This is a genomic window from Parabacteroides sp. AF14-59 (assembly GCF_003479515.1).
Lineage (GTDB): Bacteria > Bacteroidota > Bacteroidia > Bacteroidales > Tannerellaceae > Parabacteroides > Parabacteroides faecis.
In genome coordinates, this window is the sequence record NZ_QUHH01000015.1 from 1 (window position 1) to 42,872 (window position 42,872).

Annotated in this window: 29 protein-coding genes and 4 riboswitches; of the genes, 20 read left to right on the plus strand and 9 right to left on the minus strand. The window is 45.8% G+C overall.

Annotated elements, in window-relative coordinates; genetic code table 11:
* From DWW23_RS16055 to DWW23_RS16095, 9 genes are all read left to right on the plus strand, one after another.
* On the plus strand, window positions 1–501 hold a 501-nt coding region (locus DWW23_RS16055), incomplete at its 5' end, for a CDC27 family protein (RefSeq protein WP_233564364.1).
* 85 nt (window positions 502–586) lie between these two features.
* Window positions 587–1,675: an efflux RND transporter periplasmic adaptor subunit gene (locus tag DWW23_RS16060; RefSeq protein WP_122354401.1), complete on the plus strand. Its 1,089-nt coding sequence runs from the start codon at window positions 587–589 to the stop codon at window positions 1,673–1,675.
* Between the two features lie 130 nt (window positions 1,676–1,805).
* Window positions 1,806–4,886, plus strand: coding sequence for an efflux RND transporter permease subunit (locus DWW23_RS16065; protein WP_122354295.1), 3,081 nt, complete (start codon window positions 1,806–1,808; stop codon window positions 4,884–4,886).
* A gap of 21 nt (window positions 4,887–4,907) precedes the next feature.
* Entirely contained in the window at window positions 4,908–6,386 is a 1,479-nt protein-coding gene (locus DWW23_RS16070) for a TolC family protein (protein ID WP_122354296.1), read from the plus strand.
* Window positions 6,387–6,398: 12 nt separating this feature from the next.
* Entirely contained in the window at window positions 6,399–9,632 is a 3,234-nt protein-coding gene (locus tag DWW23_RS16075) for an efflux RND transporter permease subunit (RefSeq protein WP_122354297.1), read from the plus strand.
* 223 nt (window positions 9,633–9,855) lie between these two features.
* Window positions 9,856–11,676, plus strand: coding sequence for an O-antigen ligase family protein (locus DWW23_RS16080; RefSeq protein WP_122354298.1), 1,821 nt, complete (start codon window positions 9,856–9,858; stop codon window positions 11,674–11,676).
* A gap of 295 nt (window positions 11,677–11,971) precedes the next feature.
* Entirely contained in the window at window positions 11,972–15,190 is a 3,219-nt protein-coding gene (carB, locus tag DWW23_RS16085) for a carbamoyl-phosphate synthase (glutamine-hydrolyzing) large subunit (RefSeq protein ID WP_122354299.1), read from the plus strand.
* 86 nt (window positions 15,191–15,276) lie between these two features.
* Complete coding sequence (locus DWW23_RS16090; RefSeq protein WP_122354300.1) at window positions 15,277–17,346, plus strand: transcriptional regulator; 2,070 nt, start codon at window positions 15,277–15,279, stop codon at window positions 17,344–17,346.
* Between the two features lie 203 nt (window positions 17,347–17,549).
* Window positions 17,550–18,926 (plus strand): NAD(P)/FAD-dependent oxidoreductase, encoded by a 1,377-nt coding sequence (locus tag DWW23_RS16095; RefSeq protein ID WP_122354301.1) that lies wholly within the window; start codon window positions 17,550–17,552, stop codon window positions 18,924–18,926.
* An 874-nt stretch (window positions 18,927–19,800) separates the two neighbouring features.
* Here the strand turns inward: DWW23_RS16095 and DWW23_RS16100 are convergent.
* Genes DWW23_RS16100 through DWW23_RS16110 form a run of 3 tightly spaced genes read right to left on the minus strand, consistent with a single transcriptional unit; the run spans window position 19,801 to window position 24,039 of the window.
* Complete coding sequence (locus DWW23_RS16100; protein WP_122354302.1) at window positions 19,801–20,919, minus strand: ABC transporter substrate-binding protein; 1,119 nt, start codon at window positions 20,917–20,919, stop codon at window positions 19,801–19,803.
* A 1-nt stretch (window position 20,920) separates the two neighbouring features.
* A complete protein-coding gene (locus DWW23_RS16105) occupies window positions 20,921–22,021 on the minus strand; it encodes a YncE family protein (protein WP_122354303.1) in 1,101 nt (366 codons plus the stop codon).
* A gap of 17 nt (window positions 22,022–22,038) precedes the next feature.
* Window positions 22,039–24,039, minus strand: coding sequence for a TonB-dependent siderophore receptor (locus DWW23_RS16110; RefSeq protein ID WP_122354304.1), 2,001 nt, complete (start codon window positions 24,037–24,039; stop codon window positions 22,039–22,041).
* Window positions 24,040–24,071: 32 nt separating this feature from the next.
* A riboswitch (cobalamin riboswitch) is annotated at window positions 24,072–24,268 on the minus strand.
* A 113-nt stretch (window positions 24,269–24,381) separates the two neighbouring features.
* Window positions 24,382–24,664, plus strand: a riboswitch (cobalamin riboswitch).
* A gap of 48 nt (window positions 24,665–24,712) precedes the next feature.
* Here DWW23_RS16110 and DWW23_RS16115 point away from each other — a divergent pair.
* The 10 genes from DWW23_RS16115 (at window position 24,713) to DWW23_RS16160 (ending at window position 33,550) form a co-directional block, all read left to right on the plus strand.
* Entirely contained in the window at window positions 24,713–26,047 is a 1,335-nt protein-coding gene (locus tag DWW23_RS16115; RefSeq protein WP_122354305.1) for a threonine/serine exporter ThrE family protein, read from the plus strand.
* 371 nt (window positions 26,048–26,418) lie between these two features.
* Window positions 26,419–27,936, plus strand: coding sequence for a F0F1 ATP synthase subunit beta (gene atpD, locus DWW23_RS16120; protein ID WP_122354306.1), 1,518 nt, complete (start codon window positions 26,419–26,421; stop codon window positions 27,934–27,936).
* A 6-nt stretch (window positions 27,937–27,942) separates the two neighbouring features.
* Entirely contained in the window at window positions 27,943–28,182 is a 240-nt protein-coding gene (locus DWW23_RS16125) for a F0F1 ATP synthase subunit epsilon (protein ID WP_122354307.1), read from the plus strand.
* Between the two features lie 12 nt (window positions 28,183–28,194).
* Window positions 28,195–28,626: a hypothetical protein gene (locus tag DWW23_RS16130; protein WP_122354308.1), complete on the plus strand. Its 432-nt coding sequence runs from the start codon at window positions 28,195–28,197 to the stop codon at window positions 28,624–28,626.
* Entirely contained in the window at window positions 28,604–29,662 is a 1,059-nt protein-coding gene (gene atpB, locus DWW23_RS16135) for a F0F1 ATP synthase subunit A (RefSeq protein WP_122354309.1), read from the plus strand. The genes DWW23_RS16130 and atpB overlap by 23 nt, the downstream gene beginning before the upstream one ends.
* A 52-nt stretch (window positions 29,663–29,714) precedes the next feature.
* Window positions 29,715–29,972 carry an ATP synthase F0 subunit C gene (gene atpE / locus DWW23_RS16140; RefSeq protein ID WP_122354310.1) on the plus strand — a complete coding sequence of 86 codons (258 nt, stop codon included), beginning with the start codon at window positions 29,715–29,717 and terminating at the stop codon, window positions 29,970–29,972.
* Between the two features lie 14 nt (window positions 29,973–29,986).
* Window positions 29,987–30,487, plus strand: a complete 501-nt coding sequence (gene atpF, locus DWW23_RS16145; RefSeq protein ID WP_122354311.1) for a F0F1 ATP synthase subunit B — start codon at window positions 29,987–29,989, stop codon at window positions 30,485–30,487.
* Between the two features lie 3 nt (window positions 30,488–30,490).
* Window positions 30,491–31,033: a F0F1 ATP synthase subunit delta gene (locus DWW23_RS16150; protein ID WP_122354312.1), complete on the plus strand. Its 543-nt coding sequence runs from the start codon at window positions 30,491–30,493 to the stop codon at window positions 31,031–31,033.
* A 12-nt stretch (window positions 31,034–31,045) separates the two neighbouring features.
* Entirely contained in the window at window positions 31,046–32,626 is a 1,581-nt protein-coding gene (gene atpA / locus DWW23_RS16155; RefSeq protein WP_122354313.1) for a F0F1 ATP synthase subunit alpha, read from the plus strand.
* 66 nt (window positions 32,627–32,692) lie between these two features.
* Window positions 32,693–33,550 carry a F0F1 ATP synthase subunit gamma gene (locus tag DWW23_RS16160; RefSeq protein WP_122354314.1) on the plus strand — a complete coding sequence of 286 codons (858 nt, stop codon included), beginning with the start codon at window positions 32,693–32,695 and terminating at the stop codon, window positions 33,548–33,550.
* Window positions 33,551–33,652: 102 nt separating this feature from the next.
* Here the strand turns inward: DWW23_RS16160 and DWW23_RS16165 are convergent, their stop codons facing one another.
* From DWW23_RS16165 to DWW23_RS16190, 6 genes are all read right to left on the minus strand, one after another.
* Window positions 33,653–35,329, minus strand: coding sequence for a putative transporter (locus DWW23_RS16165; RefSeq protein ID WP_122354315.1), 1,677 nt, complete (start codon window positions 35,327–35,329; stop codon window positions 33,653–33,655).
* 2 nt (window positions 35,330–35,331) lie between these two features.
* Window positions 35,332–35,544, minus strand: coding sequence for a hypothetical protein (locus DWW23_RS16170; protein WP_122354316.1), 213 nt, complete (start codon window positions 35,542–35,544; stop codon window positions 35,332–35,334).
* Window positions 35,545–35,604: 60 nt separating this feature from the next.
* A riboswitch (cobalamin riboswitch) is annotated at window positions 35,605–35,889 on the minus strand.
* 117 nt (window positions 35,890–36,006) lie between these two features.
* A complete protein-coding gene (locus DWW23_RS16175) occupies window positions 36,007–37,539 on the minus strand; it encodes an acyl-CoA carboxylase subunit beta (protein WP_122354317.1) in 1,533 nt (510 codons plus the stop codon).
* A 1-nt stretch (window position 37,540) separates the two neighbouring features.
* Window positions 37,541–38,062: a biotin/lipoyl-containing protein gene (locus DWW23_RS16180; protein ID WP_122354318.1), complete on the minus strand. Its 522-nt coding sequence runs from the start codon at window positions 38,060–38,062 to the stop codon at window positions 37,541–37,543.
* 36 nt (window positions 38,063–38,098) lie between these two features.
* Complete coding sequence (gene accC / locus DWW23_RS16185; protein WP_122354319.1) at window positions 38,099–39,613, minus strand: acetyl-CoA carboxylase biotin carboxylase subunit; 1,515 nt, start codon at window positions 39,611–39,613, stop codon at window positions 38,099–38,101.
* Between the two features lies 1 nt (window position 39,614).
* Complete coding sequence (locus DWW23_RS16190) at window positions 39,615–39,830, minus strand: cysteine-rich CWC family protein (protein ID WP_122354320.1); 216 nt, start codon at window positions 39,828–39,830, stop codon at window positions 39,615–39,617.
* A 58-nt stretch (window positions 39,831–39,888) separates the two neighbouring features.
* A riboswitch (cobalamin riboswitch) is annotated at window positions 39,889–40,171 on the minus strand.
* A gap of 287 nt (window positions 40,172–40,458) precedes the next feature.
* Between DWW23_RS16190 and DWW23_RS16195 the strand changes: the two genes are divergently transcribed.
* Window positions 40,459–42,666, plus strand: coding sequence for an anaerobic ribonucleoside triphosphate reductase (locus tag DWW23_RS16195; RefSeq protein ID WP_122354321.1), 2,208 nt, complete (start codon window positions 40,459–40,461; stop codon window positions 42,664–42,666).
* Window positions 42,667–42,872 lie beyond the last annotated feature (206 nt).

Consider the following 42,872-nt stretch of genomic DNA (forward strand, 5'->3'; position numbering starts at 1 on the left):
AAAGGCTATTACCAGGGGTATAAGAAATGGAATACATTGAAGATGTTATACAACAGCAAAGCTTATGAAGCGGCGGCGGACGGGTATGAAGAATTGGTACCGTTGATGGGACATAAGCCGGAACTACTGTTTGAAGCAGCGCAATGCTTGAGTAAGACGGAGCGGTTTGCAGAGGCGAACCGGTTGTTGGAACGGGCGATGAAACTGAGTGGTGATCCGATGATACATTATATGGCGGCAAAAAATGAACAGGACCTGGGAAATTATCAGAAAGCAGAAAATTTATTGCTACATGCAATAGAAATACTGCCGGAACGGATATACCCCTATTATCTGTTAACTAAACTATACTCAGAAACGGCTTTCTTTCAGGAAGATAAGTTTATCAAAGCGGCTGATGCCGTACTGACAAAAGAGCCGAAAGTGGAGAGCACAGCTATCCGCGAAATGAGAACGGAAGTTAAAAAGATGCTCAAAAACATACGGGAAAATCGTAATTAATTTATTTATACACGAATTACGATAACATCGTAACAATAAATTTGTATATTTGGAAATTGAAAACTGAATCATAGCTTATATGAATATGAAATACTACAATTTGCTGGCAATACTGATTCTTTCCGGAATGATAGCCTGCTCCGGTGAGAAAAAAGACAACAGCGCAGGAGAAGAAACTGTCGAAACGGTTTTACCGGACGAAACCAACGAGGTAACCGTGATGACATTAAAGGCTAGTGACTTCAACCACGAACTGATCAGTAACGGCAAATTGTCGGCACGCCGCCATGTAGACCTGCGGTTCGAATCGGCTGAACCGATTGCAGAGATCTATGTGAAGAACGGCGACCGGGTGAGTAAAGGGCAAAAGCTCGCTGAATTATCCACTTTCCGGCTGAAAAACAAAATGGCTACGGCTAAAGATGCATTGGAACGTGCCAAACTGGAACTGCAGGACGTACTGATCGGCCAGGGATACTCACTGGCAGACTCGGCAAAGGTTCCCCCTGCAACCATGCAACTTGTCCGGGTAAAGAGTGGTTACGACCAGGCACTGATTCAACATCAGCTCGCCGAATATGAAGAACGGAACGCTGTGCTGACGGCTCCTTTCGACGGCATTGTAGCCAACCTGTTTGCCAAACAATATAATACCGCTTCTACATCCGACGTATTCTGCACGATCATCGATCCGGGCAGTCTGGAGGCGGCGTTTACCGTTCTGGAAAATGAATTGCCTCTGATAAAGAACGGCGACCGGGTCGAAGTCACTCCTTTTGCCCTGAACGATACCAAAGCGGAAGGACGAATCACCGAAATAAATCCATTGGTGGATGAAAACGGTATGGTACAGGTGAAAGCTGCAGTTACGGACAAGGGTAAACTATTCGAAGGCATGAACGTACGTGTCAGTATCCACCGCTCACTGGGTAAACAACTGGTCGTTCCGAAAGAATCGGTGGTGTTGCGTTCGGGAAAACAGGTGGTGTTCGTGCTGGACAGCACAAAGACAAAAGCATACTGGACTTATGTGCATACCGGCCTGGAAAATGCAGACAGTTATACGATCGCAGACGGCTTGAAAGAGGATGATATCGTTATTACAAGCGGTAATATTAACCTGGCACATGAGGCTCCGGTAACCATCATCGAGAAGTTGACAGTTGACAAGTGACAGTTGACAGTTAGCTTAACACAATAAATAGTCCCGATGAATAAACAAATATAAAACATAGAACACAAGCGACATCCACCGGTGTCTCCACCTGTCAACTGTCACTTGTCAACTGTCAACTATAAAAGTTATGGTTAAATTCTTACTACAACGTCCTATCGCGGTACTGATGGCTTTCACGGCCTGTTTTATCGTGGGGTTGGTGACTTACTTTACCATCCCGGTATCGTTGTTGCCGGATATTGCAATACCGGAGATCACCATACAGGTATCCGGACAGAATACATCGGCCCGCGAACTGGAAAATACGGTTGTCAAACCGATCCGGCAGCAACTGATGCAGGTGTCTGCCTTACGCGATATTCACAGCGAGACACGCGACGGTGCCGGTATCATCCGACTGAGTTTCGATTTCGGGACCAATACCGATCTGGCATTCATCGAAGTGAACGAAAAGATCGATGCTGCAATGAACTATCTGCCACGTGAAGTAGAACGTCCGCGGGTGATCAAGGCAAGCGCTACCGATATTCCTGTCTTTTGCCTGAACCTGACACTGAAAACGGGTGACAGCGAAGCAGCCTTCCTCGATCTTTGCCAGTTTGCCGAAACGGTGATCAAACGACGCATCGAACAATTGCCGGAGGTGGCGATGGTGGATATTACGGGAATGCTGAAACGGCAGTTACAGATCGTACCGGATATCAAGATGCTGGAAATGGCGGGAATCACATTGAACGATCTGGAATCGGCACTCAATTCGAACAATATCGAACCGGGTAGCATGACCGTACGGGACGGGTATTATGAATACAATATCAAATTCTCTACATTACTCCGCACACCGGAAGATGTGCAGAATATCTATATCCGCAAAAACGACCGTATTTTCCAGTTGAAGGAACTGGCAAAAATAGCCGTAGTACCGGAGATGGAGACAGGCGCCTCCATTTCGAACGGGAAACGGGCGGTCACACTGGCCGTTATCAAGCAGGCGGACGAAAATATGGATAATATGAAGGAGGCATTGCAGGAAGTGACGGAATATTTCGCAACGGTTTATCCGGATATCGATTTCAGCATCAGCCGCAACCAGACCGAATTGCTGGATTATACTATTTCCAACCTGAAACAGAACCTGTCGCTCGGTTTCATTTTTATCTGTATCGTGGCGATCCTGTTCCTCGGGGACATCAAGAGCCCGGCAGTAATCGGCCTGAGTATGATAGTCAGCCTTATCATCAGCTTCCTGTTCTTTTATATGTTCAAGATGTCGCTGAACATCATCTCCCTTTCCGGATTGATCCTGGCATTGGGTATGATGATCGACAGTTCGATCATTGTGACGGAGAATATTATGCAATACAGATCGAAAGGGTACACACTGGAAGAGGCTTGTTCCAAAGGGACTTCCGAAGTAATCACGCCGATGCTGAGTTCAACCTTGACGACCATTGCCGTATTTGTTCCGTTGGTATTTATGAGCGGTATTGCCGGAGCTATTTTCTATGACCAGGCATTTGCCGTGACGGTCGGACTGATGGTTTCCTATTTTACGGGTATCATGTTGCTTCCCGTACTTTACAAATTAGTCTACAGCATTCCGGATATCAAGCACACAGGCTTTAACCTGCGGATAAACAATCTGATCAAGGAACATACGCTGGATCGTTTTTATGATGCGGGAGTCGATTTCGTATTCCGTCACAAAAAAGTGAATATCGTGTTTATCCTGGTTACACTTCCGTTATGCGTCCTATTGTTCTACGAAGTACCCAAAAGTAGAATGCCGGAGATCGACGAAAACGAACTGATCGCCCATATAGAATGGAATGAAAACATCCATATCGATGAGAACCGGGAAAGGGTGGATAAATTATTCAACCAAGTTGCAGGAGATGTGCAAGAATATACTTCATACGTCGGACAGCAACAATTCCTGCTGAACCGCGACAGGGAGTTGTCCGCATCGGAAGCCGAATTATATTTCAAGACAGAAAATACTTCAGCCATAGCTCCTTTACAGGAAAAGATCACCGAATGGCTGAACAAAAACTATCCGGAAGCGGTATTCTCTTTCTCACCTCCGATAACGGTATTCGAAAAGTTGTTTGTGACAGGTGAGGCCGATATCGTAGCCGAATTTTATGCCCGCAACAAGGCGGAGGCTCCGGAAGCTCAGTCTTTACACAAACTGGAATCGCAGATGAAAACATCCACCGGTATTGCTCCGGTCGGTGTCGCTTTCGATAACCAGTTGAATATATCCATCGACAGACAGAAGTTACTACTTTATAAAGTGGACTATAACGAGGTATACCGCTTATTGAAAACGGCTTTCAAAGAAAATGAAGTAGCAACCCTCCGCTCCTATCAGCAGTATCTTCCCATCGCTCTTGCCGGTGACGGGAAAACGGTGAACGACGTTCTACAACAAACGCTGGTACAGACGCAGGCAGACAAAAACGGAAAGACCCAATATATCCCGCTACAATCGCTGGTACGAGTGACACAAGGGGAAGACCTGAAGACGATCACCGCCGGAAAGAACGGTGAATATATCCCGTTCAGTTTCTATGATGTAAAGAAAGCGGAACCGTTGATGGAGGAAGTGAAAAAGCTGGGCGGGCAGAAATGGGAAATCGATTTCTCCGGTAGTTTCTTCTCCAATCAACAGATGTTAAGCGAATTGGTGGTGATCTTACTGATATCTATCTTGTTAATGTATTTTATCCTGGCTGCACAGTTCGAAAGTTTCCTGCAACCATTGATCGTACTTATCGAGATCCCGATCGACGTAGCAGCTTCTTTGCTGGTGCTTTGGATATGCGGACATACGATGAACCTGATGAGTGCCATCGGTATTGTGGTGACCTGCGGTATCATTATCAATGACTCCATCCTGAAACTGGATGCGATCAATGAGTTACGGAAGGAGGGCGTACCGTTGATGGAAGCGATTCATGAAGCCGGCCGTCGCCGTCTGCGTCCTATCATCATGACATCCCTGACAACCATATTCGGTATGGTGCCGTTGCTGTTTTCGTTCGATATGGGTAGCGAACTCCAAAAGCCGCTTTCCATCGCCATGATCTCAGCCATGCTGATCGGTACAGCCGTCAGTTTGTTCATCATCCCGTTGGTTTACTGGTTCATTTACCGGAAACATGATGTAAACGAAGTAGTTACTGAAAAACAAACAGAAGTTTAACGAATTCTATATAATGCCGTTATGAAGATATGTAAGCTCTTATTATTGTTTCTATTACTCACATCGGGTTACCTGTGTGCCCAGCCACTCACGTTGTCGCTCGAACGGACGATTTCGCTGGCGGCGGATAGTTCGCTGGAGGCATTCAGGACAAAGAATATGTTTTTGGCAGGTTACTGGCAGTACAGGACTTTCAAGGCAGGGAGATTGCCGAGTCTGACACTGAACCTGACACCGGCGCAGTATTACCGGGATATTACGAAACGATATAATTATGATAAAAACACAGAAGAATATCGTACGCAACAATCCTTCTACGCCAATGGGAACCTTCAGGTAAAACAGAACTTCGACCTTCTGGGTGGTACTTTTTATCTGGACTCGGAACTGGGATATATGCGAAATTTTGGTGAAAACACTTATAATCAATATACCACTGTCCCTATTCGGATTGGTTACAGCCAAAGTCTACTGGGTTACAATCCTTTCCGGTGGGAACGGAAGATCGAACCCCTCAAATACGAGAAGGCTAAAAAAGAAATGTTATACAATATCGAAAATATCAGTGAACAAGCTACCTCTTACTTTTTTGCTTTAGCTATGGCACAGGCAGAATATGATCTGGCAAAAGAGAATGTAGCTTCAACAGATACTCTATATCGGACAGGACAGGAACGGCATAAGATCGCAGCTATCAACAAAGCCGAGTTGCTGACACTGAAACTGGATGCCGTTAACGCGCGTAATACATTACAAAATGCAGATATAGCCTTGAAAAGAGCCATGTTCAGCCTGGCCTCATTCCTCAACTTCGATAAAAATACAGAAATACGGTTACGCCTTCCGGGACGTCCGAAAGACATGCAGATCTCCGTTGACGAAGCATTGACACTCGCCCGGGAGAACAACCCGAAATTTCTCGACATGAAACAGCAGATACTGGAAGCGGAGCAGCAGGTGGACAAGACAAAAAAAGAAGCTATGTTCAATGCCTCTATCAATGCCAGCATTGGTTTTAACCAGGTAGCTGATAAAATGAAAGAAGCCTATCGTAATCCATTGCAACAGGATGTTGTATCCGTATCCGTTTCCATCCCCCTCGTAGACTGGGGCGTACGGAAGGGTAAGCACAATATCGCCAAAAACAACCTGAACGTGACACAGATATCGGCTCGCCAGGAGGAACTGAGCGTGGAGGAAGACGTGATCATGACAGTCGGCGATTTCAATATCCAGCAGAATCTGATCAGTAGCGCGGAAGAGGCGCTGGACCTGGCGGTTATGGCTTATGCCGAAACCAAGCAACGGTTTATGATCGGAAAGGCAGACATCAGCAGCCTGACCTTATCATTAAACCGCCAGCAGGAGGCACAGCGTAATTACATCTCCGCTTTGCAAAATTACTGGCTAAGCTATTTCAAAATACGTAAACTGACATTACATGATTTCGAAACAGGCATATCGCTTGCCCGGGAATTCGATTTCACGCACGGACTATAAGTAACAGACTCAATGAGTGCATCTCCTAAAATATCATCCTTTACGATCATCGTCACCTTTCTTTGTGTGGCGTTGACAGGACTGGCTTTCATTCCTCTCCTACCGATCAAGTTGTCTCCCTCACGCACATTGCCCAGGCTGACTATCAGCTACAGCATGCCCGGTAACTCGGCTCGTGTGATCGAGATGGAAGTGACGTCGCGGCTGGAAGCAATGCTGGCACGTATCAAAGGGATTAAGGAGATCAACTCAACCTCCGGTAACGGTTTCGGGTATGTGACACTGGAACTGGATAAGCATACGAACATCGACGCCGCCCGCTTCGAGGCATCGACGATCGTCCGCCAGACATGGCCGAGCCTACCCGACGGATTAAGTTATCCGATACTGGAAATGAGCCGACCAGATGACAAGGAATCAGGACCTTTCATGACTTATACACTGAACGCGGCAGCCACACCTATCTTTATCCAGCGGTTCGCCGAAGATCAGATCAAGCCGCGTCTGGCCAGTATTTCCGGCATCTACCGGATCGACGTGCGGGGGGCTACGCCTATGGAATGGCGTCTGGAATACGACAGTCGGCAACTCGTTTCGCTCGGCATCACGACCACGGATATACAGACAGCCATCGGCCAGTACTATAATAAAGAGTTCCTGGGAACAGGAAATATGAATACGAATGAACAGGAGGAATGGATACGCCTTGCCTTGATACCGGATGATGTACAGAACGGTTTCGACGCTTCCCACATCACCGTGACCAGTAAAGAGGGAAAACTGATCCGCCTGGACCAACTGCTGAAAGTGACCCGGCAGGAAGAAGCCCCCCAAAGTTATTACCGTATCAACGGGCTGAACTCGATCTATCTTTCTATCCGGGCAGAAGAAACGGCTAACCAGCTGGAACTTGCCAAGCAGGTAAAAAAGGAAATGGAACATATCCGCCAGTTATTACCGCAGGGATACGAGATACATACCAGCTACGATGCGACCGAATTCATCCAGAATGAATTGAACAAGATCTACATACGTACCGGGCTTACTATCCTGATCCTGTTACTGTTCGTTCTGCTGATCACCCGGAATGTACGTTACCTGTTCCTGATCGTTGTCAGCCTGAGCGTGAATCTTTGTATTGCCGTTATTTTCTTTTATCTGGCAGGACTTGAGATGCAGCTTTACTCACTGGCCGGTGTCACGATCTCGTTAAGCCTGGTGATAGACAATACGATCGTAATGACCGACCATATACGTAACCGCCACAACCGAAAGGCTTTCCTTTCTATCCTGACGGCTACGTTGACGACTATCGGTGCACTTGTCATCATTTTCTTCCTCGATGAAAAGATACGGTTGAACCTGCAGGATTTTGCAGCCGTGGTGATCATCAACCTGGCGGTATCACTGGCTATCGCCCTGTTCTTTGTTCCTGCCCTGATCGAGAAGCTGGGATTAGGACAAAAGAAAAATGCAAAACGAAAAGCTGCTTTATCGGCTGAACCCAAAACAGTCCGTTTTGCCCGGATCAGAAAATGGGGTAACAGAGCGCTCAGACGATTCCCGGTCTATTTCAACCGGTATTACCGGGCACAGATCAGTTTCCTTTGCCGGTGGAAAAAGACGGCATGTGTTATATTGGTTCTGGCTTTCGGATTACCTGTATTTCTCCTTCCTGAGAAAATCGAGATGGACGATAAAGAAAAGACATATACGGCAACAGACTCATTACTCATAGAGAAATATAACAAAATCGTTTCCGGTGAAACTTATAAAGAGAAAGTGAAACCGGTCATCGACAAAGCGCTGGGAGGAACATTGCGTCTCTTTGTACAAAAAGTGTACGACGGCAGTTATTTTACCCGCAACGACGAAACAGTACTTTCCGTCACTGCATCAATGCCGAACGGTACCACGCTGGAACAGATGAACCAGTTGATGGGACGCATGGAAGCCTACTTGAGTACTTTCAAAGATATCCGCCAGTTCCAGACGAATATATACAGCGCGCGACAAGCCGGAATACGTATCTATTTCACCAAAGCGGCAGAACGGAGCGGCTTCCCGTATACGCTTAAAAGCAAGATCATCAGCAAGGCTTTGGAACTGGGAGGCGGTAGCTGGGGTGTATATGGCCTTCAGGATCAGGGATTCAATAATGACGTACGGGAGAGTGCCGGTTCCTTCCGTATCGAGATGTACGGATATAACTATGATGAATTGTACGAATGGGCAGAACAACTGAAAGGACAGCTTCTCACTTTCCGGCGTATTAAAGAAGTACTTATCAATTCAGAGTTTTCCTGGTGGAAAGACGATTACCAGGAGTTCTATTTCAATCTGAACAAGGCACGGATGGCACAGGAGAATATTCTGCCAATCGAACTGTTCGCCTCTATTAATCCGGTGTTCGGAAAAGATATTTACAGCGGCACGATCGTTGTCGATAATGAAACGGAGAAATTGAAACTCAGTTCACGCCAGGCCACAGACTATGACGTCTGGAGCATGCAGTATGTTCCCCAAAGCATCAAGGGTAAACCTTATAAACTGGCGGAGCTGGCTACCGTCGAAAAAGGACAGATGCCACAGAAGGTAGCCAAAGTAAACCAACAATATCGCCTGTGCCTTCAGTATGAGTACATCGGCGCTTCCAACCAGGGAAACAAAATACGGGACCGTGTATTGAAAGAGTTCAATGCTTCGCTTCCAATGGGCTATACCGCCAAAGCGGATAGTTATTATTGGAGCTGGAATACGAAAGACAATAAACAATACCTGCTGTTGTTGTTGATCATCGTTATCATATTCTTTACCACCAGTATCCTGTTCAACTCACTGAAACAGCCGTTGGCAGTTATCTTCGTAATCCCGATATCTTATATCGGCGTGTTCCTGACGTTCTACTGGTTCAAACTGAATTTCGACCAGGGAGGATTTGCCTCGTTCGTCTTGTTATGCGGTATTACGGTAAACGCCAGTATCTACATACTGAACGAATTCAACCAGTTACGCGAAGCCAAACCGAGAATGCCTCTCTGGCGATTATACCTGAAAGCATGGAATGCCAAAATAACACCGATCTTCCTTACTGTAATCTCTACTATACTGGGATTCATCCCGTTCATGCTAGGCCCGGATAAAGAAGCGTTCTGGTTCCCACTGGCCGCCGGTACGATCGGAGGACTGACCATGTCCATCCTGGGTATCTTTATATACCTGCCTATTTTCACGTTAAAGAAATGATCATCTTGTAAAGAATTAACCACTAATAACTGTTTTTCTTTCCTAATTTTGTGATAATCTTGGACGATTTGTTAATTATCCAAACCCTTCTTATGTCTTAAATGTTTTATGCAGGAGCTGATGAGTAATAAAAAAGAGGACGTCAGAGCTTGATGCATTTTAATTAACATCTTCTAAAATTTTACAGAAGTGGAGTCCGATATCACCCTAAAATAAATTAAAGATGAAAGTTTTATTTAAGTATCTACGACTATTATCCCTCTCTACGAGCGGAGCGTTACTTTTGTGCATCGTGTTTGCGGCCAATCCTGAAATCGCTGAAGGAACCATCACCGGAAAAATATTCTGGTTTCATTTCTCTATTTTATTACTAGCATTCAGTGTTTTATTTATGGAAGCCACAGTGAAAAAAAGCAACTTTACTTTTTCATTACCCGATGGGCTTTTATTACTGTTTATTGTACTTATCCTGTTCACGTATGACCGTGAACTTGACCCTCAACCCGAAAGACTCCTTTTTGCCGGTCAAATAGGCACTCTATGGTTTATGTTACGGGCCGTTCTGCAAACTCATTCCGAACTAAGGCTTTTTTTTATGTCTATACTTATATGTACAGGCATATTTGAAGCGATCTGGGGAATGGGACATTTATACGGCTCTCCTTCTACGGCTCATCCGCTTCTCAGGGCGGACGGGCTTCTTTTCAACCCGACCCCTTTCTCCGGATATCTGGCGATCATTTTACCTGTTTGCCTGAACCTGGCTCTACGATTCCGCAATTGTGACAAGATGGCCTGGTGGGAAGCAAGAACCATGGTTTTCTATCTGGCGGTCTTTGCCATAGCGATTATTATTATAGCCCTTCCGGGGGGAATGAGCCGACCGGCATGGCTGGCAGCCGGAGCTTCCTGCTGCTGGGTTTTCTTCCTTAGAAAATCGGGATGGGAATTATTGAAAAAGAGAGTGATCAGGCATAACAAGAGCGTGATCTTCAGCTGTGTCATCCTGTTTCTGATCATTTCATTACTCCCCACTCTGGGTGGGATCTTTCATCCCGACCAATCCGCCAACCGGATGCTGATGTGGAACGTAACCACTAAGGCGATCCTGAACCAACCCGTTACAGGGACTGGCATGGGAGGCTTCCCGGCATTATTTGCCCAGACACAAGCTGATTATTTTGCATCGGGAAAAGCATCGGATACAGAACTCGCAGCAGCCGGCTGTCCCAAATTCGCCTATAACGACTATCTACAGATGGGGCTTGAATTCGGAGTCGCCGGGTTGCTTCTTTTTGCCCTGTGGATAGGGTTCTGCCTTTATTACGGACTAAAGAACAAACAAGTCGGGGCTACCGGTGCGATCCTTGCTTTATCGCTCTTCTCCATGTATTCTTATCCGTTACAATTACCGTCGTTCTGGATATTACTCATTTTTTTCTCGGCGATGTGCGTCACACGACCGGAGAGCATACAAAAGTCTTCACCGAAAAACTGTCCGCATATCGGAGCATTTGCCGCATTAGTCGCCTGTATCCTGTTCTTCGGACAGCGAAGTTACTATGAGCCATACAAAGAGTGGAAAACTCTACAGACACTGGGACAAAAAGACGAACAAAAAATAGCTGCACAAGGATATGTGTGTCTCTACCCACATCTTTCGCATAAGATAGAATTCCTGCATGAAGGGGCCAGGTGTTTTCTGCAGTGCAGACAATATTCGGATGCCATCGTCTGGAGTCGCCGGGCAATCCGGTTGAGTGCCAATCCGGAATTCTATTATATCCTGGCAGAAAGCCACCAGCAACTCGGCCTGTACAAACAGGCGGAGAAGTATCTGTTGCAATGCCTGCATATCCTTCCGGAACAAATCGAGACTTATTACAGATTGACTAAGTTGTATGCAGAAACCAATTACTATCATCCGGAGAAATTACGGCTGGCGGCCCACTCCGTATTGACGAAAAAACCGGTAGTGAACAGTAAAACAACCATACAAATGAAAGAGGAAGTCTATCAACTTCTTCGGGAGCAGTCATTTTAAAGCCACGATTCCCTTCATTTTTATTGCACATTAAAATTATAACCCCTATCTTTGCCGAAATTTTGCAAGGAAGAGTTTCATGACAAATAAGGTACAAAAGTGTAATCCGATGTTTATCTCCGGTTCAACGCCGGACATTGAAGCTCATTTCTTTAATTTACGGGATTATAATTTGTTTATATAGGATGCGTTGGTTATTTTTACTAACGCATTTTTTTTGTGTCCCGAAACGGCGATTATTATAAGGTATAATATTCTATAAAATCAAATTAATAAACAAAACAACCCAATTACTATGTCGAAGATTGGAATCAAAAAGGTGATTGTTCTGGGCTCGGGTGCCCTGAAGATCGGACAGGCCGGCGAGTTTGACTACTCCGGTTCACAAGCATTAAAGGCACTGAAAGAAGAAGGTATCAGTACCGTATTGCTGAATCCGAACATTGCAACTATTCAAACATCGGAAGGGGTAGCAGACAAGGTTTATTTCCTGCCTATCACACCGTATTTTGTTGAAGAAGTGATCAAAAAAGAACAACCGGACGGAATCCTGCTGGCTTTTGGTGGCCAGACTGCCCTGAACTGCGGAACTCAGTTATACACCAGTGGCACACTTGCCAAATATGGCGTAAAGGTACTGGGTACTTCTGTTGAAGCGATCATGTACACAGAAGACCGCGACCTGTTTGTAAAGAAATTAAATGAAATCGACGTAAAAACTCCGGTAAGCCAGGCTGTGGAAACGATGGACGATGCAGTAAAAGCTGCCTACAAGATCGGTTTCCCGGTAATGATCCGTTCCGCTTATGCACTGGGCGGTATGGGTAGCGGTATCTGCAAAGACGAAGCAGAACTGCGTACTCTGGCAGAAAGCGCTTTCGCTTACTCTACACAGATCCTGGTGGAAGAATCGCTGAAAGGCTGGAAAGAAATTGAATTCGAGGTAATCCGCGATAAAAACGATCATTGCTTCACCGTTGTAAGCATGGAAAATGTAGACCCGCTGGGCGTACATACCGGTGAAAGTATCGTGGTTGCTCCTACCTGTTCATTGACAGACAAAGAACTGGACCTGCTGAAAGAATTGTCGACCAAGACAATCCGCCACCTGGGTATCGTAGGCGAATGTAACATTCAATATGCATTCAATTCTGATACTTGCGACTACCGCGTGATCGAAGTTAATGCCCGTCTGAGCCGTTCTTCCGCATTGGCATCCAAAGCAAGCGGTTATCCTCTGGCTTTTGTGGCAGCCAAACTGGCACTGGGTTACAGCCTGGATGAAATCGGCGAAATGGGAACTCCGAACTCAGCCTATAAAGCTCCGGAAGTTGACTATATGATCGTGAAGATCCCGCGTTGGGACTTGACTAAATTCGTCGGTGTAAGCCGTCTGATCGGTTCAAGCATGAAATCTGTCGGCGAGATCATGTCGATCGGTAAGAGCTTCGAAGAGATCATGCAGAAAGGTCTGCGTATGATCGGACAGGGTATGCACGGTTTCGTTGGAAACAACGACGTGGAATTCGACAACCTGGACGATGCATTGGCTAACCCGACCGACCTGCGTATCTTCGCTGTCGCAAAAGCACTGGAAGAAGGCTATACGGTAGAACGCATCCACGAACTGTCAAAGATCACTCCGTGGTTCCTCGAAAAACTGAAGAATATCGTAGACTATACGAAAGTATTATCTCAATATAACAAGATTGAAGATCTGCCCGAAGATGTTCTGAAAGAAGCAAAACGCCTGGGCTTCTCCGACTTCCAGATTGCACGTTATGTAGAAGAGCCGGAAGGCAACATGGAAAAAGAAAATATCCGTGTACGTAACCTGCGTAAGAAAATGGGTATCCTGCCGAGCGTAAAACGTATCAACACGATCGCTTCCGAACATCCGGAACTGACTAACTACCTGTATATGACATACGACGGTAGCGAACATGATATCCCTTACTACAAGAACGACAAGAGTGTGGTGATCCTGGGATCGGGTGCTTACCGCATCGGTTCTTCCGTAGAGTTCGACTGGTGTTCGGTAAATGCAGCACAGACTGCACGTAAACTGGGGTACAAGTCGATCATGATCAACTACAACCCGGAAACGGTTTCTACCGACTACGATATGTGCGACCGTCTGTACTTCGACGAACTTTCTTTCGAACGTGTACTCGATGTGATGGACCTGGAAATGCCGAAGGGTGTGATCGTATCCGTAGGTGGCCAGATCCCGAACAACCTGGCAATGAAACTGTATCGCCAGAACGTTCCGGTACTGGGTACTTCTCCGCTGTCGATCGACCGTGCTGAAAACCGCCATAAATTCTCAGCCATGCTCGATACACTGAATATCGACCAGCCGGCATGGGCAGAATTGACGAGTATGGAAGAGATCGACGGTTTCATCGAAAAGGTAGGATTCCCTATCCTGATCCGTCCTTCCTATGTGCTTTCCGGTGCTGCCATGAATGTTTGTCACAACAAAGAACAGATGATCGAATTCCTGGATCTGGCTGCAAAAGTATCCAAAGAATATCCGGTTGTCGTATCTGAGTTCCTGCAGGGAGCAAAAGAAATCGAATTCGACGCAGTAGCCATGAACGGTGAAGTGGTAGAATATGCAATCTCCGAACATATCGAGTTTGCCGGAGTTCACTCCGGTGACGCTACACTGGTATTCCCGGCTCAGAAAATTTACTTCGAAACAGCACGCCGTATCAAGAAGGTCAGCAAGATGATCGCTAAAGAGCTGAACATCAGCGGACCGTTCAATATCCAGTTCCTGGCAAAGAACAACGACGTGAAGGTCATCGAATGTAACCTGCGTGCTTCACGTAGCTTCCCGTTCGTTTCAAAAGTGCTGAAACGCAACTTCATCGAAACGGCAACACGCATCATGCTGGATGCTCCTTATACAAAACCGGATAAGAGTGCTTTCGATATCGACTGGATCGGTGTAAAAGCGTCTCAGTTCTCATTCGCCCGTCTGCACAAAGCTGACCCTGTACTGGGTGTGGATATGAGCTCTACCGGTGAAGTAGGTTGTATCGGCGACGATTTCAACGAAGCTTTGCTTTCTGCCATGATCGCTGTAGGTAATAATATTCCGAAAAAGAATGTCCTGGTTTCTTCAGGTGCAGCCAAAAGTAAAGTCGATTTGCTGGAGCCCTGCCGTTTACTGAATGACAAGGGTTATAAGATCTATGGTACAGCCGGAACCGCTAAATTCCTGAATGAAAACGGAATTGAAGCTACAGCCGTATGCTGGCCGGATGAACAGGGCGACCTGAATATCATGGATATGTTCAGCAACCATGTATTCGAACTGGTTGTCAACATCCCGAAAGATCATAGCAAACGCGAGCTGACCAACGGTTACAAGATCCGCCGTGCAGCGATCGATCATAATATCCCATTGATCACCAACGCTCGTCTGGCTAGTGCATTTATCGAAGCATTCTGCACAATGGATGTAAAAGATATCCAGATCAAAGACTGGCAGGATTACAAATAAGCAAATATTTTATTATATTTGTGGCAACAATACTGTAGAGACAGGGTTTTACCTTGTCTCTACATGTTTAATTTTAATTCGTGCCTATGTACAGACTACCGTTATTGTTCCTGACATTCATGCTGACATTCTTCGTCGCGCATGCATCGGTAGCCGTCCCTAATCTTTTCGTTAAAAACTTTACTGTAGATGATTATAAAGCCAGTTGCCAGAACTGGGGCTTATCGGTCGCGTCTGACGGCGTACTTTATGTAGCGAATAACTCTGGCTTGCTTACATTCGACGGAAACACCTGGAAACATTATAAGACACCGGACAATGCCATCATAAACGGCGTCACCTTCCTGAACGACACGATCTATACCATCAGCGAAAATTCTTTCGGAGGATGGACACGCGATCATCTGGGAGTGATGCGCTATCATAAACTGACTAAAATACCTGCCGAAGTCAAATTCAAAGAACCTCCCGCCCCTATCCCGTTCGTTCTTCCCGACGAGATACTGCATGCCCAGCCTTCCGTCTTCACGACGATCGGCGATCTGTATTTTATCGGAACGACTAATAACGGATTGTATATCACAAGCCCGGAGGGGACGATCCTGCGCCATCTGTCCACCCATGACCAATCACTGCCCGACAATATCATACGGGCTATCTGCATCCAGGATGCGGAACAGATATGGATCGCTTTCGACAACGGGATCTCGCAAATATCGTTCTCATCTCCACTGATCCAACTGGGGAAACGGAGTCAGATAGGAAAGTTAAAGAATGCGACACTGTTCAACGACACGCTGTATATACAGACCAACGTAGGATATTTCAAAAGGACACTGGAAGCCGGAGACAACTTCGAACCGGTCGATATAAAGAAAGAAACATTCCATAACCTCCCGCAAAACAGAGCTTTCGATTCGCTACAAGTCAAGAATGTATTCAATGATCCCGAATCATTGGGCGAATTTGCCCATGCGGAAGAGATCTATCCGATCGGTGATAACCTGTATTGGCTGTGCACAAAGAACGAAGCGGCTCTATTCCACAATGACGGGGGCAAAGGAACTTTAAAATGCCGCCTGTTGCTCAGCAACTATAATATGAACCTGGTCAACAGGGATCGTAAGATATACCCTTTGAACGATTCGCTTCATCTGATCTCTGCCATGCAAGGCGTCTTGCTGGTGAATATACGCGAACTGATAGAGGGCAGTCTCGGTTCTTCGACTCCTTTAAAGATATCGGAAATAAAGTATATCGATAAAAACGGTGATCATAACCTGCCTGTAAACTCCGAGAAAATCACGCTTCCACATAACTTTCAGGAGCTGACTGTGTATGTAGGCAGTACGATTTTTACCCCGAACCACCAGATCAGCTATATGATAGAAGGTGTTTCTTCCACCTGGTCACCCTGGCAAAAGGGGGGAGAGATCTCCTTCCTGCAACTTCCGGAAGGCAAATATCAGCTTAAGATACGTAAATACGTGGTAAAAGGTCCGTACCCGGAGATCGCTATTCCGATCACAGTACGTCCTCCCTGGTATAATACGATCTGGGCATGGCTGATCTACATCATTGCCACAGCCCTGATCGCTAAATATACGCTCAGTTATCACCTGAAAAACCTGCAAAGGGAAGAAAAGAGTAAGCTGGATGCCAAACGGCAGGCAGAAGAGCAGAAAATACAGGAGATGAAAAGCAAGATGCTGGAAGCCCAATTACAGAATAAGAACAATGAACTGTCTTTACAGACTTCCGCTTTGGTAAAACGAAACCAGGCTGTACAAAAGCTGTTGGATGAGCTGGAGCATCAGAAAGAGATATTGGGCGACCGTTATCCCAACAAACTTTATGCCCGAATGAAAAGCCTGATGGAAGAGTCACTGAACGATCAGGCGGACTGGGTTTTATTCGAGACACATTTCAACAGTGCACATCGTAATTTCATCGACCGCTTACGCCAGCAATATGATGATATAACGACCGGAGACCTGCGTATCTGCTGCTTGCTTCGTATGAATTTATCTACAAAAGAAATCGCATCCCTGCTAAATGTATCCGTACGTGCAATAGAATTGCGACGCTACCGGTTAAGAAAGCGTCTGTCACTGGATGGAGACACCAATCTGATAGACTTCCTTATGAATTACTAAAAATATTATTCTATATTTAGTATTTACCTAAACAACTAAATTACAGACTACTAAGAAACCTTGTAGTAGCTATGAGAAAGCGTTGATGTAGTCATTTCCCTTACTCCAAACATTTGCGCAAGTAGTGTAGTAGTACTTTTTCGCCAAAATATTTCCAAATGTATTTCCTTTGCCAGTGCATTTAAATCTTAATTTCTATAGACATGATGAAACACGATGTGGAAGAGCAGCTGGAAGAGTTGGAAAGGCACGGTATCAGTCGTCGTCATTTTCTCAAAATATTAACAGCAGCAGGCGTTATAACTGCTGCGGGTACACAACAAGTTCACGCATTCTCAAGCAATGCGAAAGGAAAAATCGTCGTTATCGGCGGAGGGGCTGCCGGAATCAGCATGGCAGCACGTTTGATGCACTGGCTGGATAATCCGGATATTACATTAATCGACCCGAGCGACCGACAGTTCTACCAACCGGGTTTCACTTTAATCGCTTCCGGAGTTTATCAACCGGACGATGTATGGAAGAAACAAGAGGATTGTATTCCCAGCGGAGTAAAATGGATCAAAGATTCTGTTGCTGCGGTCGATCCGGTGATGAACCAGGTAACAACTAAAAATAACGGAAAAGTACCATACGACTTTTTGGTATTGACCCCGGGAGTACAAACGAACTGGGAAAAAGTCGAAGGTATTACACACGATACTTTAGGAGTGGGCAACGCTCATAGTATATATGATTTCGAAGGTGCGCAAAAAACCTGGAAAGCGTTTCAGGAATTCTCCAAGACAGGCGGACGCGGTATCTATACGGATACTTACACGAAGCATAAATGCGGAGGAGCACCGAAAAAGATTTGTTTACTGACAGACGATTACAACCGCAAACGGGGTACACGGGATAACATGAAACTGGATTACTTCACGGCAGCGAAAGAGCTGTATGATATTCCTTTTTATACTCCCCGCTTACTGGAGATTTATAAGGAACGTAATATTCCCATCAATCTCAACGTGCGTGTAAAAGGTGTTGATACGTCAGCCAAACAAGTACATTTTGAAAAGGTGGAAACAGTAGGAGAAGAAAAAGTGATCACTCCTTTCATAGAAGATTACGATTTCCTGCACTTCACACCGCCTATGTCGGCTCCGGATTTTGTTCGCGAAGCCGGACTGGGATGGACAGAAGGCAAATTGGCTGCCGATGCCTGGGTGATGGTTGATAAAACGACACTGGTACACAAGACATATCCGAACATCGTTTCCTTAGGGGATGTGGCGGGTATACCGACCAGTAAGACATCTGCCGCTGTACGTAAACAAGTGCCGGTAGCTGCTAAAAACCTGATCTCGCTGATGGAAGGCAAAGAACCCGTTGAGAAATATGACGGATACGCTGCCTGCCCGATCGTTACAGACTATGGACACGTACTTTTGTGCGAGTTCAATTATGATAAAAAACCGGAGACCTCGTTCCCGTTCAGCATGCTGGACACATCAAAAGAACAATGGGCGGCCTGGTTACTGAAAGTTTACATGTTAAAACCGATGTATTTCTACGGAATGCTGAATGGTTACGCGTAACGGACCAAAAATAACAACTCCCTATAATTCAAATGCCAAACTACAGAAAATCCCCGGCTCAGTCCTTGAGGCCGGGGATTTTGTTATTTTGCTGGCAATAGATTCAATTAATTACAGAAATGTTTCATTTCTGTAGTTGACAGTTGACAAGTGACAGTTGACAGTTATTATCAAAATTGAACCTATTCAGATCGTATTAGGGGACGCAGATGACGCAGAATACACAGACGCTCGCAGACTTTTTATTTTCTTTAAAACAATATATTATCTGCGTTTATCTGCGCTCGTCTGCGCCATCTGCGTTCCTTAATACAAACTGGATATATAGCTCAAATCTTTCTAAAAGTAAGAAATTGTAATACCAACAAGGAGATAGTAGAAGCCCCTCTAGCAGCTTTTATGTATTAAGACGGGAGGAACTAAATGCTAAGATCTGAGATATTATTTCCACCTTGTACACCCTGGCAAATTACCCTGTACATCGTATAAAACCAATCTGTACACTCTATCAGGCTACCCTGTACGGGGTAGCTTTAATAGGTCGGGACTTTTGTGCTAGTATCTCCCCTATTAACAGGCAGTTGCCTACCTACTTACACATAGTTTTCCTCAATAATGCAGGTGACAGATGACAGATAAGGTTGCAGATAAAAAGAAGCATCTGCAACACTTTATTACTTGATAACATGAATATTACACCATCAAGTGACAGATGGCAGATACTTTTTTGAAAACTTTGTGTATATAACAAATAACAAACGCCATTGCAAACAAAAGAGGCATTTGCAATGGCGTTATATTCTAAGAAACAGGATATTACAAGTTATTATTGCAAATAACGAATAAATCCGAAAAACTTTTAGGAAGAATTGTGTTATTCCATCTTTCGGTAATAACGCGGCGTATAACCGGGCAATAGTTCGGGATGGAATACCCACACCAGATCTTTCAACAGATAGTCCGGATGGATAGGGAACTCCTCATAGTAAGGAACAACACCTGTATTACAGGTATAGATCCGACGATTCTTAAAGGCATCAAAGTTCTCGTAGGGAGTATACTCGGTACGCAGGTCTTTGTATGTCATATCATTTGCCTGATTATATTTGATCAGCCATATATCGGCATGGATGGCTTTATCGAGCACGGTCTCGAAAGACAGAGGTGTACTGCCTGCTCCGGGAAGATCTTTAAATATATAATCGGCACCGGCATCGGTATACAGATGGGCTATGTAGCTGTCTCCCGCCGGCATGTACCAGGAAGAGCCGAATTTCTTCTCTGAGATAACGGTCGGGCGATTAGTGACTGTCTTTGCCAGCTCCTTCAACTTCAGATAACGGTCTTCCGTTTCCCGGAAGATTGAATCGGCCATCGCTTCCTTACCGAATAGCAATCCATAGAAACGTATCCATTCAGTACGTCCTAAAGGCAACGACTCCATATAATCGGCAGCCTCAATGATAGGAATACCCAGTTTCTCGGCAGGTCCATATCCTGCATTCTGAAAAGGGGAAGCGATAATGATCTCCGCCCCTATATCGATGATCTTTTCTATATTCGGCGCTGTAGCCTCGCCCAGATCGGCTATTTTCCCGGCACGTAAACCATCCTGAATAGCAGGAGTATCCATATAACGGGGTTCACAAACACCTATTATCTTATCCACCTCATCGAGCTGATCGATAATAGCCGCATGAACGGAGGTATAAACCACGATATTCTCCACAGGTGTTCGTACAACCGTCCCTTTCGGCAAATCACCGGGCATCGACGCACCACGATCCACCAACAGATAACGTTGCAGGATACGAGTACTATCCCAAGGGTCGCGGACTTCTACCGATGTATAATCAGTGAAATGCTGTATGGCAAAACCACGGGCATAACGGATAGTATCAGAAGAAAACGACTGATCTTCAGAAGAACTTTGCTTCACACTGCAACTAAGTGTGAAGCAAAGTAAAAAGAGGGTGGATATAAAAAACTTCATCTTATTTATTACCAGCCGAAATCACTTTCATAGGATTCAGACCTGCTTCAAATTTAAACTGTAACTTACCAGCCGGGTTAAATGTGTACACATCTCCATTTGTAGCATAATCAGACTCAGTCACAAAAATATAGTTTGACGGGGTATCAGCACCTATTTTATAAGGCTTTTTAATATCCGTTCCATCCGTAATAAAATTAGTACTGATTACCTTTTCGTTTATTGCATCATAACAGAGATAAGAAATAGTCTGATTCCAGTTAGCATCATACTGTGAATAAATGATGTAAAGTTTATCGCCTACAGCTGCAAATTCCGTTGCATTCGTTTCCGTAATTGTTGTCACTTCATCTGTTTTAGAATCAATTCTCTGAAATGTATTAGGTATATCCCCGTAGTTACCCATAGAAACCAAATAAACGTCACCCTGACTATCAGCCAGCATATTCACCGGATTAGTAACAACTTCTATTTTAGTCTTTTCTTTAAACGTAAGAAGATCGACGACAGAGACTGTTTTATCATATCCTACAGATGTATTAAAATCCGCACCACCAGAGTTTGCTACATACAATTTATTATTAGCTATAGCCATCTGTTCGGGATTACGTCCTACTTTTACCTTACTTTCAATTGAGAGTGAAGTTGTATCCAAACGAGCTACATAGCCTTCATACAATGACACATACACTTTTCCATTATAACAAGTAAAGAAACGTGGCTGTAGCGGATCGCCATCGGAAACAATTTGTTTCAAAGACTTTCCCTGTAAGTCTGTCACCTCTATTGTATTAGAATTAGTGACAGCTATGTAAGCCTTTGAGCCATAAACCAGGATATCGTTGGCTGTATCTCCCAATCCGCGTCCATTGACTTTCTTAAAGATATCCGCTTCTACCTTTTTGGTCTCGAAATCATAAAATGACAACGAAGAGTTATTATTCCCTTTGTTTCCACTATTCAACACATAGACTCCATTCAAAGAAATCTGTTCCGGAAGAGATGGGATTTCCTGTTTATCATCATCATCACTACACCCAATAAAGGAGAAAGACATACAAGCACAAAGTGCAGATACATACAGTAAATTTTTCTTTTTCATCACTTATTTATTTATCATTAATAAACTATACTCACACTCAAACGCCAGGAACGACCCGGCATCGGATAGTATTGAATAATATCATATGTTTTGTCACCCAGGTTAATCACTTCTCCCTGCAAACGCAACTTACATTTTTTTACCACAAACTCACGGTTAAGAGATATTCCCTGTTCTACATATCCGGCAATAAGGTTGCTTTCTATGTTTTGAGGCAAAGCATATCTGTCACCCGCCGCAGTCAAGCTATAAGAGACGTTGACCCACGGATTCTCCAAGGTCAACGATGCATTTCCCGAATGTTTCGGAGTATATGGTATCTGATCCTTGTAATTTTTTGCATCAGGATCAGTTATATCGATTGCTTTCTGAAAACTATATGTGGCAGAGAGGAGTAAGGTCATCTTTGCCGGCAGAGAGGTTTCAGATGAGAAATTCACATCCAAACCTTTGATATCGACTTCTCCCATATTCATCATCTTCCATATATACATCGTCGGAATAGCAACAATCTTGTCCTTCACCTTATTATAATAACCATCGGCCGAAAGACTCAGATAACGAAAGAGATTCCCTGCTTCTCCGCTCCAGGTCAGCCCCAGATTATATTGTGTAGCCTTTTCCGGCTGCAGGTTCGTATTTCCCATACGGAGATAATATAGATCAGTGAAAGTCGGGACACGGAAAATATCTTTGTAAGAGGCACGTACACGAAAGGCATTATCGGGAAAAGGCCTCAACGATACGCTAACCGCAGGAGACAAACGTTTACGGTCGGCCGGTTTATCGCCAGCCTTTACTTTGTCGGTCATATAAGTACCCAGTAAGCTGGCTGTTGCTGTAAACATCGAGTTCTTATATTGGGCGGATAACACTGACAGTGAAGTCAAACGCTTGGGTTGCGGTGCATTCATAAAGTTATTATCCAGCATATTATGGGCTAAATCAGTCGTAAGAGAAGTCGAGAAGTTCTTCCAGGGTGAATAAAGTACGCCTACCGAACCGTAATACTCTTCCTGGGTATTCAAATCTTCTTGCTTACCTCCTGAGTATTTATTACTTACATCACGGTACTTGCTGAAAGAATAATTATACTTGGCATGTGCCTGCAAAGATAAATTGTCCGTTAGTTTGTTGGAATACTGCAACTGGGTAAAGAAATTATTGTTCCACAAGCGTTCCCGGTTACTGTTGCTATACAATATCACCGAACCGGGGAGTCCGCGTTCTGAATCGTAATAATAGACTTTACCGGTCAATGTTCCGGCCTTACCCAGGTCTCCATACAGATTTCCTTCCAGACGAAGTGCCTGGATATCGCTGTTCTTCCTTTTTTCTTCGGTTACAACATTTCCGTTTACCAAAGTAAAAGGGTATTCCCCTTTTGCACTTAGCCAGTCGGCATGCAAAGAAGCGGAAAAGCGGTTACTTATCTTCTGTTCATAACGAACCATCGGGTTGAACAAACCAAAAGAACCTCCTTTCACTTTCGCCTGAAGATTCATCGGTTTTCCATCAAATACAGGTCTACGTGTCTTCACACTCAACGCCCCTGCCGACGCATACATCCGTGCTGTCTGGAAAATATCATCTGATTGCCCGATCGAAAGTGAAACCATCTCCACATTGTCCAGTGAGAAGCGGCTGATATCCACCTGTCCGCTCTGGGCATCCGTGATCGTTACTCCATCGTAGCTGACAGCCGTATGTTGTGCCCCAAGGCTACGCACGGAAACCGTCTTCAATCCCCCTATCCCACCGTAATCCTTCACTGTTGCACCGGAGAAACGTTTCACTGCTTCCGAAAGATCCTGTATTCCCAGGCGTTCAATTCCGGAACGGTCCATTATTTGCAGAGGAGTTGCTTCACGGGTTGTGGAAGGACGTGCCTTTTCCACCACCTCAACACCGGAAAGCTGGTGATAAGCTGTCGTATCAATTGTTTGTGCGTACATAGTAGGTACGCACAAAAATATGCCTGGCAGGCATACAATCATTTTAACATATAATATTCGCATATATCCAGGTCTATCAACACCTATACCCGAGGTATCGCATATAAAATAATGGCAGGTTTTCTGACTTGTTCTCCCATGACCGGCCGCCTTCCCAGGAATCATAAATTCCCAGTGGCAACAAGATTGCCGGGGTTACAGAACTTACAGCTACGGGTACAGTTCCGGACTTGCACCGGATTCCCTTTTACTAACGGATAGCGAAAACTAAACCGTTACACCATAATCCGATGGCAAAAGTACGAAATATATCGGTAATCTCAACTACCAGACCGGTCACTTTCAAATATTACGAATCTGAATACACAAATAAAAGGGAACAGATGAATGTAATGAAAAAATCAGTACCTTTGCGCCCGAATTGGTTTCGTAGCTCCCGTTCGGGAATACGGATTAAAAGGGAACCGGGTGTAAATCCCGGACAGTCCCGCTGCTGTGAAGCTCCGTTAACAGCCTAATACTACTTTTGCCACTGACGATTCAGTTGACAGTGGAAAGTTGACAAATGACAGTTTTTCTGTCCGTATTTTATCTGTCAACTGTTATCTGTCAACTGTCAACTATTCCGTCGGGAAGGCTTTTAGGATAGGAGTCAGTCAGAAGACCTGCCGTTCGTTGAGACTCATATCCTCGTGGGTTAGGATAAGGATGTAACATTTTAGAATTAAACAAAAAGATGACAGACAAGGAAGTATTGTTATTACGACGTAAACTGGACCTTTTGCTGCGTACAGGCAAATTATTGATGGAAAGTGCTGCCGATACCAACCGTATTGAACGGAACATGAAACGAGTAGCAGCTTTTATGGGTATTCCGGAAGAGAAATTACACATCGATATCCGGTGGACGATGATCATGGTCAATGTAAGTGATGAAAGAAATTCGTTTTCCAAATTCCAGAAATGTGAGAAACATGGTATCAACATGACCGCGATCTCGCAGATCAGCGATCTTTCATGGTGTGCTATCGAAGAGGACTATTCATTGGACAAATATGAAGAGGAATTGGAAAAGATAGCCAAAAAGCCCCGGAATTATACACCTTATATCGTAGCTATCGGTGCAGGATTCGCCTGTGGCGGTTTCTGTAAATTGTTCGGTTCCGACTGGATCGCCTTTCTGTTTGCTTCCATTTGTGCATTCATTGGTTTCAGGATACGTGCCCGATGCATAGAAGCCGGATTAAATGTATATATGAGTATAGCACTCGCCGCTTTTGCCGCGACCTGCACTGCGTATCTTTCTTCCTTCTCGGGATTGTCCGAGACGCCTTATCATCCGCTACTCGCCTGTGCCCTGTTCATTGTACCGGGAGTACCTTTGATCAACTTCGTAGACGATATGCTCGATAACCATCTGCTCGTCGGGATGACACGTGCCGCCAACACGGCTATGATGGTAGTTGCGATGACGTTCGGTATTGCATTCGCATTGCGCATACTTGTCATGAACGACGTTGCGATCGACCATAAGTTCAGTGAGTTAAGTATGGTTCCGCATGATCCGTATTATGTGTATGCGATCGCTGCAGCTATCGCCGCTATCGGATTCTCTATGATCTTCAATATTCAGCGCCGTCTGTTATGGGTTGTTGCCGTTGGAGGTATCATTGCCGTATGTACCCGCAACTTTGTAAACTTCGAACTGGGTTACGGTCCTGTGATCGGTTCGTTTATGGGTAGTTTCGTTGTCAGCGTGCTCGCAGTGAAAGCAGTCCACTGGTTTCATGTGCCTAATCACGTATTAACGATCCCGTCTGTTATTCCCATGATCCCGGGCGTCCTGATGTACCGCTCTTTATTAGCATTTATCAATCTGCATGGAGTGATCGGTGAGGTAACGAACGCCTTCTTCAACGGTATCAATTCCGCCCTTATCATTCTCTGTATATCGTTAGGTGTTGCTGTTCCTAATATCTTTGCCCGTCAATATATAGCCAAGGACCGGCAGCGACATCTACAAGAAGAATTGGAGAAACGCCGGCAACGTGGAAAATTCCTTGAATGGTAAAAATTTATTATTCCTAATATAAAAAATAAGAGGCTACCCCATACAATTTTGAGGTAGCCTCTTACATATATTAATATAGAAACGATTATAATAAACTGTTTTTTTAACAAAGGGAAACACTACAACGATTTCTCCTTCACTTTGCATTCAGCCCTAAAATAACCCATTATTGACAAATAGGAAGGGCCTTTACCACTCCGAATTGTTCCATATTTCAAAATGGTTGGTTCATTTCAAAACACAACACAAATTAGTTTAAAGTTTAACTAAGTGCAAAAAAGCCAAAAAAGTAATATCTTCGGGTTTCCGGCGGGTTGTTTTCGTAATATTGCAGCGTTGAAAAATAATTAGACGAGGAGAAAAAGAATTGTATGGGAGAAACAAAAGGTTATGTTTCGCAGGTTATCGGTCCGGTAGTGGATATTCACTTCGATAATGAAAAAGAAGAGAAAATCGTGTTACCACGCATCCACGATGCAATGGAGATAACCCGCCCCAATGGAAAAGTGCTGATTGTTGAAGTACAGCAGCATATTGGGGAAAACACAGTCCGTACAGTGGCTATGGACACGACGGACGGACTGCAGCGAGGAATGAAAGCCGTATCATGCGGTTCGCCCATTACCATGCCTGTTGGTGACCAGGTAAAAGGGCGTTTGATGAATGTGACCGGTGATTCGATCGACGGGATGGAAGAACTGGATCGTAAAGGAGCTCTTCCCATCCATCGTGAACCACCGAAGTTTGAGGATTTAACAACCAGTAAGGACGTCCTTTACACAGGTATTAAAGTGATCGATCTGCTGGAACCTTATTCCAAGGGTGGTAAAATCGGACTTTTCGGTGGTGCCGGCGTAGGTAAGACAGTTCTTATCATGGAACTGATCAATAACATTGCCAAGAAAAACAACGGATTCTCCGTTTTCGCCGGTGTAGGTGAACGTACCCGTGAAGGTAACGACCTGCTGCGCGAGATGATCCAGTCGAACGTGATCCGTTATGGCAAGGAATTTAAAGAAAGTATGGAAGCCGGTCATTGGGACCTGTCGAAGATAGACCATGAAGAACTGGCGAAATCGCAGGCTACCCTGGTATTCGGGCAGATGAACGAACCCCCGGGAGCACGTTCTTCGGTGGCCCTATCCGGTTTAACAATAGCCGAATCGTTCCGCGACCTGGCTCCGGAGGGCGAGACACGCGATATCCTGTTCTTTATCGATAATATCTTCCGTTTCACGCAAGCCGGTTCGGAAGTATCCGCCCTGTTGGGACGTATGCCGTCTGCCGTAGGTTATCAACCGACCCTGGCAACAGAAATGGGGGCTATGCAGGAACGCATCACTTCGACAAAGAAAGGTTCTATCACATCCGTACAGGCTGTGTATGTGCCCGCCGACGACTTGACAGACCCGGCTCCGGCAACCACCTTTACACACCTGGATGCAACCACCGTGTTGAGCCGTAAGATCACGGAGCTCGGTATCTACCCGGCTGTCGACCCGTTGGAATCGACTTCCCGTATCCTCGACCCGCTGGTTGTCGGCAAGGAACATTACGAAACAGCCCAGCGTGTAAAACAGATCCTCCAGCGTAACAAGGAATTGCAGGACATCATCTCAATCCTGGGTATGGAGGAACTTTCGGACGAGGACCGCCAGACGGTTAATCGCGCCCGCCGCGTACAACGCTTCCTGTCGCAGCCTTTCGCCGTGGCAGAACAGTTCACCGGCGTACCGGGTGTAATGGTCTCTATCGAAGATACGATCCGCGGATTCAATATGATCATGGACGGAGAGACAGACGATATCCCTGAACAGGCCTTCCTGAATGTAGGAACGATTGAAGATGTGATTGAAAAAGGAAAGAAACTGGCAGAACAAGCAAATTAATAAAGCATGGAACTGGAAATCATATCCCCCGACGGCATTTTATTCAAAGGAGAAACGAATTATGTATCCTTTCCGGGTACGGCAGGCTCGTTCGATGTGCTGCCTCATCACGCTCCGATGATAGCTGCCCTCGAAGCAGGGGCAATCCGGTACCAGGCAAATGGGAAAGAAGAACAACAGGAAATAAATATACAGAGCGGATTCGTCGAGATAAAAGACGATATCCTGTCCGTATGCATCGAATAAAAAAATACGATCATGAGCGGTAGATTAAGAATGAAGCTAATGGGCTTGACTACCTTTATTAATGTAGTTATCGGCGTCTCTTTGGGGGGGCTGTTATACACCATCTGGCCTTCGCACTATTATGAGTGGTATCCGTCAATACCGGTATTCTATTGGTTAAGCAGTATGTTGATGATCTTTTTTCTGGATCATGTAAAACGGAAACACGGAGATGTCACGGTGGTTACTTATATGGTAGTCCGGCTATGCAAGTTCACGCTCGCTTTGGTTTTCCTCTGGTTATATGCCAGATTGGTCGGACAAAACCTGAAAGCCTTTGGCTTTACGATGATGTTGTTCTATTTCATTTATCTTGTGCTGGAAACATATACATTGTATCTGTTTGAGAAAAAGAGAATGAAAAGTGAAAAGAAAGAAAAAGATGAGCAGAATAAAAAACAATAACCTGTTATGGTTTACCTTCTTGTTACTGGCGTGGATCAGCTTTCCGGCAAGTGCTGCCGCAGAAAGCAAACCGGGTGAGGTGGATGTGCAGGATATCGTTTTTTCTCACATCAAGGACGCTTATACCTGGCATATCACGGAATGGAACGGAAAGGAAATATCCATACCCCTTCCCATCCTGCTGAAAAGTGAAGAGCGCGGATGGGACCTGTTCCTCTCCTCGCATCTGCATCATGGAAATTTGCATCACAACTACTATATTGCAGAAGAAGGCGATCATGCGGGGAAGGTAGTGGAGAAAAACAGCAAAGGAGAAGAAGTCAAACCGCTGGACCTATCGCTGACCAAAAATGTCTGCGGCCTGTTGCTCAGTTGCGGGATACTGCTTTTCATCGTCCTTAGGACAGCCCGATGGTATAAGAAGCATCCGAATGAAGCTCCGGGCGGATTTACGGGATTGATGGAGATGGCGGTCATGTTCATCCACGAAGGAGTGGTGAAGGAAGGGATCGGAAAGGAATACAAACCTTTCTCCTCATACCTGCTGACGGTGTTCTTCTTTATCCTGATCAATAACCTGATCGGTATCATTCCGGTATTCCCCGGAGGTGCCAACATCACAGGTAATATTACGATCACCGCCGTACTGGCAGTTTGTACCTTCCTGGCAGTAAACTTGTTTGCTACCAAGGCGTACTGGAAAGAGATATTCTGGCCGAATGCCCCTATCTTCCTGAAACTGCCTTTGCCGATCATGCCCTTCGTGGAATTTTTCGGCGTATTCACAAAGCCGTTTGCCCTGATGATCCGTCTGTTTGCCAATATCATGGCAGGGCATACGATCATTCTGGCACTGACTTGCCTGATATTTATCACCGCCTCGATGGGGACAGCTATCAACGGCACGATGACAGTCGTTTCCGTATTGTTCACCGTGTTCATGAACTGCCTCGAACTGTTGGTGGCATGCTTGCAAGCCTATATATTCACCTTACTGTCCGCCAACTATATCGGACTGGCCAAGGTACGGGAATAAACAAACATATTATTAAAAACAAGGTTACTAATTCATTTAAAAGATTGAAACTATGTTATCAGCAATTTTATTACAAGCAGCAACAGCCGGTATGGGCATCGCAAAACTTGGAGCAACCGTAGGTGCAGGATTAGCCGCTATCGGCGCAGGTATCGGTATCGGACTGATTGGAAAAGGAGCAGTTGAAGGAATCAGCCGTCAGCCGTCGGCAGCCGGTGATATCCGTACATCCATGCTTATCATGGGTGCGTTGGTGGAAGGTGTCGCCCTGTTTGCGATCGTAGTATGTTTCTTAGGATTGTTCCAATAAAATAAAAGCGAACTATGTCATTGCTCACACCAGACGCAGGGCTTTTATTCTGGATGATCCTTTCTTTCGGAATCGTCTTTGTCATTCTTTCCAAGTATGGCTTTCCGGTCATTATCAAGGCCGTGGAACAACGGAAAGAATACATCGATCGTTCCCTTGAATCGGCTCGTCAGGCAAACGAACAGCTTGCCGGCATCCAGGCCGAAGGAGAAAAGATTCTTGCCCAGGCAAGAGAGCAGCAGAATACGATTCTGAAAGAAGCCCTGGTCGAAAAAGAACAGATTATCAGCGAAGCCCGGCAAAAGGCTTCGGCTGAAGCGCATATGCAACTGGAAGAGGCTACCCGGCGCATCCGGGAGGAAAAAGACAAAGCGATCCGCGAAGTCCGCACCGAGATAGCCGACCTGTCCGTTGCCATTGCAGAGAAAGTAATGAAAGAGGAGATCAGCCGCACGGATGAACAGGAAAAGATCATCAACGGGCTGCTCGACAATGTTTCGTTTAGTAAATCATAATATATGGATGTAGGTACAATCTCTTCCCGGTACGTCAAAGCACTCTTTTCACTGGCAAAAGACAAGCAACAGGAAACCCGGGTATATGATGATATGAAGATGCTGGCCGTCAGTTTCGAGCAGGAGCCGGGACTGAAAGCCGTACTGGATAACCCGATCTTTCCGGAAGAGGAAAAAGTGAAGTTGCTCAAAACGGCGGCCGGACTGGAAGTCTGCGAGCTGTTTATCCGCTTTATCCGCCTGGTACTTCAGCGCAAAAGAGAGAGCTTGCTACCGCTTATGGCATACATTTATATCCATATGTACCGGAAGGATAAAAAGATTACCCGGGTATTGTTCAAAACTCCCGTTCCGGTAGACGAAGCTACGCAGGAACATTTGAAGGAACGGCTGAAAAAGGAAACCGGCAATACCATCGAGTTCATGGGAGTGACGAGGCCGGAACTGATCGGAGGTTTCGTGCTACGTATCGGTAACTACCGGATAGATGCCAGCTATGCCCGGCAACTCCGGGAGATCAGGAATCAGCTAATCGAAAAAAATTAAAAAGTAAAACGTATGACAGACCAGATAAAAGTAAGTGAAGTTTCCGCCATATTACGCCAGCAGCTGGAAGGTATTCAAACCAGTATCCATCTGGAGGAGGTAGGTACCGTACTCCAAGTGAGCGACGGTGTGGCGCGTATCTACGGACTGGATAATGCCGAGGCCAACGAATTGCTACAGTTCGACAACGGTATGGAGGCTATCGTCATGAACCTGGAAGAAGACAATGTGGGTGCCGTACTGCTCGGACCGACCGACCAGGTGAAAGAAGGCGATACCGTAAAACGTACACGCCGTATCGCATCCATCAACGTAAACGAGAATATGATCGGACGTGTAATCGACCCGCTGGGAAACCCGATTGACGGGAAAGGGGAGATTACCGGTAAAAAATACCAGATGCCTCTGGAACGGAAAGCACCGGGCGTGATTTTCCGCCAGCCGGTAAACGAACCGTTGCAGACCGGAATCAAGGCTGTCGATGCCATGATCCCTATCGGACGCGGACAACGTGAGTTGATCATCGGCGACCGCCAGACGGGAAAGACGTCTATCGCCATCGACGCGATCATCAACCAGCGCAGTAATTACGAAGCCGGGAAACCCGTTTATTGTATATACGTTGCAATCGGGCAGAAAGGTTCGACCGTGGCTTCCCTGGTCAATACATTACAGGAAAAAGGGGCGATGGACTACACAATCGTAGTCAGCGCCACGGCTTCCGACCCGGCTGCCATGCAGTACTTCGCTCCTTTCGCCGGAGCGGCTATCGGTGAGTTCTTCCGCGACAGCGGACGCCATGCACTGGTCGTTTACGATGACTTGTCCAAACAGGCAGTAGCTTACCGTGAAGTATCTCTGATTCTTCGCCGTCCTTCCGGACGTGAAGCCTATCCGGGTGATATTTTCTATCTGCACTCCCGTTTGCTGGAACGTGCAGCCAAGATCATCAACCAGCAGGAAGTGGCAAGCGAAATGAATGACCTGCCGGAAAGCATGAAAGACCTTGTAAAAGGTGGCGGCTCCCTGACTGCCCTGCCGATCATCGAGACACAGGCCGGCGACGTTTCCGCCTATATCCCGACGAACGTGATCTCTATCACCGACGGACAGATATTCCTCGAAACAGACCTGTTCAACCAGGGTAACCGCCCGGCTATCAATGTGGGTATTTCCGTTTCCCGTGTAGGTGGTAACGCCCAGTTGAAAGCGATGAAGAAGGTGGCCGGTACACTGAAAATCGACCAGGCACAGTTCCGCGAACTGGAATCGTTCACTAAATTCGGCGGCGAAATGGATGCGGTTACGGCCTTCACGATCGATAAAGGACAAAAGAATACACAACTGTTGATACAGCCCCAATACAACCCGATGCCCGTGGAACAGCAAATTGCAATCCTGTACTGCGGTACACAAGGCTTGTTGAAGGAAGTTCCGTTGAATAAAGTACACGAATTTGAGAAGGCATTCCTTCAGACGTTGATCACCAATCATCAGAAGGATGTACTGGATGTACTGAAATCCGGCGTGATAAACGATGAAGTCCGTAATATCCTGGAAGAAACGGCAAAACAGTTGACAAGTGACAATTGACAGTTAATTGTCAACTATCAACCACCAACTGTCAACTGTCAACTATCAACTGTCAACTCAAAAACTATGTCATCACTGAAAGAAATAAAAGTTCGCCTTGCGTCGATCCGGAATACGCAGAAGATCACTTCAGCCATGAAGATGGTGTCTTCTGCCAAGCTGCATCATACGCAAACGATTATCGAACATTTGCTGGTATACGAGAACAAGCTGAGCGCCATATTGAGCGGGACCTTGTCTGCCGAGAATGATTTGAATTCACCTTATACAGCAGTGCGTAAGGTGAAACAAGTCGCTATTGTCGCTTTTTCATCCAATACCGGATTATGCGGTGTTTTCAATGCCAATGTTTGGAAAGAGCTGACTGCCCGCCTCCACCAATATGAGGCGGACAGTATCGCCGTACACATTTATCCGGTCGGAAAGAAAATAGCGGACGAGTTGCATAAAGCAGGTTACCAGACAGACGACAGCTTCCTGACAATCGGTGATAAACCGGTTTACGAAGATGCGGCACGGCTGGCTACAGCATTGATGGACTTATATACTACCGGGCAGGCAGACCGGGTAGAACTGCTTTATCATCATTTCAAGAATATGGCAGAGCAGGTGCTGACTGAAAAAACGTTCCTGCCGGTCACCTTACCGGAGACAGACCCGGCAAAGGAATCGCTGAATTATATCCTGGAACCGTCGGCAGAGCAACTACTGGCTTTGCTATTGCCCAAAGTTCTCCACTTGCATATCTACACGACTTTGCTCGACACCGTCACGGCTGAACATGCCGCCCGCATGCTCGCCATGCAGACGGCCAACGACAATGCCAACGACCTGATCCAGGAACTGACATTGCAATACAATAAAACCCGCCAGCAGGCAATCACAAACGAATTGCTGGATATTATGGGCGGGAGTGGTCAATAATCTTCTACTTATAATGATTGAAGCCCCGGCGAATCACTTCGGCGGGGCTTCCGGCTTTAAAATTATTATTGAACAATTTTCTAACAACCAAATCTATTAAATTTAGCAGAAGAATAATATCATTAATTGGGCAGTCAGTACGCGCAGGAACATGGTCAACGGATAAACCGTCGCATATCCGACTGCTGGAGCGTCGTTGCCTGCCGTTGCATTCGCATAAGCCAACGCAGGAGGGTCGGTCGTACTACCGGCCAGCAATCCCATCAGCGTAAAATAATTCAGTTTGAAGAAATACCTGCCGGCAAAACCGATGATCAGCAACGGTAACATCGTTATAATAAAACCGTAACCGATCCAGGCAACTCCCCCTTTATTGACAATCGTATCCACGAATCCGTCTCCGGCACTCAATCCGACACAAGCAAGGAACATGGTTATACCGATCTCCCTCAGCATCAGGTTGGCACTCTGGGTCGTATAAGTAACCAACTTGTAACGATATCCGAAGCGGCTCAATAGAATAGAAACCACCAGCGGACCACCCGCCAGACCTAGTTTGATCGGTTGCGGGATTCCCGGGACAGTGAATGGGATACTACCCAGAATAATACCCAAAGCGATACCGATAAAAATAGGGATCAGGTTAGGTTCATTCAAACGCTTCATCGAATTACCCAATATCGTACTCACCTTATCGACAGCCAGTTCACTACCGACCACCGTTACGCGGTCGCCCACCTGCAATTGCAGTCCCTGAGTAGCCACCAGTTCGACTCCGGCACGGTTTACACGCGTCACATTGATACCGTGCAAACGCCGTAACTGCAAATCACCCAGACGGGAACCAGTCAGTTCCGGTTTGGTAACCAGAATACGACGGCTCACAAAAGCACTTTCAGCAGGGATCCACTGTTTACGGTCCATTTCTATTTCGGGACCGACAAAAGTTTTTATAGTCTCTGCGTCATGCTCTGTTGTGATCACAAATATCTTATCATCCTCATCCAGAATCGTATTGCCGGTCACGATCTCGACTTTATTGCTCTTCTTCCGCCAGATACGGGATATCACATATTGCCGGTGTTCGAGAAAAGCGCCGAGTTCCATCACCTTCCGTCCGAAAAGTGCGGGATTCTTCACGACAAGCGATATGGGAGTCGCTTCACTGTTATGCACATCGTTCTCCGCTTCCAGTTGTTCTGTCTCTTTCTCAAAACTGATATGAAAAATGTAGCGGACAAACAACATGGAAAGGATAATACCGACAACCCCCAGCGGATAAGCAACAGCATATCCCAGCGCGATCGTTTCATTCGATGTACCCGTCATATCGGTAAAAGCCTGTTGGGCCGCACCCAAACCGGGTGTATTTGTTACCGCTCCCGACAAAATACCGACCATTGTCGGCATGGGAATATCCGTTATGAAATGAATGACCAACGCCGTTACAACGCCGAGGAAAACAATTCCGCAAGCCAACCCGTTCAATGTCATTCCCCCCTTTTTGAACGAAGAGAAAAAACCGGGACCGACCTGCATACCGACAGAATAAACGAACAGGATCAACCCGAACTCCTTGAAGAAATGGATCACGGCTGGATTAATGGTAAAACCGAAATGTCCCAGTAAGATACCGACAAACAACACCAGGGTTATACCCAATGAGATACCGAATACCTTGATCTTGCCTAACTGGATTCCCACAGCGATCACCAGCGATAACAAAAGAATAGAATGCCCTATTCCCTCTCCCCACAGCAGTTCACTTATCCACTCCATAATTATTTATTTTTCAGATATGCAGATGAAATATCAAAAGCATAAAAATTATCCTTTACATGCTGAACACATGAAGGGCACAGGCAATCCTTATAATAGACCCTGATAAAAACCTGCTGGCATTGATCCAGATCGGTAAATACATGCTGATCCTCCGGCGAAAAGCCGTCACAACCTGATAACTTCGCGCCGCAACGCGCACAAAGCTTCTCCATAAATGTTACCTCCTTAAACGATAAATATTCTTTTCGAACTACTTTTCTAACCCACGAGAAAAACAGCCTTTAATGAACGGCAGGTCTTCTGACTGACTCCCATCCTGAAGCCTTCCCGACGCAATAGTTGACAGTTGACAGATAACAGTTGACAGATAAAATACTGACAGAAAAACTGTCAACTGTCAACTCTCCACTGTCAACTGAATCGTCAGTGGCATTAGTTGTTTTCAGAATGTTGAACGGAGCTTCACAGCAGCGGGACTGTCCGGGATTTACACCCGATTCCCTTTTAATCCACATCATCCGACCAGACGATACGGAACCAATTCGACGGCAAAACTACAAAATAAAAAGATATAACAACTATTTAATCATAAGTTTTTTACAATAAAAAATCCCTGCCAGCCTCACGGTCGACAGGGATTGCCATTCATAAATTCTAACAACAAAATCAAATCGTTATAATGGCATATTGCCATGTTTCTTCGGCGGATTGCTCTGGCTCTTGTTCTTTGCCATCTCCAGCGCCTGTATCAGTTTGAAGCGAGTCTGCCTCGGCATGATAATCTCATCGATAAATCCTTGTTCGGCTGCCCGGTAAGGATTGGAGAATTGCTCGGTATACTCTTTCATTGCCTGTTCTTTTTCTTCGCCGGTTGCTTTCCGGTACAGGATATTCACAGCACCTTCAGCTCCCATCACGGCGATTTCAGCCATCGGATAGGCCAGGTTTATATCGGCTCCGGTCGGTTTGCTCGACATCACGATATAAGCACCGCCATAGGCTTTCCGGGTGATCAGCGTGATCTTGGGAACGGTCGCTTCCGCATAAGCATACACGATCTTGGCGCCGTGGCGGATAATACCGTCATGTTCCTGCTGGCAACCGGGCAAAAATCCCGGAACATCTTCAAATGTGATCAACGGGATGTTGAAGCAATCGCAGAAGCGGATAAAGCGTGCCGCCTTATCGGAAGCATCGATATCCAACACGCCTGCCAGAAATGCCGGTTGATTGGCAACGATACCTACCGAACGTCCGCCCAAACGGGCGAAACCGACTACGATATTCTTTGCAAAATGAGGCATTACCTCGAAGAAATAATGATTATCGACAACAGGTTCTATGATATCTTTGATATCGTAAGGCACATTCGGATCATCCGGGATCACCTGTTGCAAAGCTTCATCTTCACGCCGGACATCGTCGGAACAGGAAACGACCGGTGCATCCTCCATATTATTTGAAGGAAGGAAACTCAGCAATTCACGAATACTCATCAATGTTTCCTCTTCCGTATCGCACATAAAATGGGTGACACCGCTCTTACTGCTATGCGTATAGGCACCTCCCAGTTCTTCCTTCCCCACTTCCTCATGAGTGACCGCCTTGACTACATCCGGTCCGGTAATGAACATGTGGCTTTTATCCTTTACCATAAAGATAAAATCGGTCAATGCCGGAGAATAACAGGCCCCACCGGCACAAGGTCCCAGAATAGCCGAGATCTGAGGAACGACACCCGAGGCCATCGTATTCTGATAAAAAATAGAAGCATATCCGGCCAGGCTGTTCACACCTTCCTGGATACGGGCTCCTCCCGAATCGTTCAGGGCAATGACCGGTGAACCGCTTTTCAGTGCCAGTTGCTGAACTTTCACTATCTTGGCGGCATTCGTCGCGCTCAACGTACCTCCGTAGGCTGTAAAGTCGTAGGCATAGACAAAGACTTGCCGTCCGTCTACTTTACCGTAGCCGGATACGATCCCGTCGCCGGGGATTTTATTCTTATCCATGCCGAAATTCGTACAGCGGTGAACCACAAATTTATCCAATTCGTTGAACGTCCCTTTATCCAGCAACATATCGATCCGTTCGCGGGCTGTCATCCGGCCGGATTCATGCTGCTTTTCGATACGGGTAATACCACCTCCCTGCGAAGCTGTCTTATCCAGTTCTTCAAAGGTCTTATACAACTGTTCCTTTCCCATTTTATTCTTCTTTATCTGTTATTACGTCCAGCGACAGAAGAACCTGGTTGCTTGCTACCGAATCTCCTTCTTTGACCAATACCTCACGTACCGTACAGGCTGAACTTACCTTATAATTACTCTGCATTTTCATCGCCTCTATCACGATGACGATATCACCGGCTTCCAGACGGTCGCCTTTCTCCACCAACACCTTCACGACTTTTCCGGGCATAGGAGAAACGATCTTGTTATCCTGCCGTTCTTCGCTGCTCTTACGCATACGCAGATATTTCATCTGTGTATCGACAATATCGACGGCATAAGACAGGAAATGTGTATTCACCGTATAACTTTTGCCTCCTTCTCCCCGGATCAGTTCGGCATTATACGAATTACCGTTGTGCAAAATAGAGCAGGCACCGTTCTCGGCCATCATAATATCGACTTCATAAGGGACACCGTCTATCGTCAACTGCACCTTATTCCCTTCCTTGCTGACCAGCGATACATCCGCCACTCTTTTTCCTATATGTATTTCCATAATGAATAATTTTCTAATATGCTAATGAACCAATTATTAAATGCGCAAGACGCCTTTCTGAAGACCGAACTCACGCCAGCGGCTGATAGGACGGTTATCCGACGCCAACCCCGACTTGTTTTCCTCCAGGTTGATCAGATAATCGATATAGGCAGCGATCATAGCCACATTCTCGGTTTCCGTACCACTCTCACTTACCGGATGCTGTAATTGTTCCGCATTTTTCGCAATAAAAGAAGTATCATATTTCCCCTGTACAAAATCAGTCGTATCCATGATCCGGCGCAGATAGCTGATATTGGTTTTCAATCCGGTGATCTTGTATTCGTGCAGTACACGCCGCATACGTTCGATTGCATACTGGCGGTTGGTCGCCCATACGATCAGTTTGCCGATCATCGGGTCGTAATAAACCGGTATCTCATATCCTTCGTACACATAACTGTCCACACGGACACCGATACCGTTCGGTTCCGTCAGTTGCCTGATCACACCGGGAGACGGCATAAATCCGGCTTCGGTATCTTCCGCACAGATACGGCATTCGATAGCATGGCCACGCTGGGCTATCTCTTCCTGACGGATATGGAGCGGCTCATCGTTAGCCACCCGGATCTGTTCTTTTACCAGGTCGACACCCAATACTTCTTCCGTGATAGGATGCTCCACCTGTAGGCGGGTATTCATTTCCAGGAAATAAAAATTCCGATGTTTGTCCACCAGAAATTCGATGGTACCTGCACCGGAATAATGAACGGCCTTTGCCGCAGCAACAGCTTTCTCTCCCATATCTTTCCGCAATTCAGCCGTAATAAACGGTGACGGGCTTTCTTCTACGATCTTCTGGTTACGCCGTTGTACCGAACATTCACGTTCGCAGAGATGGATCACGTTCCCGTGATTATCGCCCAGAATCTGAAATTCGATATGATGGGGCTCTTCCACAAACTTCTCCAGATAAACAGTATCGTCTCCAAAAGAAGAAAGAGATTCCGAACGGGCGGAATTATAGGCTTCCACCACCTCTTCCTCTTTATAAATAAGCCGCATCCCTTTTCCACCGCCGCCCATCGATGCTTTCAGCATCACAGGAAAACCGATCTCCTTACAAACCCGAACTGCTTCTTCCGCACTCTGCAACGGCTGCTGTGTTCCGGGAACTACCGGTACGCCGGCTTCGATCATACGTTTGCGGGCAGAGATCTTATCTCCCATCGCTTCCATCGTTTCAGGAGCCGGGCCGATAAAAATGATCCCTTCTTCCTTACATCTCCGGGCAAAAGCGGCATTCTCCGAAAGAAAGCCATAACCGGGGTGAACAGCATCTGCCTTATGAAGTTTGGCTGCCTGAATAATTTTTTCAATATCCAGATAACTCCCTTTGGAGGCCGCAGGGCCTATCAGGCAAGCTTCATCGGCATAAAGCACGTGCCGGGCGGCCCGGTCGGCTTCCGAAAATACAGCCACAGACTGTATTCCCATCTCCCGGCAGGAGCGCATCACACGCACCGCGATCTCACCACGATTTGCGATCAATATTTTCCGTATCATATCAATGCTTTAAATGTTTATAGCGGGGATTCACCTCGCAGGCATAGAAATATTTCTTTATCTCATTCAAACAGGAATTGCATAAGCATCCCGGATAATGCATCTTTACATAAGCAAGCTGGAGCTCATCCAATTTCACAGGTGCACAATGACAGGCAGAGATATCGTCTACCCGGCATACAAAGGAGACCCCACAACGCGGACAATCTTTCTCCATAATCTGATAATTTTTGAAATAAACAATCTTTTCGAACCCGTATCCTAACCCACGAGGACATGAGCCTTTAATGAATGGCAGGTCTTCTGACTGACTCCCATTCTGAAGCCTTCCCGACGGAAAGTTGATAGTTGACATGTGACAGTTGACAGATAAATACGGACAGAAAAACTGTCTACTGTCAACTTTCCACTGTCAACTGAATCGTCAGTGGCATTAGTTGTTTTCAGAATGTTGAACGGAGCTTCACAGCAGCGGGACTGTCCGGGATTTACACCCGATTCCCTTTTAATCTGTATCACCCGACCAGATAATACAGAACCGATTCGGCGGCAAATGTAGAGAAAATATTACACATTTTACTCCAAATTGTGCATATTTTTTATTGGGACACATAAGAGGCTGATAATGCAATGGTTAGAAGAGAGCTCACACTCAACTATCCTTTTTGGAAAACATTTTCAACACAGAAAATCTAAAAGTTTTCCACTTTTCTTTATTTCATATCTAACAATCAGTAGATTGACATAATTTAACTCGTTAAAAGTTTTCCAAAAAGAACACCATATACAGTTTAAGTATACCTTTGTTGGAGTAAAAACAACATAAATATATTATCAATTTTATCATGATACAAACAGTTATCAAACGGGATGGACGTATCGTCGGATTTAATGAGGAGAAGATAGTAACAGCGATACGAAAAGCCATGCTGCATACAGAAAATGGGGAGGATTTGCAGCTGATCCGCCAGATTACGGATCATATTTCATTCAAAGGAGAACCGCAAATGACAGTCGAAGCGATACAGGATGCAGTCGAACTGGAACTAATGAACAGTAGCCGTAAGGACGTTGCACAGAAATATATCGCTTACCGTAACCAGCGCAGTGTTGCCCGTAAAGCTAAAACACGCGATATGTTCCTGGAGATTATCAACATCAAATCGAACGATATCACGCGCGAAAATGCCAATATGAATGCAGATACTCCTGCAGGCATGATGATGAAATTCTCCAGTGAAACCACCAAACCGTTCGTCGACGATTACCTGTTGAGTGAAGAGGTAAAAGAGGCCGTTGCAAACAACTACCTGCACATTCATGATAAAGATTATTACCCGACCAAGAGCCTGACATGCGTTCAGCATCCGCTGGACCGCATCCTTAAATATGGATTCTCTGCCGGACATGGCGAATCACGCCCGGCAAAACGCATCGAGACAGCCAGCATCCTGGGCTGCATCTCCCTGGAAACAGCTCAGAACGAAATGCACGGCGGACAGGCTATCCCCGCTTTCGACTTCTATCTGGCTCCTTACGTACGTAACAGCTTTATTGAAGAGATCAAGAACCTGGAAGACCTGAACGGCGTGGATTACTCACATCTGTATAATAAAGAACTGGACGACTATGTAACGCGTCCGCTGGATGGCCTGAGCGGTGACAAACGGATCATACAGCATGCTATTAATAAAACTGTCAGCCGTGTCCATCAGTCGATGGAAGCTTTCATTCACAATATGAACACCATTCATTCACGCGGTGGCAACCAGGTGGTGTTCAGCTCTATCAACTACGGTACGGATACTTCAGCCGAAGGGCGTTGCATCATTCGTGAGATATTGAAAAGTACTTATCGTGGTGTCGGCAACGGCGAAACGGCTATCTTCCCGATCCAGATATGGAAAAAGAAACGTGGCGTCAGCTATCTGCCGGAAGACCGCAACTATGACTTGTACGAACTGGCATGCAAAGTGACTGCCCGCCGTTTCTTCCCGAACTTCCTGAACCTGGATGCTACATTCAACCAGCATGAAGACTGGAAAGCGGACGACCCACAACGCTATATGTATGAGGTAGCAACAATGGGATGCCGTACCCGCGTATTCGAGAATCGCTTTGGACCGAAGACTTCTATCGGACGCGGAAACATTTCTTTCTCGACTATCAACATCGTACGCCTGGCTATCGAATGTATGGATATCGAAGATAAAGAACTCCGCACCGCACGCTTCTTTGCCAAGCTGGACGAAATGCTGGAAATTACTGCACGCCAGTTGCATGAGCGTATGGAATTCCAGAAAACAGCTTATGCCAAACAGTTCCCGTTGCTGATGACTTCACTTTGGCTGGGTAGCGAAAAGTTAAAACCGACAGATACGATCGCTCCGGTTATCAACCAGGGAACACTGGGTATCGGATTCATCGGACTGGCTGAATGTCTGGTTGCCCTGACCGGCAAACATCATGGCGAAGACGCGGCTTCACAGGAGCTAGGTCTGAAAATTATCACTTATATGCGCGACCGCGTAAATCAGTTCTCGGAACGATATCAGCATAATTACAGTGTGCTGGCAACTCCGGCCGAAGGTCTTTCCGGCAAATTCACGGCACGCGACCGCAAGAAATTCGGTATATTACCCGGCATAACCGACCGTGAGTATTATACCAACTCCAACCATGTTCCGGTATATTACAAATGCAGTGCCCGTCATAAAGCAGAAGTAGAAGCTCCTTACCACGCATTAACAGGTGGCGGTCATATCTTCTATGTCGAAATAGACGGCGATGCAACCCACAACCCGGAAGTGATCATGAAAGTGGTCGACATGATGGACAAATATAATATCGGATACGGCTCGGTAAACCATAACCGTAACCGTTGCCTGGAATGCGGCTATGAAAATGCAGATGCTCACATGGAAGAATGTCCGAAGTGCGGCAGCAAGCATTTGGATAAGTTGCAGCGCATCACCGGTTACCTGGTAGGAACAACCGACCGCTGGAATAATGCCAAATTAGCGGAACTAAATGACAGAATTATTCATAATTAGAAATATTTGAGCTATATATATTCGGTTTGTATTAAGGAACGCAGATGACGCAGACGAGCGCAGATAAACACAGATAATATATTGTTTTAAAGAAAATAAAAAGTCTGCGAGCGTCTGCGTATTCTGCGTCATCTGCGTCCCCTAATACGATCTGAATAGGTTCAATTTTGATAAGGACCGAAACAATATTTTCTTGTAAATAATAA

Bases quoted from the DNA above. Each gene is read 5' to 3' on its own strand.
- DWW23_RS16080 (WP_122354298.1), top strand. From the start codon at position 9,856: ATGAAAGTTTTATTTAAGTATCTACGACTATTATCCCTCTCTACGAGC.
- DWW23_RS16165 (WP_122354315.1), bottom strand. From the start codon at position 35,329: ATGGAGTGGATAAGTGAACTGCTGTGGGGAGAGGGAATAGGGCATTCT.
- atpD (WP_122354306.1), top strand. From the start codon at position 26,419: ATGGGAGAAACAAAAGGTTATGTTTCGCAGGTTATCGGTCCGGTAGTG.
- DWW23_RS16195 (WP_122354321.1), top strand. From the start codon at position 40,459: ATGATACAAACAGTTATCAAACGGGATGGACGTATCGTCGGATTTAAT.
- DWW23_RS16100 (WP_122354302.1), bottom strand. From the start codon at position 20,919: ATGAAGTTTTTTATATCCACCCTCTTTTTACTTTGCTTCACACTTAGT.
- DWW23_RS16115 (WP_122354305.1), top strand. From the start codon at position 24,713: ATGACAGACAAGGAAGTATTGTTATTACGACGTAAACTGGACCTTTTG.
- DWW23_RS16110 (WP_122354304.1), bottom strand. From the start codon at position 24,039: ATGCGAATATTATATGTTAAAATGATTGTATGCCTGCCAGGCATATTT.
- DWW23_RS16070 (WP_122354296.1), top strand. From the start codon at position 4,908: ATGAAGATATGTAAGCTCTTATTATTGTTTCTATTACTCACATCGGGT.
- DWW23_RS16105 (WP_122354303.1), bottom strand. From the start codon at position 22,021: ATGAAAAAGAAAAATTTACTGTATGTATCTGCACTTTGTGCTTGTATG.
- DWW23_RS16060 (WP_122354401.1), top strand. From the start codon at position 587: ATGAAATACTACAATTTGCTGGCAATACTGATTCTTTCCGGAATGATA.
- atpB (WP_122354309.1), top strand. From the start codon at position 28,604: ATGAGCAGAATAAAAAACAATAACCTGTTATGGTTTACCTTCTTGTTA.
- DWW23_RS16170 (WP_122354316.1), bottom strand. From the start codon at position 35,544: ATGGAGAAGCTTTGTGCGCGTTGCGGCGCGAAGTTATCAGGTTGTGAC.
- atpA (WP_122354313.1), top strand. From the start codon at position 31,046: ATGACAGACCAGATAAAAGTAAGTGAAGTTTCCGCCATATTACGCCAG.
- DWW23_RS16090 (WP_122354300.1), top strand. From the start codon at position 15,277: ATGTACAGACTACCGTTATTGTTCCTGACATTCATGCTGACATTCTTC.
- DWW23_RS16065 (WP_122354295.1), top strand. From the start codon at position 1,806: ATGGTTAAATTCTTACTACAACGTCCTATCGCGGTACTGATGGCTTTC.
- DWW23_RS16125 (WP_122354307.1), top strand. From the start codon at position 27,943: ATGGAACTGGAAATCATATCCCCCGACGGCATTTTATTCAAAGGAGAA.
- DWW23_RS16150 (WP_122354312.1), top strand. From the start codon at position 30,491: ATGGATGTAGGTACAATCTCTTCCCGGTACGTCAAAGCACTCTTTTCA.
- DWW23_RS16160 (WP_122354314.1), top strand. From the start codon at position 32,693: ATGTCATCACTGAAAGAAATAAAAGTTCGCCTTGCGTCGATCCGGAAT.
- DWW23_RS16190 (WP_122354320.1), bottom strand. From the start codon at position 39,830: ATGGAGAAAGATTGTCCGCGTTGTGGGGTCTCCTTTGTATGCCGGGTA.
- DWW23_RS16175 (WP_122354317.1), bottom strand. From the start codon at position 37,539: ATGGGAAAGGAACAGTTGTATAAGACCTTTGAAGAACTGGATAAGACA.
- accC (WP_122354319.1), bottom strand. From the start codon at position 39,613: ATGATACGGAAAATATTGATCGCAAATCGTGGTGAGATCGCGGTGCGT.
- atpE (WP_122354310.1), top strand. From the start codon at position 29,715: ATGTTATCAGCAATTTTATTACAAGCAGCAACAGCCGGTATGGGCATC.
- carB (WP_122354299.1), top strand. From the start codon at position 11,972: ATGTCGAAGATTGGAATCAAAAAGGTGATTGTTCTGGGCTCGGGTGCC.
- DWW23_RS16075 (WP_122354297.1), top strand. From the start codon at position 6,399: ATGAGTGCATCTCCTAAAATATCATCCTTTACGATCATCGTCACCTTT.
- DWW23_RS16095 (WP_122354301.1), top strand. From the start codon at position 17,550: ATGATGAAACACGATGTGGAAGAGCAGCTGGAAGAGTTGGAAAGGCAC.
- DWW23_RS16180 (WP_122354318.1), bottom strand. From the start codon at position 38,062: ATGGAAATACATATAGGAAAAAGAGTGGCGGATGTATCGCTGGTCAGC.
- DWW23_RS16130 (WP_122354308.1), top strand. From the start codon at position 28,195: ATGAGCGGTAGATTAAGAATGAAGCTAATGGGCTTGACTACCTTTATT.
- atpF (WP_122354311.1), top strand. From the start codon at position 29,987: ATGTCATTGCTCACACCAGACGCAGGGCTTTTATTCTGGATGATCCTT.